The organism is Metallibacterium scheffleri, from assembly GCF_002077135.1.
GTDB classification, from domain to species: Bacteria; Pseudomonadota; Gammaproteobacteria; order Xanthomonadales; family Rhodanobacteraceae; genus Metallibacterium; species Metallibacterium scheffleri.
The window spans coordinates 341001-398032 of sequence record NZ_LDOS01000001.1 but is presented as its reverse complement, the minus strand read 5'-3'; the positions used below and the strand labels follow the sequence as shown (position 1 = coordinate 398032).

General features: G+C 67.4%; 47 protein-coding genes and 1 pseudogene (2 of these 48 cut by a window edge). 27 read left to right on the top strand and 21 right to left on the bottom strand.

Annotated features, from left to right (window positions below):
* Positions 1 to 1250, bottom strand: partial view of a biosynthetic arginine decarboxylase gene (gene speA / locus Mschef_RS01745; RefSeq protein WP_081126123.1) — the 5' portion only. Its footprint begins 649 nt before the window's first position; 1250 of the gene's 1899 nt are visible here — the first part of the coding sequence; the start codon lies at positions 1248 to 1250; its stop codon lies beyond the left edge, outside the window.
* A 194-nt stretch (positions 1251 to 1444) separates the two neighbouring features.
* On the opposite strand from speA, the gene speE reads away from it, so the two are divergent.
* Positions 1445 to 2299, top strand: a complete 855-nt coding sequence (speE, locus tag Mschef_RS01740) for a polyamine aminopropyltransferase (RefSeq protein WP_081126122.1) — start codon at positions 1445 to 1447, stop codon at positions 2297 to 2299.
* 208 nt (positions 2300 to 2507) lie between these two features.
* Here the strand turns inward: speE and Mschef_RS01735 are convergent, their stop codons facing one another.
* A complete protein-coding gene (locus tag Mschef_RS01735; RefSeq protein WP_081126121.1) occupies positions 2508 to 2750 on the bottom strand; it encodes a hypothetical protein in 243 nt (80 codons plus the stop codon).
* Between the two features lie 179 nt (positions 2751 to 2929).
* Here Mschef_RS01735 and Mschef_RS01730 point away from each other — a divergent pair, with 179 nt between their 5' ends.
* The 4 genes and pseudogenes from Mschef_RS01730 to Mschef_RS01715 form a co-directional block, all read left to right on the top strand.
* On the top strand, positions 2930 to 3835 hold the full coding sequence (locus Mschef_RS01730) for an AEC family transporter (protein WP_176212405.1): 906 nt from the start codon (positions 2930 to 2932) through the stop codon (positions 3833 to 3835).
* Between the two features lie 233 nt (positions 3836 to 4068).
* Entirely contained in the window at positions 4069 to 6972 is a 2904-nt protein-coding gene (locus Mschef_RS01725; protein WP_168708812.1) for a TonB-dependent receptor domain-containing protein, read from the top strand.
* A gap of 479 nt (positions 6973 to 7451) precedes the next feature.
* Entirely contained in the window at positions 7452 to 8849 is a 1398-nt protein-coding gene (ltrA, locus tag Mschef_RS01720; protein ID WP_081126118.1) for a group II intron reverse transcriptase/maturase, read from the top strand.
* A 124-nt stretch (positions 8850 to 8973) separates the two neighbouring features.
* Positions 8974 to 9189 (top strand): annotated as a pseudogene (locus tag Mschef_RS01715) (class I SAM-dependent methyltransferase); the annotation flags it as partial.
* A gap of 90 nt (positions 9190 to 9279) precedes the next feature.
* On the opposite strand, the gene Mschef_RS01710 reads toward Mschef_RS01715, so the two are convergent.
* Both Mschef_RS01710 and Mschef_RS01705 read right to left on the bottom strand, forming a co-directional pair.
* On the bottom strand, positions 9280 to 9630 hold the full coding sequence (locus tag Mschef_RS01710) for an HVO_A0114 family putative DNA-binding protein (protein WP_081126116.1): 351 nt from the start codon (positions 9628 to 9630) through the stop codon (positions 9280 to 9282).
* On the bottom strand, positions 9627 to 9917 hold the full coding sequence (locus Mschef_RS01705) for a toxin-antitoxin system TumE family protein (RefSeq protein WP_081126115.1): 291 nt from the start codon (positions 9915 to 9917) through the stop codon (positions 9627 to 9629). The genes Mschef_RS01710 and Mschef_RS01705 overlap by 4 nt, the downstream gene beginning before the upstream one ends.
* A 172-nt stretch (positions 9918 to 10089) precedes the next feature.
* Between Mschef_RS01705 and Mschef_RS01700 the strand changes: the two genes are divergently transcribed.
* Together Mschef_RS01700 and ltrA (Mschef_RS01695) are read left to right on the top strand one after the other, a co-directional pair.
* Positions 10090 to 11283, top strand: coding sequence for a class I SAM-dependent methyltransferase (locus tag Mschef_RS01700; RefSeq protein WP_081126766.1), 1194 nt, complete (start codon positions 10090 to 10092; stop codon positions 11281 to 11283).
* 681 nt (positions 11284 to 11964) lie between these two features.
* Entirely contained in the window at positions 11965 to 13185 is a 1221-nt protein-coding gene (gene ltrA, locus Mschef_RS01695; RefSeq protein ID WP_081126114.1) for a group II intron reverse transcriptase/maturase, read from the top strand.
* Between the two features lie 111 nt (positions 13186 to 13296).
* On the opposite strand, the gene Mschef_RS01690 is transcribed toward ltrA (Mschef_RS01695), so the two are convergent.
* Positions 13297 to 14070 (bottom strand): ABC transporter permease, encoded by a 774-nt coding sequence (locus Mschef_RS01690; protein WP_081126113.1) that lies wholly within the window; start codon positions 14068 to 14070, stop codon positions 13297 to 13299.
* Positions 14067 to 15011 carry an ABC transporter ATP-binding protein gene (locus Mschef_RS01685; protein WP_081126112.1) on the bottom strand — a complete coding sequence of 315 codons (945 nt, stop codon included), beginning with the start codon at positions 15009 to 15011 and terminating at the stop codon, positions 14067 to 14069. Before Mschef_RS01685 ends, Mschef_RS01690 begins: the two co-directional genes overlap by 4 nt.
* Positions 15012 to 15121: 110 nt before the next feature.
* On the opposite strand from Mschef_RS01685, the gene Mschef_RS01680 reads away from it, so the two are divergent.
* The 4 genes from Mschef_RS01680 (at position 15122) to Mschef_RS01665 (ending at position 21007) form a co-directional block, all read left to right on the top strand.
* The gene (locus Mschef_RS01680) at positions 15122 to 15871 is read left to right on the top strand and encodes an FAD-binding oxidoreductase (RefSeq protein WP_081126111.1); all 750 of its coding nucleotides are present in this window, start codon (positions 15122 to 15124) and stop codon (positions 15869 to 15871) included.
* A 263-nt stretch (positions 15872 to 16134) separates the two neighbouring features.
* The gene (locus tag Mschef_RS01675) at positions 16135 to 17472 is read left to right on the top strand and encodes a M23 family metallopeptidase (protein ID WP_168708920.1); all 1338 of its coding nucleotides are present in this window, start codon (positions 16135 to 16137) and stop codon (positions 17470 to 17472) included.
* A gap of 180 nt (positions 17473 to 17652) precedes the next feature.
* On the top strand, positions 17653 to 19773 hold the full coding sequence (locus Mschef_RS01670; protein WP_081126109.1) for a TonB-dependent receptor: 2121 nt from the start codon (positions 17653 to 17655) through the stop codon (positions 19771 to 19773).
* A gap of 103 nt (positions 19774 to 19876) precedes the next feature.
* The gene (locus Mschef_RS01665; RefSeq protein WP_081126108.1) at positions 19877 to 21007 is read left to right on the top strand and encodes an NAD(P)/FAD-dependent oxidoreductase; all 1131 of its coding nucleotides are present in this window, start codon (positions 19877 to 19879) and stop codon (positions 21005 to 21007) included.
* A 120-nt stretch (positions 21008 to 21127) separates the two neighbouring features.
* Here Mschef_RS01665 and Mschef_RS01660 read toward each other — a convergent pair whose 3' ends face one another.
* The 3 genes from Mschef_RS01660 to Mschef_RS01650 form a co-directional block, all read right to left on the bottom strand.
* Positions 21128 to 21490, bottom strand: a complete 363-nt coding sequence (locus tag Mschef_RS01660; protein ID WP_081126107.1) for a hypothetical protein — start codon at positions 21488 to 21490, stop codon at positions 21128 to 21130.
* A complete protein-coding gene (locus tag Mschef_RS01655; RefSeq protein ID WP_242426413.1) occupies positions 21474 to 23174 on the bottom strand; it encodes a glycosyltransferase family 39 protein in 1701 nt (566 codons plus the stop codon). Before Mschef_RS01655 ends, Mschef_RS01660 begins: the two co-directional genes overlap by 17 nt.
* 263 nt (positions 23175 to 23437) lie before the next feature.
* Positions 23438 to 24202, bottom strand: a complete 765-nt coding sequence (locus Mschef_RS01650; RefSeq protein ID WP_081126765.1) for a glycerophosphodiester phosphodiesterase family protein — start codon at positions 24200 to 24202, stop codon at positions 23438 to 23440.
* Positions 24203 to 24280: 78 nt separating this feature from the next.
* Here Mschef_RS01650 and Mschef_RS01645 point away from each other — a divergent pair, with 78 nt between their 5' ends.
* The 4 genes from Mschef_RS01645 to Mschef_RS01630 all read left to right on the top strand — a co-directional run bounded on the left by Mschef_RS01645 (position 24281) and on the right by Mschef_RS01630 (position 28171).
* Positions 24281 to 25045 carry a glycosyltransferase family 2 protein gene (locus Mschef_RS01645; protein ID WP_081126764.1) on the top strand — a complete coding sequence of 255 codons (765 nt, stop codon included), beginning with the start codon at positions 24281 to 24283 and terminating at the stop codon, positions 25043 to 25045.
* A 164-nt stretch (positions 25046 to 25209) separates the two neighbouring features.
* Positions 25210 to 26154 carry an SEL1-like repeat protein gene (locus Mschef_RS01640; RefSeq protein WP_136256445.1) on the top strand — a complete coding sequence of 315 codons (945 nt, stop codon included), beginning with the start codon at positions 25210 to 25212 and terminating at the stop codon, positions 26152 to 26154.
* Positions 26155 to 26243: 89 nt separating this feature from the next.
* The gene (locus Mschef_RS01635) at positions 26244 to 27215 is read left to right on the top strand and encodes a hypothetical protein (RefSeq protein WP_081126104.1); all 972 of its coding nucleotides are present in this window, start codon (positions 26244 to 26246) and stop codon (positions 27213 to 27215) included.
* A gap of 20 nt (positions 27216 to 27235) precedes the next feature.
* Entirely contained in the window at positions 27236 to 28171 is a 936-nt protein-coding gene (locus Mschef_RS01630; RefSeq protein WP_081126103.1) for a sel1 repeat family protein, read from the top strand.
* Positions 28172 to 28231: 60 nt separating this feature from the next.
* On the opposite strand, the gene Mschef_RS01625 is transcribed toward Mschef_RS01630, so the two are convergent.
* Positions 28232 to 29734, bottom strand: a complete 1503-nt coding sequence (locus Mschef_RS01625; protein ID WP_081126763.1) for a YifB family Mg chelatase-like AAA ATPase — start codon at positions 29732 to 29734, stop codon at positions 28232 to 28234.
* A gap of 100 nt (positions 29735 to 29834) precedes the next feature.
* Positions 29835 to 30095, bottom strand: a complete 261-nt coding sequence (locus Mschef_RS01620; RefSeq protein ID WP_081126102.1) for an accessory factor UbiK family protein — start codon at positions 30093 to 30095, stop codon at positions 29835 to 29837.
* A gap of 130 nt (positions 30096 to 30225) precedes the next feature.
* Between Mschef_RS01620 and glnK the strand changes: the two genes are divergently transcribed.
* From glnK to Mschef_RS01595, 5 genes are all read left to right on the top strand, one after another.
* Positions 30226 to 30564 carry a P-II family nitrogen regulator gene (gene glnK, locus Mschef_RS01615; protein ID WP_081126101.1) on the top strand — a complete coding sequence of 113 codons (339 nt, stop codon included), beginning with the start codon at positions 30226 to 30228 and terminating at the stop codon, positions 30562 to 30564.
* A 99-nt stretch (positions 30565 to 30663) separates the two neighbouring features.
* The gene (locus Mschef_RS01610; protein WP_081126100.1) at positions 30664 to 31341 is read left to right on the top strand and encodes a DUF2726 domain-containing protein; all 678 of its coding nucleotides are present in this window, start codon (positions 30664 to 30666) and stop codon (positions 31339 to 31341) included.
* Between the two features lie 38 nt (positions 31342 to 31379).
* Complete coding sequence (locus Mschef_RS01605; RefSeq protein ID WP_081126099.1) at positions 31380 to 32150, top strand: Crp/Fnr family transcriptional regulator; 771 nt, start codon at positions 31380 to 31382, stop codon at positions 32148 to 32150.
* A 316-nt stretch (positions 32151 to 32466) separates the two neighbouring features.
* The gene (locus Mschef_RS01600; protein ID WP_081126098.1) at positions 32467 to 34347 is read left to right on the top strand and encodes a M1 family metallopeptidase; all 1881 of its coding nucleotides are present in this window, start codon (positions 32467 to 32469) and stop codon (positions 34345 to 34347) included.
* Positions 34344 to 35333, top strand: a complete 990-nt coding sequence (locus Mschef_RS01595; protein ID WP_242426412.1) for an alpha/beta fold hydrolase — start codon at positions 34344 to 34346, stop codon at positions 35331 to 35333. Before Mschef_RS01600 ends, Mschef_RS01595 begins: the two co-directional genes overlap by 4 nt.
* Before the next feature lie 13 nt (positions 35334 to 35346).
* Here Mschef_RS01595 and Mschef_RS01590 read toward each other — a convergent pair whose 3' ends face one another.
* The 4 genes from Mschef_RS01590 to ttcA all read right to left on the bottom strand — a co-directional run bounded on the left by Mschef_RS01590 (position 35347) and on the right by ttcA (position 39559).
* Positions 35347 to 36822: a hypothetical protein gene (locus Mschef_RS01590; RefSeq protein ID WP_081126097.1), complete on the bottom strand. Its 1476-nt coding sequence runs from the start codon at positions 36820 to 36822 to the stop codon at positions 35347 to 35349.
* A gap of 96 nt (positions 36823 to 36918) precedes the next feature.
* Positions 36919 to 37683 (bottom strand): M48 family metallopeptidase, encoded by a 765-nt coding sequence (locus Mschef_RS01585; protein ID WP_081126096.1) that lies wholly within the window; start codon positions 37681 to 37683, stop codon positions 36919 to 36921.
* A 28-nt stretch (positions 37684 to 37711) separates the two neighbouring features.
* On the bottom strand, positions 37712 to 38629 hold the full coding sequence (locus tag Mschef_RS01580) for a recombination-associated protein RdgC (protein WP_081126095.1): 918 nt from the start codon (positions 38627 to 38629) through the stop codon (positions 37712 to 37714).
* A 60-nt stretch (positions 38630 to 38689) separates the two neighbouring features.
* Positions 38690 to 39559, bottom strand: a complete 870-nt coding sequence (ttcA, locus tag Mschef_RS01575) for a tRNA 2-thiocytidine(32) synthetase TtcA (RefSeq protein ID WP_081126094.1) — start codon at positions 39557 to 39559, stop codon at positions 38690 to 38692.
* Between the two features lie 83 nt (positions 39560 to 39642).
* Here ttcA and Mschef_RS01570 point away from each other — a divergent pair, with 83 nt between their 5' ends.
* Positions 39643 to 39849, top strand: a complete 207-nt coding sequence (locus tag Mschef_RS01570; RefSeq protein ID WP_081126093.1) for a YdcH family protein — start codon at positions 39643 to 39645, stop codon at positions 39847 to 39849.
* A gap of 157 nt (positions 39850 to 40006) precedes the next feature.
* On the opposite strand, the gene Mschef_RS01565 is transcribed toward Mschef_RS01570, so the two are convergent.
* Positions 40007 to 40567: a DUF4156 domain-containing protein gene (locus Mschef_RS01565; protein ID WP_081126092.1), complete on the bottom strand. Its 561-nt coding sequence runs from the start codon at positions 40565 to 40567 to the stop codon at positions 40007 to 40009.
* A 163-nt stretch (positions 40568 to 40730) separates the two neighbouring features.
* Positions 40731 to 43613: a M16 family metallopeptidase gene (locus tag Mschef_RS01560; RefSeq protein ID WP_081126091.1), complete on the bottom strand. Its 2883-nt coding sequence runs from the start codon at positions 43611 to 43613 to the stop codon at positions 40731 to 40733.
* Between the two features lie 215 nt (positions 43614 to 43828).
* Between Mschef_RS01560 and Mschef_RS01555 the strand changes: the two genes are divergently transcribed.
* Both Mschef_RS01555 and Mschef_RS01550 read left to right on the top strand, forming a co-directional pair.
* Entirely contained in the window at positions 43829 to 44524 is a 696-nt protein-coding gene (locus Mschef_RS01555) for an SDR family oxidoreductase (RefSeq protein WP_081126761.1), read from the top strand.
* Between the two features lie 74 nt (positions 44525 to 44598).
* Positions 44599 to 45375, top strand: coding sequence for a hypothetical protein (locus Mschef_RS01550; RefSeq protein WP_136256194.1), 777 nt, complete (start codon positions 44599 to 44601; stop codon positions 45373 to 45375).
* Between the two features lie 3 nt (positions 45376 to 45378).
* Here the strand turns inward: Mschef_RS01550 and Mschef_RS01545 are convergent, their stop codons facing one another.
* Complete coding sequence (locus Mschef_RS01545; protein ID WP_136256195.1) at positions 45379 to 46059, bottom strand: DUF4097 family beta strand repeat-containing protein; 681 nt, start codon at positions 46057 to 46059, stop codon at positions 45379 to 45381.
* A gap of 189 nt (positions 46060 to 46248) precedes the next feature.
* On the opposite strand from Mschef_RS01545, the gene gpmI reads away from it, so the two are divergent.
* Positions 46249 to 47781, top strand: a complete 1533-nt coding sequence (gene gpmI / locus Mschef_RS01540; protein ID WP_081126088.1) for a 2,3-bisphosphoglycerate-independent phosphoglycerate mutase — start codon at positions 46249 to 46251, stop codon at positions 47779 to 47781.
* Between the two features lie 141 nt (positions 47782 to 47922).
* Complete coding sequence (locus tag Mschef_RS01535; RefSeq protein WP_081126760.1) at positions 47923 to 49797, top strand: autotransporter domain-containing protein; 1875 nt, start codon at positions 47923 to 47925, stop codon at positions 49795 to 49797.
* Positions 49798 to 49872: 75 nt separating this feature from the next.
* On the opposite strand, the gene Mschef_RS01530 is transcribed toward Mschef_RS01535, so the two are convergent.
* The 3 genes from Mschef_RS01530 to Mschef_RS01520 form a co-directional block, all read right to left on the bottom strand.
* Positions 49873 to 50694 carry a YbaY family lipoprotein gene (locus Mschef_RS01530; protein ID WP_168708791.1) on the bottom strand — a complete coding sequence of 274 codons (822 nt, stop codon included), beginning with the start codon at positions 50692 to 50694 and terminating at the stop codon, positions 49873 to 49875.
* 139 nt (positions 50695 to 50833) lie between these two features.
* Positions 50834 to 51439 (bottom strand): GTP cyclohydrolase I FolE, encoded by a 606-nt coding sequence (folE, locus tag Mschef_RS01525; RefSeq protein WP_081126759.1) that lies wholly within the window; start codon positions 51437 to 51439, stop codon positions 50834 to 50836.
* Positions 51440 to 51644: 205 nt separating this feature from the next.
* On the bottom strand, positions 51645 to 53126 hold the full coding sequence (locus Mschef_RS01520; protein WP_136256196.1) for a DNA recombination protein RmuC: 1482 nt from the start codon (positions 53124 to 53126) through the stop codon (positions 51645 to 51647).
* 112 nt (positions 53127 to 53238) lie between these two features.
* Between Mschef_RS01520 and Mschef_RS01515 the strand changes: the two genes are divergently transcribed.
* Both Mschef_RS01515 and Mschef_RS01510 read left to right on the top strand, forming a co-directional pair.
* On the top strand, positions 53239 to 56292 hold the full coding sequence (locus tag Mschef_RS01515) for a WD40/YVTN/BNR-like repeat-containing protein (RefSeq protein ID WP_081126085.1): 3054 nt from the start codon (positions 53239 to 53241) through the stop codon (positions 56290 to 56292).
* Between the two features lie 89 nt (positions 56293 to 56381).
* Positions 56382 to 57032, top strand: the 5' portion of a protein-coding gene (locus Mschef_RS01510; RefSeq protein ID WP_081126084.1) for a rhomboid family intramembrane serine protease. It continues 45 nt past the right edge of the window; the window shows 651 of its 696 coding nt (coding positions 1-651); the start codon lies at positions 56382 to 56384; its stop codon lies beyond the right edge, outside the window.

The following is a 57032-nucleotide window of genomic DNA, read 5'->3' as shown; positions in this document are numbered from 1 at the left end:
GCGCGCTGCGCCAGGTCGAGCTGGCCCAGCGCGAACAGGGCCAGACCCTCGGCGTGGTGCTGCTGGGCCTCGAGATAAATCTCGGTGGCTGGGCGCGCGGCCAGTTCGGCGTGCAGCGCGTGCAGATGGCGCAGCGCCGCTGGCGCGTCGGCGGCCAGCGCGGCGCGCGCGCCATGCGGCGCGGGTTCCACCTCGCTGACGTTGGCGATCAGCACGGCGTGATGCGCGGTCATCGCGCGCCCGGCTTCGGTGACGATGCGCGGCGGCGTCAGCGCGGCCGCGGCGCACAGTTCGGCCAGCGGCTGCACGATGGCCTGCGCATACTGCTCGATGGCGTAATTGACCGAGCAGGACGAGCGCGAGCGCGTGCCTTCGTAATCGACGCCGAGACCGCCGCCGACATCGACCCAGCGCAAGTTCACGTCCTGCCGCGCGAGCTGCACCAGATACTGCCCGGCCTCGCGCATGCCCGAGGCGATGTCGCGCAGGTTGGACAATTGCGAGCCCATGTGGAAATGCAGCAGTTGCAGCGCGTCGCCCAGGCCCGCCGCGCGCAGCCGCGCCAGCAGGTCCAGCAATTGCCGCGGGGTGAGGCCGAACTTGGCCTTGTCGCCGCCGGTGTTCTGCCATTTGCCGGCGCCCAGCGTGGCCAGGCGCATGCGCACGCCGAGCAGCGGCGCCACGTGCAGCGCGGCGGATTCGCGCAGCACGTGCTCCAGCTCGGAGGGCTTCTCGATGACGATCACCACGTCCAGCCCCATGCGCCGGCCGATCAGCGCCAGGCGGATGTACTCGGCGTCCTTGTAGCCGTTGCACACCACCAGACTGCCCGGCTTGGCGATGCCCAGCACGGCCAGCAGCTCGGGCTTGGAGCCGGCCTCCAGGCCGAAGTCGGCGGGATCGCCGCCGGCGGCCAGTTCGCCGGCCACACCGCGCTGCTGGTTGACCTTGATCGGATACACCGCGGTGTAGCCGCCGCGATAGCCGTGCGTCGTCATCGCGGCGGCGAAAGCCTGCTGCAGGCGCGCGCGGCGATGGTGCAGGATGTCGGGAAAGCGCAGCAGCAGCGGCAGACGCAAGCCGCTCGCGCGCGCCGCGGCCACGGCATCGGCCAGCGCCAGCGCGGGGCCGGCGTCGCCCCGCGGACGCGCGCTGACGCGGCCCTGTTCGTCGATATCGAAATAGCCATCGCTCCAGTAGGGCATGGCATAGGTGTGGCGCGCGGCGTCGCGATCCCAGTGTTCCGGCATGGCGGGCTCTCCCGTGGTCATCGAGTGGATGGCATCGCAGCGGCGGGCCTGGACGCGCGGGCAACCTCGACCGGAAGCCTTGCACGCCGCGGGGTCGATGGCGTGCGTAGTGTAGCCGGCGGCGGCGCGCGCATCGCGGAGCGCGCGCCGCCGCCCGCTACAATCGCGCCTCTTCAACCCTGTGAGCGCGCGCCATGAGCGAGACCTGGTTCACCGAGCATCACGCCCCCAGCGGGTCGTCCATCGGCTTTCGCCTGCGCGCCAAACTGCACGAGGAAACCACGCCCTACCAGACCATCGCCATCTACGACAGCACCGACTGGGGCAAGCTGATGGTGATCGATGGCTGCATGATGGTCACCACGCGCGACAATTTCCTGTACCACGAGATGATCGTGCACCCGGCGCTGTACACGCATGCGGCGCCGAAGCGCGTGGTGATCATCGGCGGCGGCGATTGCGGCACGCTGCGCGAGGTGCTGCGCCACGCCGAGGTGGAGCATGCGGTGCAGGTGGAGATCGACGAGCGCGTGACGCGCCTGGCCGAGCAGCACTTTCCCGAGCTGTGCGAGGCCAACGGCGACCCGCGCGCCGAGCTGCGCTTCGCCGATGGCATCCAGTATATGGCCGAGTGCGCGCCGGGCTCGGTGGATGTGGTCATCGTCGACTCAACCGATCCGGTGGGTCCCGCCGAGGGCCTGTTCAACGCGGCCTTCTACCGCAGTTGCCAGCGCGCGCTGGGCGAGGGCGGCGTGCTGGTGCAGCAATCCGAATCGCCGCTGGCGCATCTGGCCTTGATCCAGAGCATGCGCGCGGCCATGCGCCAGGCCGGTTTCGGCGCCATGGCGACGCTGCCGTTTCCGCAGCCGTGCTATCCCACCGGCTGGTGGAGCTGCACGCTGGCGCGCAAGGGCGCGGCGGCGATCGGTGCCTTCCGCGAGGCCGATGCCGAAGCCAGGCCGTTCGCCACGCGCTACTACAACGCCGGCGTGCACCGCGCGGCCTTGAGTGCGCCCGAGTTTTTGCGCGCGGCGCTGCGCGACGGCTGATACCCGAGTTTCCTGGCTGGTCATCGCGACCCGGCCCGTCATCCCCGCGTAGGCGGGGATCCAGGCAACAGGAACGCGGGGATGCCGAAAGGCAGGGGCATGTCCCGCCCTGTATCTTCGTCGGGCAGGCTCTGCGCGGAGATGACGAAAAACGGGGCTTCCTGCCCGCGCCTGCCGCTCTTGAATGGGTTGCCTTGCGCGCGCCAGGCTAGTCCTGCAGCTCGAGCCGCTTTTCCACGCGATCCATGCGCTCCGCCAATCGATCGATGGCAGCCTGCTGGCGATACACATCTTCCTGCGCGCCCAGATGATCGCGGCGCAGCGCTGCAATGGCGGCTTCGAGACTGGTCAGGCGCCCTTTCACCTCACGCATGCCGTCCTTGATCGAGGTGATGTCCGCGCGCATGACACGCAGAAGTTCAAGGATCAGATTTTCCGTGTTTGCCGTCATGCTCGCAGTGTATCAGCAGGCCAGACAGGGAGCCGCGCCACCGCGCTCGTCATTCGCGCGCAGAGTCTGCCCCCGCGAAGGCGGGGGCGGGGATCCAGCGCGTGCAGAGCACGGGACTTGGATTGGCCTGATGATTCCCGCTCCTTGAGCGTCATTCCGGACGAGGCCATCGCATGCAGTTGCCGGTCGCCACTTTCGCGTTTCTGCTGTTGCTGATCGTCATCGGCCGCGTGCTGGCGTGGCGGCGCGTGCTGCCCGAGCGCGCCGCCGACACGCTCAACCTGGTGGTGCTGTACGTCAACCTGCCGGCGATGGTGCTGCTGTATGCCTCGCGCCTGCAGCTCGGCCGCGAACTGGTGGCGGTGGCGCTGCTGCCGTGGTTGCTGCTGCTGGTCGCGGCGCTGGCAGTGTGGCTGCTGGCGCGTGTGCTGCGCTGGCCGCGCGCGGTCACCGGCGCGCTGCTGCTGACCGTGCCGCTGGGCAATACCTCGTACCTCGGCTATCCGCTGACGCGCGCGGTGCTGGGTGATGCGGCGCTGCCCTACGCGGTGGCCTACGACCAGTTCGGCTCGTTCCTGATCCTCTCCACGTACGGCGTGGTGGTGTTGGCGGCTTACGGCCATGGCGTGCGCCCACGGCCGCTGCACATCCTGCGCCGGGTGCTCACCTTTCCGGCGTTTCTGGCGCTGTTGCTGGCTCTGGCCATCGCGCCGGCATCATTGCCGCACTGGCTGACGGGGATGCTGCAGCCGCTGGCTGCGGCCTTGCTGCCACTGGTGGCGCTGGCCATCGGCCTGCAGCTCAAGCTGCTGCCGGACCGCGAACATCTGGGCGCGCTGGGTTGCGGCCTGCTGCTGAAGATGCTGGCACTGCCGGCGCTGGCGCTGCTGCTGGCACCGCTGCTCGGCCTGCACGGCGCGGCCGCGCAGACCGGCGTGCTGGAATCGGCGATGCCGCCGATGATCACCGCCGCAGCGCTGGCCGCGATGGCCGGGCTGGCGCCGCGCCTCGCCGCGGCGATGGTGAGCTACGGCATCGTGCTGATGCTGCTGCTCCTGCCGCTGGGCGTGCATTGGCTGCATTGAAACGCAGCCTGGAATCGCGATGTTGCTGCGGCGCAGCGACACGAATCTTACAAAACCACAGTCGGCGCGCATACAGATCGATTACATCACGGCCAAATCCGTAGAACGGCCTGTGCGTTTGGCGTTAGCTTCGGGTTAAAGCCGTGCCGGTTGCCGGCATCACGGCTTTTGGCTACGGCCGGGCAACGCCGGCCAGCATGCTTCGCCCCACACGCACACGGAGTCTTGAACCCATGAAGCCCATGCAACGCTCGTTGTTGGCGGCGGCCATCGTCGCCGCGCTCTCCGCCTCGGCCTATGCCCTGCCCGTGCGCGCGCAGGATTCGCAGACCGGTACCACGCAGAAGCAAGACAAGAAAAAAGTGCAAGAGATGAAAGCGGTGGTGGTCACCGGTTCGCTGATTCCCACAGCCGAGATCAACACTGCCACGCCGACTATTACCATCACTGCGGAAAACATCAAGCGCCAAGGGTTCACCAGTATCTATCAGGCGCTGCGAGCGCAGCCGCTGGCCACCGGCGAGGTTCAAGGCGCGGCAACATCCGCCAGTTTCACGCAAGGCGCACAGTCGATTTCGTTGCTAGGACTGCCCCCTGATTTCACACTGTTTCTGATCAACGGCCACCCCTTGGCCAGTTATCCGCTGTTGTACAACGGCGAGGCCAATATCTCGGATATTTCCAATATCCCGCTGGCGATGGTCAGCCGCATTGACATCGTCCCCGGCAACCAATCGTCGATCTACGGCTCGGCTGCAATCGCGGGCGTGGTCAATATCATTCTCAAAAAACATGCCCACGGCTTGGACTTCAACTACCAAGCAGGTGGATTCTCGCAAGGCGGCGGTTCGTCACAGCGACTTTCGCTGGTGGGTGGCTACGACCACGGCCCGCTCAGCTTGGTTTATGGTCTGCAATATCAGGAGCAACAGCCGATTTATCAGTTTCAACGTAGCTATGCCTCAAGTACATTTGCAAACCCCAATCCCGAGCTGGCGGGTTTGCCCTCCATTACCTATGGCATTCTTGATGTTGGCCCGCTGTTCGCAGGTAACAACTACATAGATCCGAACAGTATCACGCCCAATGCGTGCGCAAATATTGCCAATCAGTATGCCGGCACTACCGTACGCGGCGAGACAGTGACAGGTGTGGGCCAACCACCAGGTCAGTACGTAGGTAATGGGTACGCATGCGGAAGTCCATATGCACCTGGCTATAACACGGTGATGAACAAGACGCGAGAAGGTAGCGCATACTTGTCAGGAACATTTCGCCTTAATGACCACACTGAGCTATATGGCAATTTGTTGCTCGACATTTACAGTCAGAATTATGGCGTCGGTCCGTTTTACAGTTTTTGGGAGCCCAACATCAATGGATTTTATAATGGCCAGGCGCCCGGCTATATTTTCAACGCAAATACCGGCACTTTTCAAAACCCGTTCGAGCTGTTCTCGCCTGAAGAGGTGGGCGGTTTGTTGACCAATTCCACTCACGAAGTGGACCGTTCCTACAATTTCTATGGCGGTATCAAAGGCAGCGTGGGTAGCAGTAACTGGAATTATGATGCTTTCTTTGCGCGTTCGCAGCTCAACACTTCAACCAATGAACTGCATCCGTTGACCGCCAAAGTCGATGCATTTTTCCAGAATCAATTTCTGGGGCCGAAACTTGGCACCAATTACGGTTATCCGGTTTACGCTCCCAACTACAAAAATTTCTATCAAAATGTGACGCCTGCTGAATATCAAGCGTTCTCAGGCATCATCCATAGTAGCAGCGAAGACTATACCCAGAACGTCAATTTGCAAGTGACCAACACTGATTTGTTTGCGTTGCCCGCCGGAAATGTTGGAGTTGCGGCTGTGCTGCAAGCGGGGGATGAAAATTGGTCGCTACCTGCCAACCCCCTGCTGACCAGCCATGCATTTTGGGGGCAAACCGCATCATCGGGCGGTGGACGCCGGAATCAGTATGCTGCCGCAGTCGAGTTTCACATCCCGATTTTTAGTATGTTGAGCGCAGATGTTTCGGCTCGATATGACCGCTTCCACAACGATGGTGGCAGCTCTTCGAGTCGTCCCACTTACAAAGTGGCACTTGCTTTCAGACCATTGAGTACTTTGCTGCTGAGGGCCAATTATTCGACGGCGTTCCGCATGCCGGATATGGGTTATGTTTTTGTCGGACCCAGTGGTAATTTCCAGTTTGTTACCGATTACTACAAGTGCGAGAAAAATGCTCCAGGCACTCCGTTTTCTGCCTGTTCGCAATCAAGTGCAAATAACGTACAAATTACCGGGCAGCAAAATCCCAATCGATTTCTCAGCCCGATCACGGCGAAAAGTTGGGGCGGCGGTGTAGTCTGGTCGCCCACCTCGAATTTTACGGCCAAAGCCGATTACTACGACATTCGCATTCGCAACGAGGTGCAGTACCAGAGCGTCAACAGCCTGCTAATTCAGGAAGCACAGTGCCTGCTTGGTCAGATTCCGGCATCTTCGCCAGTCTGCATTGCAGCTTTGAATGCGGTTAGCCGCTCAAGCACAGGACAGTTGTTAAGCGTTAGCTATCAGCCTGTCAATATTGCGTCTGAACGTGTAAGTGGCATCGTTGCATCGCTTGCTTATCGCTACGACTTGGGCCAGTGGGGTGAGCTTAGTCTGAATGGTAATTACAACGTTACATTGAGACACCAATTTCAAGCAGCTCCTGGCGAGCCCACCGTCGATCTGCTGCACAACCCTTACTACGACACGCTTTATTCTCAGGGTGGCTCGGCGTTGGGTCCTGAGTACAAGACGATCCTCAGCGGCACGTTGAATTGGGCAGTCGGTAACTGGGATACAGCGTTGACGGCAATCCGCTACGGCAAGCTCGCGAACAGCGCGGCAGCAGATAATCCGACTGTCTACCAGACTTACGGTGCGGGTACTCTGCCACCGTGGATTCTCTACAACGCCACGTTCAAGTACGACATTGGTTCGGATGCCAGCATTGGCCTCACGGTCAACAACTTGTTCGATACCATGCCGCCAGTCGACAAGAGCGATACTTCTTGGCCCTACTACAACGAAGGCGCTTACAACATCTACGGCCGTTCGTATTATGTCGATTTCAACTACCGCTTCTAAGCATCCTTCCATCTCCGTGTGAGACTTGGGCCGGCAGCGATGCCGGCCCTTTCTTTTTGTGCGCCCGGCAGGGCGCACCTGCTTGGAGGTGAAAGTCCTCTACTCACCCGGCAAGGGGAAGAGTTAGCCAGAGGCAAGGGCGAATCGGGTGACTGGTCGTCTGAAGGAAGCCCGAGGCAAAGCGCTGGCCTGACGAACAGGAAGCGGATACGAGGCGACACGTTGGGGTGAGGCAGCAAAAGGGGTCAAAGCCCGGTACTTGCACAGACGACGTGGCGTATATCCGACAGGCATAAGCGGGAAGGCAGGTGCGTCATACCCGGGGAGATCTCGCCTCATGCCTGAAAGGGCGACGCTGGAAGGCGGAGCGAGAAGTCAGCAGAGGCCATCCCCCAAGGGGACTTCCTGCGGGGCGTAGTAGGTGCGTTATGACCGAAGGGCCGAACATGAGAGACCGCGATTAGGACGACTGAACCTCGATGATCGACGACGAAGCAGAAGCCCGGGAAGCCGGGGCCAAGGGCCAAGAGGCGGGACAGTATCCCGTGGGTAGGCCGTGTGGTGCCGAGTCGATCACGGCGGCAGCCGGGCAAACGAAAGCGGAGGTGTCACGGCTGATGGAGGCCGTGATCGAACGCAGCAACGTGTGGTCGGCGTATCAGAAGGTGGTTCGTAACGGTGGCGCACCGGGGGTCGATGGCCTGACGGTGGGATCGTTCAAGGACTGGCTGAAGAGACACTGGCCCTGCGTGAGAGCAGCCTTGCTGGACGGCAGTTACCTGCCGTCGGAGGTGCGCGCGGTGGACATTCCCAAGCCCTCGGGCGGGGTGCGGACACTGGGCATCCCGACGGTGCTGGATCGGCTGATCCAGCAGGCGCTGCTGCAAGTCCTTCAACCGATCGTCGAGCCGACGTTCTCCGCATCGAGCTACGGTTTCAGGCCGGGGCGCAGTGCCCATCAAGCTCTGCGTGCGGCCAAGCACTATGTGCAGGAGGGCCGTGCGTGGGTGGTGGATATGGACTTGGAGAAGTTCTTCGACCGGGTGAACCACGACATCCTGATGTCGCGGGTCGCCCGGCACGTCGACGACGAGCGGGTGCTCAAGCTGATCCGCCGTTATCTGGAAGCGGGCTTGATGCGTGACGGGGTGGAAACAGCACGTGACCAAGGCACGCCGCAAGGCGGGCCGTTGTCGCCGTTGCTGTCCAACATCCTGCTCACGGATTGGGATTGCGAACTGGAAAAGCGCGGACACGCGTTCTGTCGTTATGCGGATGATTGCAACATCTATGTCCGAAGCGAAGCGGCAGGGCAGCGCGTGATGGCCGCCATGAAGGTGTTCCTGGACGAACGCCTGAAGTTGCAGGTCAATGAAGCCAAGAGCGCATGCGCCACGCCATGGAAACGCAAGTTTCTGGGCTACACCCTGACGAACGCCGGTGGTCATATCAGGCTCAAGGTCGCGCCGCACAGCGTGGCCCGCCTGACCGACCGCGTGCGTGAACTGCTGCGTCAGGGGCGCGGACGTAGCCTGACCCACACCATCGAGACACTGAACCCGGTGCTTCGTGGATGGATCGGCTATTTCCAGCTCAGCGAGAGCAAGACGGTGTGGAAGGACCTCGACGGATGGCTGCGGCGTCGGCTGCGCTGCCTGCTATGGCGGCAAGCCAAGACGCGTCCGCGGCGTACCGCGCTGCTGCGCAAACGAGGGCTGCCGGAGGCGCGGGCTTGGCACTCGGGACACAACGGGCACGGCCCATGGTGGAACAGTGGTGCCAGTCACATGAATCAGGCGTTTCCGAAAGCCTTCTTCGACCGGCTGAAGTTGGTCTCAATGATCGAAACCAGCCGGTATCTTCAGCGTCACTCATGAACCGCCGTATGCGGAACCGCACGTACGGTGGTGTGGGAGGGGACCGGAGGATTCCGGCTCCCTACCCGATGCCGCGGCGCCTGCGCCGCGCGGATAGACTTGCCGATTTGCGCCAGTCGATCTCATGCAAGCCACCGATCTGCCCGCACCCGATGCCGATGCGCTCGCGCATTCGGCACGCCTGAGCGCGCTGCTGCGCGAAACCATCGCCGCGCACGGGCCACTGCCGTTCCACGCTTTCATGGAGCGCTGCCTGTACGCGCCGGGGCTGGGTTACTACAGCGCTGGCTCGCGCAAGTTCGGCGCATTGGGCGATTTTGTCACCAGCACCGAGCTGGGGGGCCGGTGTTCGCGCGTTGGCAGAAACCGGGCGGCAGCGGCGCCTGCGCCGAACCCGTGCAGTTGGCACTGACGGCGCGCGGTTGCGCGTCTACAGCTTCATCTCGGCATGAACCACGTCGTAAGGGACGCACACGCCGCGCGGACCTTTCACCACCAAGCCCGTGGCGCTCAACTCGCGAACGTCCTGGTGCACGCGCTTGTAGTCGCGGCCCAGCGCCTTGGACAAGGCCATCACATCCTTGGCCGGATGAGCATGCAGAGCGCGCAGCAATTCCATGCGTTTGGGGGTCAAGGCCGACAGCATGGCTTCCAGCTCGACGAAGCCAATGTGCGTTTCGGCCATCTCCCGGCCAGACTCGGCGCGATGCCACGCGTCCGCGAAGCGCTCGCCCATGGCTTGCAGCGAATCATTGACATGGATGGTGATGGTCTTCTTCATCGTTGTTGCCCTCGTTCGCGTTGCACATCGGCGATAAAGTCGACCAGCAGCTGCTCGACGGTGGTGAAGGTGTAGGGCATCTCCACGTCGTGCAGATGGCGATGATCGCCTTTACCAGACTCGTTGTCGTAGCCCACGATGCGCCCGCCGCCACGCCCGTAGTACAGGCTGTACTTGAGCAAATGATGACTGCCGTCGACCGGCAACGGCACGCGCCAAATCTTCATCTCGATGATGGATCCATCCACATCGATCAGCTTGTCGTGGTAGACCAGCGCGGCTTTCATTTATGGCGCATTTAGCCATAGTCGACATGGGGCGGCAAGCACCATGGCCGCGTTCGGCCGCTCCACAGTCAGAATCGCGACCGCCAGTGGCGCGGCTGGTGCGCCACGCCGCACGCGCCATGCGCACGCGCCGGCGCATGTAGGCTTGCCGGCTGTCGCCCAAGGACCAGCCATGCAGCCCACCGATCTGCCCGCACCCGATGCCGATGCGCTCGCGCATTCGGCACGCCTGAGCGCGCTGCTGCGCGAAACCATCGCCGCGCACGGGCCACTGCCGTTCCACGCTTTCATGGAGCGCTGCCTGTACGCGCCGGGGCTGGGTTACTACAGCGCTGGCTCGCGCAAGTTCGGCGCATTGGGCGATTTCGTCACCAGCACCGAGCTGGGGCCCGTGTTCGCGCGTTGCGTGGCGGCGGCGCTGGCGCCATCGCTGCAGCTATTGGGCGCGGATGCCGACTGGCTGGAACTGGGCGGCGGCAGCGGCGCCTTCGCCGAACATGCGCTGGCGGCGCTGGCGCTGCGCGAGGCGTTGCCGGCAAGGTATCTGATGCTGGAACCCAGCGCCGAGCTGCGCGTGCGCCAGCAGGCGCGACTGCGCGAGCGCCTGCCGAAAGACTTGTACGCGCGCGTGCAGTGGCTCGAGCGCCCGCCCGAGACGCCCTGGCGCGGCGTGCTGTTCGCCAACGAGGTGATCGACGCGCTGCCGGCCACGCGTTTCACGCTGCGTGGCGGCGAGGTGTTCGAGGAGCACGTGGCGCTGGACGGTGCCGGCGCCTTCGTGCGCCGGGATCGCCCGGCCGATGCGCTGACGTCCGCCGCCGTGCGTCATCTCGAGCGCACGCTGGGCCGGGCGTTCGCCGATGGTTACCGCTCGGAGCTGCTGCCGCAATTGCCGTACTGGCTGCAGGCGGTGGCCGGCACGCTCGAGGCCGGGCTGGCACTGTTCGTCGATTACGGTTACCCGCGCGCCGAGTATTACCTGCCGCAACGCGCCAACGGCACCTTGCGCGCGTTTTACCGGCAGCGCGTGCACGCGGACGTGTTCCTGCATCCCGGCCTGCAGGACCTCACCGCCAGCGTCGATTTCAGCGCGCTGGCCGAGGCCGGACAGGGCGCGGGCCTGGAGCTGGCGGCCTACGTGCCGCAAGGGCAATTCCTGCTGGCGGCAGGGCTGGAACAGATACACGCCGAGGCCGCCGTCGGACTGGATGCCGCCGGGCTATACGCGTTGGCGCAGGAGATCAAGCGCCTGATGCTGCCCGAGGCCATGGGTGAGCGCTTCCAGGCCATGCTGTTCGCGCGCGGTCTGGCCGCCGCGGCGCTGCCCGCCGAGTTGTTGCTGGCCGATCGCCGCGCGCGGCTGTGAGATCCGCACTTGCGCTTGATTTTGGCGTGGCGCCGCAACGCGTGTCATCCAGTGCTTTACCCGTCGTCCCCGCGCAGGCGGGGACCCAGTGAGTGACTCGATCGAAATCCAAAAGCGCTGGATCCCCGCCTGCGCGGGGATGAGTGCGCCCGTGAGGGCATCGTATCAGCGCGGTGCAAGTCCGCGTCGGGGCAAGCCACAGGCCCTGTAGTTGAAGGTAACTGCGTCGCTGAGAGGCGGGGTGGAGAGCAACCGGAAACGAACTGATGGTCCGTAGTAAAGCGAACCCGTTTCGGCGGGGTGTTGCGGCGAGCCTGCTCATTCATGGCGAAGCCTGGAACTCACCGATCACGCTGAGGTGGCTGTCAAAGCGATGATCGGGCACACCGTGTGGTTGGGGACGGAACATTGGGAAGGTGCGATGCAGTAAGCGGGGAGACCCGCGCCCGATGTGAACGGGTGAGGGAGTCAGAGCCTTCGTAGTACCGCAGGATCTTGAGTTGAGATCCGCGAAGCGCGGCTAGCAAAACCGCGTGGAGGGAAGGGGGGCAGGAAGGTGGATTCGGGAGGTTGAGAACGATGCACGCAAACTCATCGCAAGTGCCGGTAACGGCTAAGCACGATGAAGATACCCAGACTCGCGATTGGAGTTGGGTGGAAGCCTCGGTATGGACGGACCGAATGTTGGCAGCGCTGGACAACGGCGTGAAGGGAGGAAAATGGTTCAGCCTGATGGACAAGGTGATGCGTCCGGCGACGCTGCAAGCGGCGTGGGGACGGGTGGTGCGCAATTGCGGAGCGGCCGGGGTGGATCGTCAAAGTGTGGACGCGTTCGCGGCCCATGCCGAGCGCTACCTCGACGAGCTGGCGAGGGCGCTGCGCAGTGACACGTACCGGCCCCAAGCGATCAGGCGGGTCGAGATTCCCAAAGGGCGGGGCCAAACCCGTCCACTGGGGATACCGACGGTGAAGGATCGCGTGGTGCAAACGGCGGTACGGCTGGTGATTGAGCCGATCTTCGAGTCGATCTTTTGCGCACACAGCTACGGGTTTCGGCCCGGCCGCGGTGCCAAGCGTGCGCTGCGGGAGGTGGATGCACTGCTGCGGGCGGGGTATTGCCATGTGGTGGATGCCGACCTTGCCGGCTACTTTGACAGCATTCCGCACGCCGGTCTGATGGCGCGGGTGCGCGAGCAGATCGCGGATGGCCGCGTACTGCGCTTGCTGGAATCGTGGCTCAAGCAGGAAGTGATGGCGGGACTGGAACGCTGGATCCCCACGGGCGGTACGCCGCAGGGTGCGGTGATCAGTCCGCTGTTGTCCAATATCTACCTGCATGGGCTCGACGAGACGATGGCCGCAGGTGGCTATCGGATGGTGCGTTATGCCGATGACTTCGTGGTGCTGTGTCAGACCGCGGATGAGGCGCAACGTGCGCTGGCCGAGATTGGCACGTGGGTGGACGCCCACGAGCTGACCTTGCACCCGGACAAGACTCACGTCGGCGACTGCCGACAGGTAGGCCGCGGGTTCGAGTTTCTGGGCTATCGGTTCGAGGCCGGTCAACGCCGGGTACGCACGAAGAGCTGGAACGCGATGCTGGACAAAATTCGACAGCACACGCCGCGTACCAAGGGGCGTTCGCTGGCGAGCATCATCAGCCAGATCAACCCGATGCTGCGGGGCTGGTACCAGTACTTCAAGCATGCCCACCGGATCACTTTCAGCAAGCTCGACGGGTTTATCCGCCGGCGTCTGCGCTCTATCCTTCGTGCATACGAAGGTCGGCGTGGGCACGGTCACACCCGCGAGGACCATCAGCGCTGGCCCAATAGCTACTTCGCTCAGCAGGGGCTTTTCACGTTAACCCAAGCCCATGCCTTGGCGTGCCGATCTCGATGAAGCAACCACCCACTGGAGAGCCGTGTGCGGGAGAACCGCACGCACGGTTCGGAGGGCGGGGAGGTGATGAGCCTTCCCGACCCCTATCGGGCCAAGTCGAGGGTCGCGGACTCAACTGCGCAGCCCGCGTCCGTGGTGCAGCAGGCGCTCGGCGATGATGCCCAGCCCCACGAACAGCACCAGCATCACCGCGTAGGCCGGCAGCAGCGCGATGTCGCCGACGCCGAGCATGCCGTCGCGGAAGGCGCTGACCATGTACAGGATCGGGTTGGCGTGCGAAATGTCGCGCCACGGCTGCGGCAACTGGTCGACCGAATAAAACACGCCGCCGAGGTAGGTGAGCGGGGTGAGCACGAAGGTCGGCACCAGCGCGATGTCGTCGAACTTGCGCGCGAACATGGCGTTGATGAAACCGGCCAGCGAGAAGATCGCCGTGGTCAGCACGACGCTGCTGAGCGTCACCCAGATGCTGACGATGTGCAGGCTGGTGAAAAACAGCGAGATGCCGAGCACGATGGCGCCCACCATCAGTCCGCGCAGCATGGCGCCGCCAATGTAGCCGGCGAGGATCACCCGCGGCGGCATCGGGCTGACCAGCATTTCCTCGACGTAGCGCCCGAACTTGGCGCCGAAGAACGAGCTGGTGACGTTGCCGTAGCTGTTGGTGATCACGCTCATCATCACCAGGCCGGGGGTGATGTACTGCATGTAGGTGTAGCCGTGGATCGCGCCGATGCGGCTGCCGATGAGCGTGCCGAAGATCAGGAAATACAGCGTCATGGTGATCGCCGGCGGCATCAGGGTCTGCCCCCAGATGCGCACGATGCGGATCATCTCGCGGCGGATCAGGGTGTAGAACGCCACCCACTGCTGATACCAGCTCATGCCGCGCGCTCCGTGGCGCCGGTCAGGCGCAGGAAGAGTTCTTCCAGGCGGTTGGACTTGGTGCGCATCGAGCGCACCACCAGCCCGGCCGTGCTCAAGGCTGCGAACAGCGTGTTGAGGTCGCGGCCGCGCGGCAGCTCGACCTCCAGCGTGGACTCGTCCATGCGCCGCAGGATCAGGCCCTCGAGGTGCGGCAGCGACTGCTGGGTGCACGGCGCGACCAGATCGAGCACGAAGGTTTCCACATCGATCTGGGTCAGCAGCGCCTTGACCGTGGTGTGCTCGATGATCTGGCCGTGATCGATGATGGCCACGTTGCGGCACAGGTTTTCGGCTTCCTCGAGATAGTGCGTGGTGAGGATCACGGTGACGCCTTCGCGGTTGATCTGGCGCACGAACTGCCACATCGAGCGGCGGATCTCGATGTCCACGCCGGCGGTGGGCTCGTCGAGGATCAGCACGCGCGGCTCATTCATCATGGCGCGCGCGATCATCAGGCGCCGCTTCATGCCACCCGACAGGTTGCGCGCCGGTTGCTGCGCCTTGTCCCACAGGCGCAACTCGTTGAGGTATTTCTCGGCGCGCTGCTTGGCGACAGACCGTGGCACGCCGTAGAAGCCGGCTTCGTTGACGCAGATGTCGAACAGTTTCTCGAACTGGTTGAGGTTGATCTCCTGCGGCACCACGCCGAGCAGCGCCATGGCGCGACTGCGCTCGCGCTGCACCGACACGTCGAACACGCGCGCCTCGCCGCCACTGCTGTTGACCAGCGAGGCGAGGATGCCGATCAGCGTCGATTTGCCGGCGCCGTTGGGTCCGAGCAGCGCGAACAGGTCGCCGGCTTCGACCTTGAGGTCGATGCCCTTGAGTGCTTCGACGCCGTTGGGATAGGTTTTGCGCAGCGCGCGCAGATCGAGCGCGGGGATCGCGGACATGGGCATGAGCCGAAAGACAAGGCGCTAGTATAGGAGCGCATGACCCGCGTTCCGTCGCCGCTGCGCGCACGCAGCGCTTCCACTGCGGCAACCCAACCGAACCCTGCCCACCGCCGATGATCCAGCACTTCACCCTGCGCCTGGCGCAGAGCCGCATGCTCGCAGCCAGCGTGCGTCACCTCGCCTTCGCGCGTACCGACGGCCAGCCGTTTGCGTTCACGCCCGGGCAGTTTCTGCAAATCCATTTCGCCTACGCCGATGGCAAGCCGACCAAGCGCAGCTATTCGGTGGCCACCGTGGCCGCGCGTGACGGCGCGGCCGTGGAGCTGATCGAGATCGCGGTCAGCTACGTGCCGGGCGGTGCCGCCAGCGCGCTGTTCACGCATCTGGAGGAGGGCGGCACGGTCGAGGCCAGCGGACCCTACGGGCGCTTCGTGCTGGGCGAGGCCGATGCCAACCGCCGCTACGTGCTGATCGCCACCGGCACCGGCGTCACGCCGTATCGCGCGATGCTGCCGCAACTGGCCGCGCACATGCGTGCGCGTGGCGTCGAGGCGGTGCTGCTGTATGGCGCGCGCAGCGAGTCCGAGCTGTTGTATGGCGACGAATTCGAGGCGTTCGCCGCCGCGCATGCGGGTTTCCGCTTCGTGCCATGCTTCAGCCGTGGGCCGCGCGCGCAGCCGCATGCGCACGATCGCCTCGGCTACGTGCAAAGCGTGTTGCCCGAGCTGGCGCCCGACCCGGTCGGTGACATCGCCTACCTGTGCGGCAACCCGGACATGGTCGATCAGTCTTTCGAAGCGCTCAAGCTGGCCGGACTGCCGATCCAGCACATCCGCCGCGAGAAATACGTCTCTTCGCGCTGAGCGCCGGCTCTCGCCGCCTGCACCCATGCGGTGCAGCGGCATATCGCGCCAGTGCGCGGGTTTGCCCGGGGCAGGTGCGCAGGGTCGAAAAAATGTACTGCCCGGTACATACGAAATCGTACAGATTGGTAAGGCGTGAAAGCCGCGTGATCTAACGCGCGTCTAACGAGCGCCGGTTATAAGGAACGACGCGCCGCGCCGCGATGCGCCCAGATTCGGGGCAAGTTGCGCAGCTTCATCAGCCTAGATTCGAGGATGTCCCGATGCGTCGAATCCACCGCACCGTTGCCGCTTTGTTGTTGTTCGCGCTCGCCGCCAGTGCCCAGGCCTTCGCCTGCCAGCAGGTGAGCACGGTCCTTGGCCAGGGCGAGATGCTCGATGGCGTGTTCGCGCACTGGGGCGTCACCCGCAGCGATGCCTTCGTCTGGGGCCAGAAGATCGCGCAGCGCATGCCGCTGAGCACGCTGCGTGCCGGCGACCACATCGAAGCTTGTCTCGTCCCCGTGCGCGGCGGCCACCACTTGGTCGGCGTGCGCATCGTGCACAAGGACCGGCATTTCCGTGGCCTCGCCCTGGGTTGGGGCGTGGCTGGCGTGCCGGCGCGCACCATCGCGCGCAACGGCCCGCCGGGCGCGGGCGGTCAATTGCTGGCCGCCGTGCTCACCTCGAATGACGACACGGCGCCGGTATCGGCGCACACGCCCATCCTGCCGCGGGGTACGCCCGAGGACATCAGTTTCATGGTGGCGCATTCGCTCACCGCCGAGCTCGAGGCGCGCCATTTCGACCCGGTGATGGCCAGCGCGGTCAAGGATTGGCTGCATGTGGACAGCAATCTGCCGCAACCGCTGCCGCCCGGCACCTTGGTGGACGCGCTGTTCATTCGCGAGCCTGGCGTGCGCGAACCCGATCTGGTGCGGCTGACGGTGTACGACGCCGGTCGCGAGCACACGCTGTATCGCTTCCGCGACGCGCACGGTGACACCGTGCTGGCCGATTCCGACGGCCAGGGCCTGATGCCGATCGCGCTGGTCATGCCGGTGCCCTCGGCACGGCTGACCTCGGGCTGGGGCTGGCGCATCAATCCGGTGCTGCACATACCCGAGTTCCACAAAGGCGTCGATCTGGCCGCGCCGATGGGCACACCGATCCACGCCGTGGCCTCCGGGCGCGTGGATTTCTTCGGTTGGCACGGCTATTACGGACAGATGGTCGAGTTGCGCAACGGCCCGGATCTGGTCACCCGCTACGGCCACATGTCGCGCTACGCGCGCGGCCTGCACGATGGCGAAATGGTCCATGCCGGCCAGGTGATCGGCTATGTCGGCAGCACCGGGCTGTCCACCGGTCCGCATCTGTATTTCGAGATCTGGGAGCACGGCAAGCGCATCGATCCGTTGCGCATCGAGGCGCAGACCGCCGCCGTCACACCGCAGGCCAATCCGGTCAAGCTGCTGCCGGCCGTGGTGACCCCGGTGCAATTGGACGGCAGCGAGTTGTCGCGCTTCCACGCGTTCCGTGTCGCCTTGCAGCACGCCTTGAACGCACCCGCCGACAGCGCCGCGCCGATCGCCACGGCCACCTTGAACCCGATGCCTTAGTGGCATCCGCGCGCGGCGAACGCCGCGCGCCATGATGGTGGCGCCACGCTTGCGTGAGCCGCAAAAAGCCCGCCTTTCCGGCGGGCTTTTTGCGTGCGTGACGCATGACTTTGGGCCCATGGCATCGCGCGGCGCACATGTTACTGTGTAACAACACTGACCGAACGCCGGAGTTTGTCCATGTCCCCGCGCCATTTCTCACGCGCGCCGCTGGCCGTCGCGCTGCTGCTGGCCCTGCACAGCCCGCTCGGCCATGCCGAGGACCGCACGGATGCCGCCAAACCGAAACAACTGGCCACGGTCACCGTCAACGCGGTACTGGACCAGGCGCGCAACCAGCTCGCGCCGTCCACCGGCAGCAGCCTGTACGTGTTCACCCGCCAGGCCATTGCCAGCTTGCCGCTGGGCGAATCCACGCCGCTGAACCAGGTGCTGCTGCAGGCGCCTGGCGTGGTGCAGGACTCCTACGGCGAGCTGCACGTGCGCGGTGATCACGCCAACCTGCAATACCGCATCGACGGCATCATCCTGCCGGAGAGCATCTCCGGCTTCGGCCAGACCCTGGACACGCGCCTGATCCACAGCGTGTCACTGCTCACCGGCGCGCTGCCCGCGCAATACGGCCTGCGCACTGCGGGCGTGATCGACATCCGCACGCGCTCGGGCGCCAAGCTCGGCAACGGCGGCAACATCGGCGTGACCGTTGGTAGCCGCGGCACGATCGAGCCCTCGCTCAGCCTGTTCGGCCACAGCGGCCGCTGGAGCTGGTTTTTCAGCGCTGACTACCTGAAAAACAATCTCGGCATCGAGAATCCCACGGCGGCCAGGGATGCGATCCACGACACGACCTGGCAGGGCAAGGGCTTCGGGGCGTTGTCCTACCTGATCAACGACACCACGCGTCTAAGCGTGCTGGCGGGCGTCACCAACAACCGCTTCCAAATCCCCGACAATCCCAATCAGGCGCCGGTCTACAGCCTCGCCGGCGTCAGCGACTACCCCTCGGTCGACCTCAACGAGCGCCAGCGCGAACTGACCCGCTTCGCCATCGTCAGCCTGCAGGGCAAACTCGGCGCCACCGATTACCAGATCGCCGCGGGCCAGCGTTACAGCCAGGTCGATTTCACCCCGGACGCGATCGGCGACCTGATCTACAACGGCGTTGCTTCCACCGTGGGCCGCAGCAATCGCGCCAGCACGCTGCAGGCGGACTTCGCCACGCCGCTGGGCGAGCGCAACACGCTGCGCTACGGCGTTTACGCCGACTTCCAGCGCGGCCTGCAGGACAACACCGCGTTGGTGTTCCCCGCGGATGCCGATGGCAACCAGACCAGCGACGTGCCGCTCGGCATCACCGACAGCAACCGCCTGCTCGCGCGCACCGCCTCGGCCTACGTGCAGGACCAGTGGAACATCAACGAGCAACTGACGCTCAACGGCGGCCTGCGCTACGACCACATCGGCGGCTACCTCGACGAGAGCCAGTTCAGTCCGCGTCTGGGCATGGTCTATGAAATCAGCGACGACTGGACGTTGCATGCCGGTTACGCGCGCTATTTCACCCCGCCAGCCACGGAACTCATCGCCGCGACCGACATCGCGAAGTTCCAGGGCACCACCAACGCACTGCCCACCGATGCCAACACCAACGTGCGCGCCATGCGCAGCAATTACTACGACGCCGGCGTGCAGTGGCGGCCCGGCGACTCGCTCACCCTGGGCCTCGATGCCTACCTTAGCCAGGCGCGCAACCTGCTCGACGAGGGCCAGTTCGGCACCGCGCTGGTGTTCAGCGATTTCAACTACCGTTACGGCCGCAACCAAGGCATCGAGTTCAGCGCCAACTGGCAGCATGGGCCGCTGCGCGCGTGGTTCAACCTGGCCAACAACATCGCACAGGGCAAGCAGGTGGCATCCGGCCAGTACAACTTCGACGCCGCCGAACTGGCCTGGATCGCCAGCCACTGGATCGCGCTGGACCACGCGCAGCGCCTGACCAGCTCCGGCGGCGCCAGCTACCGCCTGGATGACGGCACGCAACTCGGCTTCGACTATCTCTATGGCAGCGGCTTGCGCGCCGGCTTCGCCAACACCGAGACGCTGCCGGCCTACTTCCAGCTCAACCTCAGCATCGCGCGCAGCCTGGAGCTGCCGGCGCTCGGCGTCGTGCACGCGCGCTTGGCGGTGATCAATGCGCTGGACCGCGTGTACGCCATTCGCGATGGCTCCGGCATCGGTGTCGGCGCGCCGCAGTATGGTCCGCGGCGCGGTTATTACCTCGGCTTGAGCAAGGATTTCTGAGCGCGGGCGCTGCCACATCGCGGCGGCCTGCCGCAGGCGCGCGCACTTGCGTTCATGCGTGGCGGCGCAAAATCGCCACCTTCACGCGCGCAGGGAGCAGCACATGTCCGGCATCACCCTCGTTGGCAGCAGTTTCGGTGCAGTCAGCGCCATCCGTGCATTGCGCAAGCGTGATGCGCGCGTGCCCATCAACGTGCTCGCGCCCAAGCCCGAGTTGATCTACAACGCCAGCCTGATCTGGGTACCCACCGGTCTGCGTCGCGGCAATGCGCTGCGCGTGCCGCTGCAGGATTTCTTCGCGCGGCACAACGTGCGCTTCATCGCCGGTCGCGCCTGCGGTCTTGAAGAAGCCGGGCGCCGGATACTCACGGACGCTGGCCAGACACTGGAAAACGCCGGCCTGATCATCGCCAGCGGCGCACGCCACATCAAAAAGCTGCCGGGCATCGAGCACGCGCTGACGATTTGCGATGGCATCGAAGCCGCCGAGGCGATCCAGGCGCGCCTGCAGGGCATGAGCGGCGGCACCATCGCGTTCGGTTTCGCCGGCAATCCCAACGAGCCCGCGGCGGTGCGCGGCGGGCCGATGTTCGAGCTGCTGTTCGGCATCGAGACCTGGTTGCGGCGCACGCGCCAGCGCGGCAATTTTCGCCTCGTGTTCTTCTCGCCCGCGGCCACGCCCGGCGAACGTCTTGGCGCGCGCGCGGTCGCTGGCCTGCTGGCCACCATGCAGCGGCGCGGCATCGAGACCCACCTCGGCCACAAACTGGTCAGGTTCGAGGAACGCGCGGTGCATACCGAAGGCGGCAGCATCAGCGCCGATCTGATCCTGTTCATGCCCGGCCTCACCGGCCCGGCCTGGGTGCAGGACAGCGGCCTGCCGTTGAGCCCCGGCGGGTTCGTGCGCGCCGATGCGCAGTTGCGCGTGCCGGGCTGCGCGCGCTGTTACGTGGTCGGCGATGCCGGCAGCCACGCCGGCCCCGACTGGATGCCCAAGCAGGCGCACATGGCCGACCTGCAGGGCGCGGCGGCGGCGGCGAACCTGCTCGACGAGCTGGCTGGCAAGGCGCCCACGCAGATCGCGCCGGCCGAGCTGGTGTGCATCGTCGACAGCCTCGATGGCGGCACGCTGGTGTATCGCACCGAAACGCGCAGTCTGCTGCTGCGCTCGCGCCTGTTCCATCCCGCCAAGCGCTGGTTCGAACGGCGCTACATCGCCGCCCTGCGCGGCTGAGGCCGCGCTCGCTTCTATCAGTGCAACGCGGTTGAGGCCGCGTCCGCTTCTGTCAGTGCAACGCGGCCGAGGCCGCGTCCGCGCGGCCAGCCGGAGGGCAGACGGCGCATGGCTGCCCGATCAGTCCGACGCGTCTTGCGGGTCAGCGCGCGCGATGCGTCTGAGGAATACGCGCATCTCCTTGGCGGCCTGCACATCGCCCTGCATTTCGGCGGCGGCGATGCCTTGGCGCCAGGCGTCGGCGGCGTCATCGCGGCGGCCGGCATCCAGCAGCGCGCGGCCGAGAAACTTCCAGGCCGCGCTGTAGCGCGCATCGAACCGCAGCGCGCGTTCGAACTCTGCGATCGCCGTCGCGTGCGCGCCGGCGCCGGCCAGGGTCTGCCCGAGCATGCAGCGCAGCAGCGCGCCGTCGCGCGGCCCGTCGCACTGCGCGCGCAGCGCGGCGATGCGCGCGGCCAGCGCCGCGTCAGTGGGCGACGGCATCGGCCGCCCCTGGCACCACCAGCGCCGGGCCGCTGTCCGCGGGTGGCGTGCGCCCGGCGCGCACGTCGGCCAGCACGCGCGCCGGCCACAGCACCAGCCATACACCGCGAAAGCGCTGCGCGTACAGCGCATGGCGGCGCGCTTCGGCGTCCAGCGTGGCCGGATACGCCAGTACCCAGCCCGCGGGGTGCGTGTGCAGCCAGGTGTTCAGTTCGGCGCCGTCGTCCAGCGCCGCGATGGGTTTATGCAGCCGTCCGAGGAAGTGGAACTGGCCCTCGTACATGCCGATGTTGCCGATGGCGATGCCGCGCGCCTGCGCCTGCGCCAGCAGCGTGCTGATGCGGTGCAGGTCGTAATCACGCCACAGCGTCAGCGTGAACAGCGCATTGGCGGCCACCACGCCGAGCATGCCGGCGACGGCGATGCGGCGCAGCTCGCCGCGCCCGCGCAAGAGCAGCCACAGCGCCAGCAGCACGAAGACCACGCCGAAGCTAGGGCTGTGCACGGCCACCGCGCGCAGCGCGTAATCGTGCCGCAGATCGCCGCGCGCGCTCAGCCACGGCAGCATGAACAGCAGCACGCCCAGCGCCGCGCTGAACAGCGCCAACGGCCACGGACCCAGCCAGGCGTTGCGCTCGCGCGCCGGATGGCGCTCGCGCATGCGCGCCAGCGCGAACGCCAGCAGCAGCACCAGCCCGCCCAGCTCCGGCAGCGGGTAGTACGCCTGCTTGCCGCTGACCAGCGAGAACGCAACGAACACCGGCAACAGCCACGCGAGCAGGAACCGCTGCCCCGGCTCGAACGGCCGCCCCAGGCTGCCCAGCGCCGCCCACGCGCGTGGCCACAGCGCGAACGGGAACAGCAGCAACGGCAGCAGCGGCACGTACCACCAGAGCGGCCGCGCATGCGCGAAGGCATCGACCACGCGGCCCGCGGTCTGATGAAACAGCAGCAGCTCGCGGTACACCGGGCCACCCAGCCACGCCGCCGGCAGCGCCCAGCCCAGCAACATCAGCACGCCGACCAGCAGCGCCAGCGCGCCGCGTCCATACCAGGCGCCGCGATGCTGTCGCGCCCACGGCTGCCACCACGGCCCCAGCAGCCACACCAGGCCCACGTGCAGCAACATCACCGGCCCCTTGGTCAGCAGGCCGAGACCCAGCGCCAGCGCGAACAGCACGAAGCGCGGCGCCTCGCGGCGCGGGCTCGGCACCAGCGCCAGCAGCGCCAGCAGCACCCATACCGCGAGCAGGCCGTCGTACATGATCTGCAGGTCGAACAGAAACCCGTAGGTCAGCGCACCCAGCAGCCACGGCGCACTGCGCGCGATCCATGGCCGCGTCGGAAACAGGCGCCGTGCCAGCGCCTGCACCAGGATCAGTTGCGTCAGGCCAATCAGTACCAGCAGCAGGCGCGGCCACAGATCGCTGACGCCGGTGATCGACCAGCCGGCGAAGAACAGCCAGTAGATCAGCGGCGCCTTGTCGCTGTAGGGCGCGCCGTTGAGCATCGGCACGATGTAGCTGGCGTGCTGCCACATGTCCCAGGCCACGCCCAGGGTGCGCGTGGAATGCATCGGCATGGGCCCGTGCGCGAACATCGCCAGCAGCGCCAGCGCCAGCCACAACGGGGCCCATGGCCACAGCGCGCGCAGCGATTCCAGTCGTCGATAACCGAGGTTCACGGTAGGGCCCTTGCACGGATCGCGCAGTGTAGCGGCGCGGGCTTCATATCGATGCGCATTCGACAAGGCAAGATTTTTCGAGCAAATGGCCGGGTCGTCTGGGCTCGTCATCCCCGCGCAGGCGGGGATCCAGTGACTTCAGCAAGCGCTGTGTGAGCAGCGGCGCTATCAAGAAGTGCTTTCCCCCACCCCACCTTCGCCGGCGGCCGGCTTTGCGCGGGAATGACGCCTGATCATGCTCAGGATTTGAGCGCAAATTCGTATCAGGCGTTGCCGCGCGCGGGCAGGTCGAGGCGATCCGTGAACACGCCCTCCACGCCCCACGCCCACAGGCGCGTTGTCGTGGGCATGCGATTGACGGTGTACACACGCAGTGCCAGGCCCGCGGCATGGATCGCGCGTGCGCGCGCCGGCGTGACCGCGCGCCAGTGCAGATGCAGCGCACTGGCACCCAGCGCGCGGGCGCTGCGCAGCACGCGCGCGTCGTAGTGCGCGCACAGCAGCGCAAGTTGCAATCGCGCTTGCCGCTGCGCCAGCACGGCGCGTGCCGCACGCAGCGCGCGCGGCGAGAACGAGGACAACAGCGGCGCGGGCGCGCGGGGTTGCTCGCACAGCCAGCGTGCCACGCGCGTCGCCACTACCACGCCCGTGCGCGCCGCGGCGCCGCGCGCGGGTTTCAGTTCCAGATTCAGCCAGGCGCGGCGTGCGGCGGCAAACGCCAGCACCGTATCCAGGCTGGCCAGCGGCTCGCCGCGGAAGCGCGCGCCGAACCAGGCTCCGGCATCGAGATCGCGCAGATCGTCCCAGCGCTGCGTCGCCGCCGCGCCGCGCACGCCGGTGGTGCGCGTCAGCGTGGTGTCGTGAAGCAGGAACGGCACGCCGTCGCGGCTCAGTGTCACATCGCATTCGAACGCACGAAACCCGGCTGCGTAGCCGGCGCGGAATGCGGCCAGAGTGTTTTCCGGCGCGGCGCGGCCGCCGCCGCGGTGCGCGATCCAGCGCCGATCAAAAGCTGCGGGCTCGGACATGGCGCGAGCATAGCGCTGCGCGTGACGGCCCATGCTGCGATGATGCGCGCTGCCGCCGCATCCGCACCTGCATCCGCCATGAGCCGCCCCGCGATCTCCGCCTGCGTGATCACCTTGAATGAGGCCGACCGCATCGAGGCCTGCCTTGCCGCGCTGGCGTTCTGCGACGACATCGTGCTGGTGGATTCGGGCTCCAGCGATGCCACGCGCGAACTGGCCGCGCGGCACGGCGCACGCGTGTTCACCCGCGCCTTCGACGGTTACCGCGCGCAGAAGGATTTCGCCGTGCAGCAGGCGCGCCACGACTGGATCCTGTGCGTCGATGCCGACGAGCGCGTCAGCGCCGAACTGCGCGCCAGCATCGAGGCCGCGCGCGATGCCGGTTTCGTCGGCGCGCATGGCTACCGCTGCGCGCGCGCCACGCGCTACTTCGGTGAATTCCTGCGCCACGGCAATGCCTATCCCGACCGCGTGCTGCGCCTGTTCGACCGCCGTCACGGCGGTTTTCGCGGCGTACGCGAGATCCACGAGCATGTCGAGGTCGATGGTGCCGTGGCGCTGCTGCGCGGCGACCTGCTGCACGAGGCCTATCGCTCGCTGGACGACCAGCTCGCGCGCTACCAGCGCTACGCGCGCATGATGGCCGAGCACCTGCACGCGCAGGGACGTCGCGCGCGGCTGCGCAACATCGTGCTCAATCCGGCCTGGCGTTTCCTGCGCGGTTACGTGCTGCGCGGCGGGTTCCGCGACGGCTGGCGCGGGTTGTTCTACGCCTACGTCGAGGCCGGGTACGTGCGCCAGAAGTTCCTGCGCCTGTGGCTGCTGCAGCACGGCGCGGGCTGAGCACGCCGCCGCAAGGCAGGCGGCATGCGCGTTCGCGCCGCGCCGCCGCGCAGGCCGGGGCGCATCCACGCCACGCGCTGTAAGCAAACCGTAGGCCGCGCAGGCTTGTTCGCGACACGTGCGCGTTCTAGCGTGCGCAACGTGGCGAATGGCAGGGAGTGGACATGCGCGCACGTGGGGGATTGCCGATGACGGTCCTGGTGCTTGCCGGCCTGTTCGGCGCGCAGGGTGCGGTTGTTGCGCTGGCGGCAAGCCCCGCCGATCCCGTCGCTACATCGCTGCTTGCGCTGCAAGCGCGGTCGCCACAGCGCCCGGGCGGCGCGGCGGTCGCCACGGTGCTCGATACGCATGCACCGATGCCGACGCGCGAGGCGGCCCTGCAGCAGGTGCGGATGGCCGCAGAACAGGGCGACGCGTTCGCGCAGCTGCTGCTCGGCGCGCTGTACTTCCAGGGGCCGCAGGGCGCGCACGCGCTGCTGCCGCGCGATCCGGCGCTGGCCGATGTGTATCTGTCCAACGCCGCGACTCACGGCAACGTGTTCGCGATGGCGGCGATGGCCGAGCTGGAACTGCAGCAGCACCATGTGCTGCAGGCCAACGTGTGGGCACAGCTCTATGTGCATTACGGTGTGCGGCCGGACGATCTCAAGCGCGCCACCTATGCGGCGATCCTGATGCATCGCTCGTGGCCAAGGCTGCCCAAGGCCGAGGAGCAGACCGCGGTCGATGACATCAATGCCTTCATCCGCGCGCACCAAGCCAGCATTCGCGCGGGCCAGCGTCAGTCACGCAGCGCGAAGATCGCCAGGAGACTGGACGATCCAGTCTGCCGCCTCGTGTCCCTGCACCCCGATGCGCATCATGCTGCGCTCGTATCGGGTTACGACGGCGTGCAGCCCGGCATCGCGCTGTACTGGATCGGTGTGGATGCGCGCGGCCGTGCGCACGCCGTGGAGCCGATCCTGTCCCTGCCCGACTGGCGCGTGCAGCGGCGCATGCGTGATTACGCCGCAAGCTGGCGCGCAACACCCGCGCCGCGATGCGGCAAGCCACTGCGCTATGCATTGCTGCCGGTGGCATTCAATCGCGGCATGCCCGGCACGGCGTGAGGGTCGCCACGCGCCCCATGCGGGTGCCCGCCCGCCTCACGCCGGGCCGCGCGCGTTCGAACTGTTTGAGTCAGCCAGAAGGAGTGGTCATGCACACATCGCGCTGGTTCCGCTGCAGCATCGCATTGCTCGGTTCGTGGCTGGCCGTCGCATGCCTCGCGCAAACCGCGCTGCCGGCGCAGGCGTCCTCCAGCGCGGGCCAGCCGCCGTTGCTGCCGGCGCCCGCCGCGCAGACGGTTCCGGCGATGGCGCGGGACCACGACGATGCCCTGCTCGCGCTGACCGCGCTCAGCGACAAGCACCCCAAGCCCGAGCGCCTCGCCGCCATCGGTGCGCTGACCCGGCTGGCCAAACACGGCAATGCCTTCGCCGAGTACGTGCTCGGCTCGCAGTACATGTGGGGCGCGCAGCGACCGCACGCGCTGCTGCCCTACAACGCCACGCTGGCCAACGAGTATCTGGCCAACGCCGCGATCCGCGGCAACCTGTTCGCCATGCAGGCGCTGGCGCAGTTCGATCTGCTCAACCATCACCCGCTGCAGGCGATGATCTGGGCGCAGACGCTGGCTTATTACCACCACCAACTGAACCCCGAGCAGCAGCGTATGCACGGCTACCTGCCCGAGCTGATCGCGCGTGCGCAGCGCCAGCTCAGCGACGCGCAGAAAGCCGCGGTGCTGGGCGATGTCAATGGCGTCATCGCGCGCTACGGCGCGCGCATCGAAAAGGGATTGCACGACCGCGGCATGCCGCAGCCTTCACTGTTGTGCCTCACGCGCCGCATCGCGCCGCCAGCCAACATGCCGGCTTTTCCAACGCCGGATTTCAGCGGACGCTATCCACACGCGGTATCCCTGATCATGCTGTACGCGGTGGATCCCGCGGGCAGGATCGCGGATCACGCCATCATCAACATGCTGCCCGACTGGCGTGTGCACAATGAATTGAACTATCCGCTGGCGCTGATGCGATTCAACGCCACGCCGTATTGCCAGCACCTGCGCCCGGCCATCCAGCCTGTCGAATACGACGACAGGCGTTACACCATGCACTGGCACTGAGCATGGCCAAGAGGACACCCATGATCGATCCGATCTTGCACGGCATGCGGCGCATCCTGCTGGCGGGCATACTCGCAGCGCTGGCCGTGGCGGCCGTGGCGGCGGCGCCCGCGCCGGCCACGGCACCCACCCCGGCGGAATCTGCAGGCCGTGTGGCCAAGGTGCAGAAAGATGCCGACCAGTTCGCGCTGATCAGCGGCCGTGGCAGCGCACAGGTCTGCAAGGCGGGATTCGAATCGTTGCGGCGCGGCGCGCTGCGGGGCAATGCGGTCGACCAGCTCACCCTGGGCGCACTGTATCTGCATGGCCGCGTGTGCGGCCGTTTCCATCTGGCGCGCGATGACCACAAGGCCTCGCTGTACCTGGCGCACGCCGCGATCCAGGGCCGCCTGTTGGCCATGCCGGCGATGGCCGAACTGGACGTGCGGCGCGGCCGCGCGCTGGAGGCCAACGTCTGGGCGCTGGCTTACCTGCATTACGCGGTTCCGAAACAGCAGAACACCGGATACCCGGCCTCGCTGCTGCATCGCACGCTGGGCATGCTTTCGGCGGCGCAGAACAAGCAGATCGTGCGCGATACCAATGCCTTCATTCTGCGCTACAACGCCGGCATCGAGGCCGCTCTGCATCAGCAGGCGCAGCCGCCCACGGCCTGCCGTCCGCGGCCCGTCGACGCCCATTCCCGCGTGCCCCTGCTGCAGCCGTTCTCGCGGATACATATCGCCGCCATGCACCGCGCTTTGGTGCTGTACCTCGTCGCCTATGATCGCGACGGCCGCGTGCAAAAACTGGCGACGTTGTTCGCCGAGCCGCGGTGGCGTGATGCGCGGCGTCTGCGCCGGATCGCGGAACAGCGCCGGGTCTCAGCTGCACCTGCTTGCGACGCTGCGCTGCGCTGGGCGTTCCTGCCGGTGGAGTTGGATAATCACAAGTACCGCATCAGCCATCGCGGCTGAGCAGCATCGGTTCACGATCATGCGCTGCCCGCATCGGTGCGTCATGCTGGCGTGCCTGGTTCAAATCGCCAGCCCGCGGAACTGCAATGCCTCGGCCAGGTGCTCGCGGCCGACGCAGGCGGCGGCGCCGTCCAGATCGGCGATCGAGCGCGCCACGCGCAGGATGCGGTGGTAGGCGCGCGCGGACAGGCCCAGCTTGTCCACCGCGCGTGCCAGCAGGGCGCGTTCGGGCGGGCCCAGCGCGCAGTCGCGCTCGATCTCGCGCGCGGCCAGCTCGGCGTTGGGGCGTCCGGCGCGCGCGTAGGCGTGCTCGCGCGCGGCGACCACGCGCGCGCGCACCGTGGCGCTGTCCTCGTCGCGCGCGCCGCGTGCCTGCATCAGGTCTTCCAGCGGCACGCGCGGCACCTCGACCTGCAGGTCGATGCGATCCAGCAGCGGCCCGGACAGGCGCGCGCGGTAGCGGGTGATCTGATCGGGCGTGCAGTGGCAGCGCCCGCCGGGATCGCCGGCATAGCCGCACGGGCACGGGTTCATCGCCGCGACCAGTTGAAACTGCGCGGGAAACTCGCAGCGGCGCGCGGCGCGCGCGATGGCGATGCGGCCGGATTCCAGCGGTTCGCGCAGTACCTCCAGCACGTGGCGATCGAACTCGGGCAGCTCGTCCAGAAACAGCACGCCGTGGTGCGCCAGTGAAATCTCGCCCGGACGCGGATGCGAACCGCCGCCGACCAGCGCCACCGCCGAAGCGGTGTGGTGTGGCGCGCGGAACGGCCGCCGCCGCCAGTGCGCCAGCTGGATGTCCTGCCCGGCCACCGAATACACGGCCAGGGTTTCCAGCGCCTCGAATGAACGCAGCGGCGGCAGGATGCCGGGCAGGCGCTCGGCCAGCATGGTCTTGCCGGTGCCGGGCGGCCCGCTGAGCAGCAGGTGATGGCCGCCGACCGCGGCGATCTCCAGCGCACGGCGTGCCTGCAACTGGCCGCGCACATCGGCCAGGTCCGGCCCACCGACCGCGCCGTCCCACACCGCGGCCTGCGGGCAATCCAGCTCGGCCTTGTCGCACAGCCACGCGCACACCTCGGCCAGGCTGTCGGCCACGCGCACGTCGAGATCCTCGACCAGCGCGGCTTCGGCGGCGTTGGCGCGCGGCACCACCGCGCTGCGTCCGCTGGCGCGCACGCGCAGCAGCGCCGGCAGCACGCCGTTGACCGCGCGCAGTGCGCCGGACAGCGCCAGCTCGCCCATGAACTCGCAGTGCTCGAGCTTCTTGCGCGGCACCTGGCCACCGGCGGCGAGGATGCCCAGCGCGATGGCGAGGTCGTAGCGACCGCCTTCCTTGGGCAGATCGGCTGGCGCCAGATTGACCGTGACGCGGCGCGCCGGGTATTCGAACAGCGTGGCCTGGATGGCCACGCGCACGCGATCACGCGCCTCGCGCACCGCGGCCTCGGGCAGGCCGACGATGGACGTGCCGGGCAGGCCGCCGGACAGATGCACCTCGACGATCACCTGCGGGGCCGAGACGCCTTCCTGGGCGCGGGTGAGGGTGACGGCAAGACTCATGCGTGCGCCAAAAAAGCTCGCCCCACAGGCCGTCGCGTGGTGGCGCATAGGGGCGGAGCCCTGCAACCGGCGGGGCGCGCGCGCGCAGGCATCGGTCCGCTCAACGCGGCGGATGCTCGCCGGCGAGCTGCTCCAGCGCGGCCAGGCGCTGCTCCATCTCAACCAGTTGCGTGCGCGTGCGCTGCAGCAGCAGGCGCTGCACGTCGAACTCCTCGCGCGTGACCAGATTGACGCGCGCCAGCCCGGCCTGCAGCACCTCGCGCGCGTTGGCAGTGAAGTCGGCACGTGCCTGCGCCAGATCGGGCGGCAGCAATGCAGCCAGACGTTGCGCGATGTTGTCGATGTTTTGCGTGTCCCACATAGGTCTCACCTCGTTGCCCGGCAGTGTGCCCGGCTGCGCGCAAGAGTACGCGCAGTGCACGGCGTCGGGGTTTTCCTACAACGCGCGCCGCGCAATGGCAGAATGGCCCGGCCCAACAGGAACCGATGCCATGAAGCTGATCACCGCCATCATCAAGCCGTTCAAGCTCGACGACGTACGCGAGGCGCTGGCCGAGGTCGGCGTGCAGGGCATCACCGTCACCGAAGTAAAAGGCTTCGGCCGCCAGAAGGGCCACACCGAGCTCTACCGCGGCGCCGAGTACGTGGTCGATTTCCTGCCCAAGATCAAGCTGGAAGTGGCGGTCACCGACGATCTGGTCGAACGCGTGATCGAGGCCATCCAGCACAGCGCGCGCACCGGCAAGATCGGCGACGGCAAGATCTTCGTCAGCAATCTCGAGCAAGTCATCCGCATCCGCACCGGTGAGCTGGACGGCGACGCGCTGTAGCGCCTGCGGGCGCGCCGCAACCCCGCGCAGCGGCGCATCGTTCCGCACATGACGCATGCTGCTTAACTCTAGCATTGGATTCCAAGGGGAGTGCGTCGCATGTCGTTGTTGGTTCTGCTGATTGTTTTCGCATTGCTTGTTTTCGTCGTTCTTGCAGTGCTCAAGAACAAGCAAGGCGGCGTAGGTTCAATCGGCTTCCCGTACCAGCCTGCAAAGGCGCTCTTTTCAGACGCGGAGCGTTCCTTCCTCGGCGTCCTTGATCAAGCGGTTGGTTCGGAGCACCGCGTTTTCGGCAAGGTTCGTGTCGCAGACGTTGCAATCGTCAAGCCGGGTCTTGACAAATCCGTTCGCCAGAGCGCTCTCAATCGCATCGCCTCCAAGCACTTGGATTTTGTCGTGTGTCGGGCGGGCGACTTGGTCGTGGTCTGTGCCGTGGAACTCAACGACAAGTCGCATGTCAGCCCGCGTGCGCAATCCCGCGACGACTTGCTACTGAAAGTGTGTCAGACCATCACTGATCACGGTTCCAGCCAGACAGGCATACTCGCCACAAGATATCCGCTCGCAGTTCTTGGCGGCCATTTCTCTCCCGCAAGTTGGTGCGCCGGTCGGCACCTGACAATTCAAACCGAAGCCGTTTCGTGGTTTGTAACGATTCAGGCGTTGCGCAGCCAAGTTATGCATGGGGTTGTCCCGGGCAAGTTTCCAGAGCCTCGCCATCCGTGGGCCACTACATCGAATTCACGCGCGACAAAACGTGCGTCCAAACCGCTGTGACCGGTAATCTCTGCTTGCCCAGTTCCAAGAATGCCGGAATGTCCGCCGAACCCCAGCCCCAGCAGAATCATCTCCTGGCAGCCTTGTCGCCAGACGTCCAGGGCCGTTTGTTCCCGTACCTGGAGCTTGTGCGCCTGCCGTTGCGCGCGCTCCTGTACGAGTCCCTGCATCCCATGCGGCACGTTTACTTTCCCACTGACTCCATAGTGTCGCTGCAGTACGTGATGGAAAACGGGGCGTCGACCGCGATCTCCGTGGTGGGCAACGAGGGCTTGCTGGGTATCACGTTGTTCATGGGTGGGGAGAGCTCACCGAGCCGGTCACTGGTACAGAGCGCCGGATACGCTTATCGACTCCCGAGACCGCGGGTAAAAGAGGAGTTCAACCGCCACGGCCAGTTGTTGCTGCTGATGCTGCGCTACACGCAGGCCCTGATCACGCAAATCTCCCAGACCGCAGTTTGCAACCGACACCACTCGATCGACGAGCAGATTTGCCGCTGGCTCCTGCTTTCCATGGATCGTCTGTCACATAGCCACTTGACGATGACACAGGAATTCATCAGCAACATGCTCGGCGTTCGCCGGGAAAGCGTTACCCAGGCCGCGTTGAAATTGCAGCAGCTGGGCGTCATTTCCTATTCGCGCGGATTGATCAAGGTGCTTGACCGGCCGAAACTGGAAACCCTGAGTTGCGAGTGCTACGGCGTGGTCAAGAAGGAAACCGATCTGCTGCTTCATTACCTGCCGCAGCGCCAAGTGATTACGAATATCGACTCCATCCCCACGGCAACGCTTCGGACGTCGTAGGCCGTGAGGCATCGACAACCGGTACCTGGGAAACGCTTTCCCAACCGCGGCCCGACAAGGCGCTACAGGCGAACATCGCGGCTTCGGCGCTGGTCGGCTAGTTGGCTCACGCGTCAGCGGTCACGCAATAGTCTCGTCTCCGTGTTGCCTGGACAGGCTGCGGCTTTGCAGCCGGCCTTTGACGCAGGCCGGATGCCTGCTGGCCCTGATGGAATCTGCACCATCCGTCGTCCACCCGCACCAATGACCTTTGCCGCAGGTGCGCCCCGCGTACGCAGCGCATAATCGCGCGCTGATCCTTCGCACGAGATGCCCCATGCGCCTTTCCGCGCTGCTGGCGCTGGTCGCCATCGCTCTGCCTTATTCGGCGGCCGAAGCCGCGCAAGATCCTTATTCCTACGCCGAGCCGGACAAGGTGCGCGTGCGCCATGCCGAGCTGGATCTGGCGCTGGATTTTCCGGCGCGCACGATCGCCGGCACGGTGACGCTGGAGCTGGACTGGCGTGAGGCCAGGGCGGACATGCCCGCTGTGGGCACGCTCAGCCTCGACACGCGCGATCTGACCATCGAGCGCGTCGAGGCGCTGGATGACGCCGGCCACGCGCAGGCGTTGAGCTACACGCTGGCCGCGCCCGACGCGGAGCTGGGCAGCAGGCTCGGCATCACCGCGCCGGGGCAACCGGCGCGCGTGCGCATCGCGTATCGCACGGCGCCCACGGCCAGCGGCCTGCAGTGGCTGGACAAGCAACAAACCACCGACAAGCAGGCGCCGTTCCTGTTTTCGCAGTCGCAGTCGATCCACGCGCGCTCGTGGATTCCGCTGCAGGACACGCCCGCGGTGCGCTTCAGCTACGCCGCGCGCGTGCGCGCGGCGCAGGGCATCAAGGTGCTGATGAGCGCGCTGCGCCAGCCGGCGCAAGGCGAGGTGCAAGGCTTCAGCCAGCCGCAGCCCATTCCCAGTTACCTGATGGCGATCGCCGCGGGCGCGCTGGCCGAGCAGGCAACATCCAAGCGCACCGCGGTATGGGCCGAGTCCTCGCAGGTGGCGGTGGCGGCGCGCGAGTTCAGCGACATCGAAGCGATGATGCGCACCACCGAGCAGCTCTACGGCCCCTATCGCTGGGGCCGCTACGACATGCTGGTGCTGCCGCCGAGTTTTCCGTTCGGTGGCATGGAAAATCCCGAGATGACCTTCCTCACGCCGACGGTGATCGCCGGCGACAAATCGCTGGTGTCGGTGGTGGCGCACGAGTTGGCGCATTCGTGGTCGGGCAATCTGGTGACCAGCGCCACCTGGCGCGACATCTGGCTCAACGAAGGTTTCACCACGTATGTGGAAAACCGCATCGTCGAGGCGGTGTACGGCAAGACCCAGGCCGACGAGGAGTTCGTGGTCGCCGCCGGCGAACTCAAGCACAAGATGCAATCGCTGTCGGAAAACCAGCAGCGCCTGGCGCCGGCGCCGCGCGAGGTCGGTGCCGACGACGCGCTGACCGATGTGGCCTACGTCAAGGGCGCGTGGTTTCTGCGCTTTCTCGAAGCGCGGTTCGGACGCGTGGTGTTCGATGCGTACCTGCGCGATTACTTCGACCATTTCGCGTTTCAAAGCATCACCACCGAGCAGATGCTCGATTACCTGCGCGCGAACCTGGTCGATCGGCATCCGGGCAAAGTGGACTGGGATCAGGTCGAGCAGTGGGTGTACGCGCCGGGGCTGCCCGACAGCGCGCGTCTGCCGGCGGTGCCGGCCTTCACCGCCATCGATGCAGCGCGCGCCGGTTTTCTCGATGGATCGCTGAGCGCCGCCGCGCTGCCGGGCGGGGACTGGAACACACACGAGTGGCTGTACTTTCTCGATCATCTACCCGAGGCGCCGACGCTGGCGCAGGTGCAGGCGCTGGACGCAGCGTGGCGGCTCACGCGCAGCAGCAATGCCGAGATCGGCATGCGCTGGCTGCCGCGCGCGATTCGCGCTGGCGATAGCGCCGCGTGGCCGGCGGCGCGCGCCTACATGTTGCGCATCGGCCGCATGAAGCTCACCCTGCCGGTGTACCGCGCCTTCGCCAGTACGCCCGCGGGGCTGGCCTATGCTGAAACCGCCTACGGCGCGCACCAGGCCGAATATCATCCGCTCACCCGGCAAGCCATCGAGAAGGTGCTGCGCAAGGCGCACGCGCAACCTGAAGCGACCCCATGACATCCACGCCACGCTCCGGCTTCAAGTTCATGTTCCTGCGCCGACTGCGTCGGCTCGGCGCGCTGATTGGCGTGCTGCTGCTGGTGCTGCTGGGCGTGTATTTTTTCGCGCCGCAATGGCTGCTGCGCGCGGGTTACACCTTGCATGCCTGGGACGCCAACCTGCACAGCCGCAGTGTCGAGGTCGACGGCGTGCGCTGGGCGTACTACGAAGGTGGCCATGGCCCGACGCTGGTGTTGTTGCACGGTTTCGGCGGCTCGCGCCAGAATTGGGTGCCGACGGCCAAGTTCCTCGCGCGCGACTTCCACGTGATCATTCCCGACCTGCCCGGCTACGGCAGTTCCTCGTCCGTGCCCGCCAGCGCGGGCGGCATCCATGGCGAGGCACGGCTGCTGGCGGGTTTCGTCGGTGCGTTGGGGCTCAAGCACTTCGGTCTGGTCGGGCATTCGCTGGGCGGCGCCATCGCCGGGGTTTACGCGGCGGCGCATCCGCAGCAGGTGTTCGGGCTGGCGCTGGTGGACTCGGCGGGCCTGCCCTATCCGCCGACGCCGCTGGCGCGCGCGATGTTGGCCGGGCAGGACCCGTTCGTGTTCGACGATCGCGCCGGGCTGCGCAAGTTGCTGGCACTGGTGTTCGTGCATCCGCCGTATCTGCTGCCGCGCCTGGCCGATGCACTGGTCGCCGAAAACAAATCGCGTCGCGCCTTTCTCGAAGGCGTGTTCGCGCGCCTGCGCACGCCCACGGACGCCACCGCGCTGGTGCCGGTGCTGCCCAAGCTGACCATGCCGGTGCTGGGGCTGTGGTGCAAGGACGATCAGGTGGTTCCGCCCAGCGCCATGGCGGCGCTGCGCCAGGGCCTCAGCGCCACGCCGCAGATCAGCATGACCGAACTCGGTGGCTGCAATCACATGCCCAACGTCGAGCAACCGCAGGAAACCGCGCAGGTGCTGACGCAGTTCTATCTGCTGCCCGCCACCGGCGGCTGAGTGCGGGCCTGGCTCATTCGCTGCGTGCCGCTGACGCGGCGGCTGCAGCGGGCGCAGCCAGGCGTTGCAGGCCGATGATGCGCCAGGCGCCATGCGTGCTTTGCATGTCCAGTGCCAGCGCGCCACGATACAGCGCGGGAGTGGCGGCGCCATGCTCCAGTATGCGTGCCTCGTAGCGCAACAGCACCCGCGCACGGGCGCTGCCGGCCGGCGCGATGCGCACGTCGCTGAGACGCAAACTGCGCGCTGCGCTGCCGGCGAACAGGCGCGCGTAGGTCGCGCGCAGCGCGGCGAAATCGCGCGGTCCCTCGCGCACCTGCGGCGCGAACAGGGCCATGAAGCCGGGCAGGTTGCCGCGCGCATAGCTGTCGCTAAACGCGCGCAGCAATCTGGCGATGGCGGCGGTGTTGGCCGTGGGTGCCGCTACCGCTTCCAGCACCGGCAGGGATGCCGACGCGAGTCGCGGCGTCGGTGCCGCCACGGACGGGATCGGCAAGTGCAGGCCCGGCAATGCGGGTCGCAGCATGCGCAGCGGTGCGACGCGCACCTGCGCAGCGCGCACGGGCAGCGCTGGCGACGGGCGCAACGGCCGCCACGCCACCGCCAGCGGGGTGATCGTCCCGGCCTCCGGCACGCGCACGGCCGACGCTTGCGGCATGGGCGCAGCCTGCAAACGCATGGCCGGGAGCTCGATCCCCCGCGTCAGCGCCGGCAGGGCGATGGGCACGCGCGGCGGTGCCAGCGGCAGTGCGGCGGGCCACGCCAAGCCTGGCGCCAGCGCGGCGGATGTCTCGCGCGGCGCGGCGCCGTGCCATTGCCGCGACAACCACAGCAAGCCCAGCGCCAGCGCCACGCCGATCAGCGCCAGTACGAGCAAGCGCAGGGCCTGCATGCCGGTGTGCGTCGGCCGCAGCGCCGCACGTGCCTGCTGTACGCGCCCCGGCTGCAGCGCGGGCGTGGGCATGCGCGCTGCGCGCGCGCCGGGCTGCAATTCACGCAGCGTTTCATGCTGCGCGCGCCGTACCTGGTCTGTGTGCAGCGTTGCCAGCGGGTTGCGCGCGCGCGTACGTGCCAGCCACAGCAGCATCAGCCGGGCGTGTTCGCGCACCTGGCGCGCATCGGCGCCGGCCTGCAGGCCCAGCACGCGCCAGGCGCTGGCCGCCGGCACGAACAACACCTGCACGAGATAGAAATCCAGTGCTGATTGCAGGGTCTGCGGCGGCGTGCGCAATACCGCGGCGACTTCCTGCAACTCCACCGTGCCGGCCGCGCAGTGCAGCAGCAGGTCGAACTCGGCATGCGGCAATGCCGCGCGGCGCAGCGCCACGGCGCGCTGCGGTTGCTGGTAGAGCTCCAGCGCCAGACGCAGCGTGGCCAGTGTTTCGGACTGCATGGCACGCACCCCTGCGGGCAGGTCGATATCCATGGCCGCCACCGCAGCAGGCGCGGTGGCGCGCGCGTGCGATCCGGGCCGGAGAAAAGCGTTCATGCGGGCGCCAACGAGTGAGGCGGCTGACTACGCTAGTGCGTGTACGGTCTAAAAGCCTCGGTGCGCGCAGCCTGACACAGATTCGTGCCACTCGCGCTAGCCACGCGCCGGCGTGCCGATCAGGCGCATCAACTCCAGCTTGAGCTGCGCGCCGTGCTCGCGCAGCCATTCGCGCTGCTGCGCGAAGTCGCGATCCAGCGCCTGCACCTGCGCCCAGAAACGCGCGCTGTGGTTGCGCACGCGCAGGTGCGCCAGTTCGTGCGCGACCACATAGCGCGCCACCGCCGGTGGCGCCAGCGCCAGCGCCAGGTCGAGGGTGATGCGGTCGCGCGTATCCAGGCTGCCCCACAGGCTTTTCAGCGGGCGTACCTGCAGCGCGTTCGGCGCCAGGCCGAGATGCGGTACCAGCGTGTTCAGCGCACGCGCCGCATCGCGGCGCAGTTCGGATTCCAGGAAGCCGCGCAGCAGGCCGTGCGCCAGCGCCAGCGGTCGCGCGCCGTGCGCCGGCAGTTGCAGCTGCACGTTGCCGGGCGCGTGCACCAGCGCCGGGAAACGGCCCTCGCGCCAGCGCAGGTGCAGGCTTTCGCCGCGCAAGTGCAATTGATCCGGATGGCCGACGCGCAGCGCCGGCACGATTTCGTCGAGATGCAGCTCGCTGAGTTTTTGCCGCAACCAGGCGGCGTGCTGGCGCACGAAAGCCTGCGCCTGCGCAGGTTGCGTGCCCGGTGGCCAGGTCAGGCGCGCGCCATTGATATCCACGCTCAGGCGCAGCCGCCGCGCACGCGGATGCACCGCGCGGCGCAAGCGCAACATGCCGCCGGGTGCGGCCACCTCGAACCAGTCTTGCTGCATTGCCGGCATCGCTGTCTCCGCGCTCCGGCGCAGGCGCTCAGGCGTCCTGCGGCCGGGGCAAGCCGAACCATGTGTCCAGTTTGTCGAACACGCGCCGAAGTTCAAGTGCCATCAGCGCAAATCGTGCATCCAGCTCGGCCTCGACCGAGTCCGGCGCCTGCTGGTTGAGCTCTTCCTGGATCACGTCGAGGAACTTCAGCCTGCGCAGCACCAGATCCTCGCCCAGCACGAAGGCGAGGCGGCCATCGAACACCAGGCCCAGTTGCGTCACCTGCTTGCCGGCGCGCAGGTGTTCCTGTACCTCGTCGGCCTCCAGCGCCTGGCGCCGGCAGCGCGCGATGGCTCCGGCGTTGCCCGTGGCCTCGCGCAGCTCGCATTCGTCGCCCAGCTCGAGGCCTTCGGGCAGGCGCCGGGCGGTGAGCCACTCGGTCATCACCAGGCGCGGCGCGCGCTCGGCCGCCAGTGGCAGCGCCGGGAAGCTGCCCAGTGCCTCGCGCAGGCCGCTGATCGCGGCCTCGGCGGCTTTGCGGCTGGCGGTGTCCAGCACCGCCCAGCCCTGCGCCAGGTCGAGATAGCCGGGCAGTTGCGAGGGCCGCGCGAAGGCGCGCGGCAGCAGCTCGTCGATGAGCTCCTGTTTCATGCGCTTGCGCTCGCGCCCGCCCACCGGCCGGCCCAGTTCCCCGGCGCGCGCCTGGATGCGCCGCCCCAGTTCCGCATTGATCACCACCGCCGGCAGCAGCTTGTCCTCGTTGCCGGCGCTGAACAGCACGCAGCCCTGCAGCGTGCGCGTGAGCGCGCCCTGCAGCGGCCCCAACGGCGACACGAAACCGTGCGTGGCCAGTTCCAGCGGTCCGCAGGGGCGCAGGCGGTGCGCATCGAGCGCGGTTTCCAGCTCGCCCAGCGTGGCCGCGACGGCGGGGGAGAAACGAAACAGGCTGAGATTGCGAAACAACATGCGTGGAATCCTGAGGAATGGGAAATGCAGCCGCGTCGGCGGCCGCGCGCTGCGGCGTGCTCAGACCGGGGCGTCGGCCAGCGCGTAGGGCACGCCGGCCAGCCAGGCGTGGGCGTCGGGCGCCGGCGTGTTGTCGCGCGCGCCCAGCGCGGCGAAGTCGAACCAATCGCGATCCACCAGCTGCGCGGGTACGACATGGCCCAGCGCGCGAAAGATGTTTTCCAGGCGGCCCGGATGTTCGCGCTCCCATGCGTCCATCAATGCGCGGACGTGCTTGCGCTGCAGGTTGTCCTGCGAACCGCACAGGCTGCACGGGATGATCGGGAACGCGCGCAGCGCGGCGTATTCGGCGATCTCGGCCTCGGCGACGTAGGCCAGAGGGCGGATCACGATGTGCTGGCCGTCGTCCGAGCGCAGCTTGGGCGGCATGGCTCGCAGGCTGCCCTGGAAAAACAGGTTCAGGAAAAACGTGGCGATGATGTCATCGCGGTGGTGCCCCAGTGCGATCTTGTTGAAACCCGCTGCGCTGGCGTGCTGGTAAATCGCGCCGCGGCGCAGGCGCGAACATAGGCCGCACATCGTCCTGCCCGCGGGCACCACGCGCTTGACCACGCTGTAGGTGTCCTGTTCCAGCACGGTGAACGGCACGCCGCGCGCGGCCAGATAATCGGGCAGTACGTGGGCGGGAAAGCCGGGTTGCTTCTGGTCCAGGTTCACCGCGACCAGCTCGAAGCGCACCGGCGCGCGCGCCTGCAACGACAGCAACACGTCCAGCAGCGTGTGCGAGTCCTTGCCGCCGGACAGGCACACCATCACCCGGTCGCCATCCTCGATCATGTTGAAATCGGCGATCGCCTGGCCGACCTGGTGGCGCAGGCGCTTGGCCAGGCGCTGGCTCTCGTGCTCGCGTTTGCGGGGATCGTTGGACATGCGGGCGCGCGGCTGGCCACGGCGGAAGGCCGTGCATTCTAGCGCCTCGCCGCGGCGCTACACTGCAGCGAAGACCCGACGCCATGCACTACGACGATCCTGCCGCCATCGCCCGCGAACTGATTGCGCTGCGTACCGAGCATCGCGATATCGACGTGCTCATCGCGCGCCTGCAGGCCGACGCGCACGCCGACCAGTTCGCGCTGGCGCGCATGAAAAAACGCAAGCTGCGGCTCAAGGACATGATCAGTTATCTGGAAAACAAGCTGATTCCGGATCTGGATGCCTGAGTGCGACCCGGGCCCGGGTCCATGGGCAAAACGTCGCGCGGCGTCACAGCGACCGCTGTCATCCGTGGGCACGTGCAGCGCGAGCCGGGGAACCGGTGGACGTGGTCGTGCGCCACGCTGGATGCCCGCCGACGCGGGCATGACGCGGCCGGCCTGGCTACCGGTCCTGCGCGGGTGCGCCGACGCTGCTGCCTGCGGCCGGCCATGGCGCGGTGGCGGGCGTGGCCGGGCTGGCCGGATGCGCAGGCACGGTTTCGATCTGCAGCGGCTCGGCGCGCAGCGGCGCGGTTTGCGCGGGGCCCGTCGGCGGCAGCGGCTCGGGCTGGGTCGCAGGCGCTGCGGGCACGACGGCGGGTGCGCCCGTACCCACATCGCGCGGCAGCTTGCCGGAGCACTGGTAGGCGCCCCACTGCTGCTGGCCGTTGACCGGTGGTCCCAGCGGCTTGACCGTATTGGCGCTGAGTCCGGCGCCGGCGTTGCGGGCCAGGACTTCCAGCTCGTCGCGCACGGTCAGGTTGTCGCGCGCGAATGGGCCGATGTGGTCGCTGACCGACACTGTTGCCGTGCCCACCTGCGTGCAGCCGGCCACGCTGTCGACGTAAGCAGCCACCACGCCGTGCGCGGCAGGCGTGAGGTGCACGTTGAAGCTGGCGCATCCGCTCAGCAACAGCGTGGCGGCGAGGGTCGCGGTGAGGGACAACGAAGTCGTGGCGCGCATGGCGGATTCCGGGCAGGGGCGGGGCGGCGGCGCGGGCGCAACGCGGTCGTGGTGTGCTGCAGCCGCGCGGGCCCGGATGGACGGGCAAAAAATCGGGCGGATCGCTCCGCCCGACAAGCATAGCGACTGCATTGGCGCCGCGGCAGGCCCGCCGGCACCGCGTTCAGCGCAGGATCGCACCTTCGCTGTCGATCACCTGCACCTCGCCGAGGTTCAATGCGCGGATCGGCTGCTCGATCTTGTTCAAGTCGCCGACCACGACCCAGGTGTAGTGCGCCGGCTGCACCACGGCGCGCGCCGCGGCCTGCACCTGCGCATCGCTCAGCGCCTCGATGCGCTTGCGCAGCGTCTGCACGTAATCGTCGGGGCGCGCGTACTGCACGATGCCGGCCACCGCGCCGAGCACGGCGCGCGCGCTTTCGTAGGTGCCGGGCAGCTTGCGCACCTCGCTCTGCTTGACCTTGCTGATCTCCTCGCGGCTGGGCGGCTGCGCGCCGATGAGCGCCTGCGATTCGCGCAGGATCTCGGCCACCGATTCGGCGGTCTTGTCGGTCTGCACCGGCGCGTAGGCCAGGAACGGACGCTGGCCTTGCGCGTCGCGCAGCAGCGTGCCGGCACCGTAGGCCCAGTGCTTGTCCTCGCGCAGATTCATGTTCAGGCGCGAAGTGAAGCTGCCGCCGAACACCTCGTTCATGGCATTGATCGCCAGGAAATCGGGACTGGCCGTGGGCGGCGCCAGCAGGCCGGCCAGGATCAGCGTCTGCGGCGCACCGGGCCGATCCATCAGGAACACGCGCGGACGCTGCGCGGTGGCCACCGCGGGCACGCTGAGCTCGAGGCGCGGCGTGGCCGGAACTTTCCAGCCGCCAAACGCGGCTTCGAGCCGCGGCAGGATCGCGGCCAGCGTGGTATCGCCGGCGATCAGGATTTGCACGTTGTCCGGGCGTACCACGGCGGCGTGGTAGGCGCGCAGATCGTCGGCCTTGAGCGCCTGCACCGCGGCCTCGGTGCCGGTGCCGCTGAAGGGAATGGCGTAGGGATGCCCCTTGCCGTACAGCAGTGGCGGCATGATGCGCAGGGCCAGCCCGGTGGGCTGCGCCTTTTCCTGCGCGATACCGGCCAGCCACTGCTGGCGCACGCGCTCGATGTCGACGTCGCGGAACGCCGGTTGCTGCACGATGTCGGCGAGTAGCGCCAGCGATGGCTGCAGCTGATCCTGCAGCGCCGACAGATATGCGGTGGTGGTGTCCAGACCGGCGCTGGTGCCGAGCTGCGCGCCGAGCTGCTCGAGGCGCCTGGCGATGGCGATGGAGTCCAGCGTCGCGGTCCCTTCATCGAGCATGGCCATGGCGAAGCCGGCGCGACCGGGTTCGCCCGCACCGCCATCGCTGGCGTAGCCGCCGCGGAACAGCAGTTCGACGTTGACCACGGGTACGGCGTGGCGTTCGGCCAGCACCACCGGGATGCCGTTGCTCAGCGTGGCGCGCTGCAGGGCGGGGAAGTCCAGATCGGGGAAGCGCTCGACCTCGGGCACGCCGTGCTTGCGCTCGGCCGTGCTGGCCACGGCGCGATACGCCGCCGCCGCATCGGCCTTGAGCGCGGGCGCGCCGGCAGCCGTCGGCAGACCCCGCTGCAATTTGGCGTAGGCCGCATCGCTGGCGGTGACATCGCTGCCGGGCTCGACCACGAGGGTGAAATCGCCCTGCCCCAACCAGCGCTGCGCGGCGCCGCGCACCGCCTGCGGCGTGGCCGCGCGCAGCATCGCGAAATCCTCGAGGTAAGCGGTCGGGTTTTTGCGGTACACCTGACCCTCGGCCAGCACCGTGGCCTTGCCGCCGAAACCGCCGACTTTCTCGATGCCGCGGATGAACGTGGCGCGCGATTCGGTGCGCGCGCGCGCCAGCTCGTCGGCGTCGGGCCCCGTGGCGAGGAATCTGGCCAGCTCGTCGTCGAGCGCGGCCTCGACCCTGGCCGGGTCGGCGCCCTTGCGCACACTCACCTGCAGCATGACCATGCTGGCCAGCTCGAACGGCATCACGCTCATGCTGACGCTGTCGGCGAGCTTGTCCCGGTAGACCAGACGCTGGTACAGGCGCGAGGCCTTGCCGCCGCCCAGCGCTGTGGTGGCCAGATCGAGCAGCGTGGCGTCGGCGTCGGCCAGGCCGGGTGCGTTCCACTCGCGGTAGATGCGCGTCTGCGGCACCTTGTCGGGGAACACCGCGCGCGTGGATGTCGTGCGCGCCGCCGTCCACGGCTGCGGACGGCTGAGGCGCGGGCCGGGACCGATGTCGCCGAAGTAGCGCAGCACTTTTTCGCGTGCCTGCGCGGGGGTGATGTCGCCGGCCAGCACCACGGTGGCGTTGGCCGCGCCGTAATACTCGCGGAACCAGTTCTTCACATCGCCCAGCGCGGCGGCGTTGAGGTCGGCCATCGAGCCGATGGTGGTGTGGTGGTAGGGGTGATTGGCCGGGAAGGCGTTGGCCTGCAGCAGGGTGAACACGCGGCCATAGGGCTGGTTCTCGCCCTGGCGCTTCTCGTTCTGCACCACGCCGCGCTGTTCGTCGAGCTGCGCCTGGCCGATCGCGCCGAGCAGATGGCCCATGCGGTCGGACTCCATCCACAGCGCCATGTCCACCGCGGTGGTGGGCACGGTCTGGAAATAATTGGTGCGGTCCAGCCAGGTGGTGCCGTTCTGATCGGTGGCGCCGGCCAGTTCGAACGGGCGGAAGTATTCGTCGTTGTGGTTCTCCGAGCCCTGGAACATCAGGTGCTCGAACAGGTGCGCGAAGCCGCTGCGCGCGGCCGGCTCGTTCTTGGAGCCGACGTGGTACCACACGCTCACCGCCACCACCGGCGCCTTGTGGTCTTCATGCACCACCAGGGTCAGCCCGTTGGGCAGCACGTAGCGCGTGTAGGCGAGGGTGGGCACTGCTGCAAGGACGGGCGCCGGAGTGACCGTCCGTCCATCGCGCTCGGCGCGGGCGTGGACGAGTCCGCTGCAGCCCAGCAACAGGCCAACGACAAGCAATCGGTGCAAACGGATCATGCATCTCTCCTGATGAGGCCACGGCGGCGCCGGGCAGGTGGCGGCGCGTATTTCCCCCCGCGCCACGCGGACCCGCACCATGCCCGCCCGCCCGCCCGCGCCGCATGTGCCACAGGATGGGTGCCGGAAGTCCGGGGTCGGCGTGGCGTGCGCGCTCGCGTGAGCACCGTCGCTGGCCTAGCATGGACCACACCTGCCACCACGAGGACCTGTCCATGCGCAGCGCCCTGATCACCGGCGCCAATCGCGGCCTCGGTCTGGAGTTCACCACGCAACTGCTGGATGCCGGCTGGCAGGTGACGGCGTGTTGCCGCGCGCCGTCGCAGGCACGGGAACTGCACACGCTGGCCGCGCGCCACGCCGGGCGCATCGAGCTGCTGGCGCTGGATGTGGCCGATGCCGCGGCGCTGACCGAGCTGCCGGCGCGTCTGCGCGCGCTGCGCCATCTGGACCTGCTGATCAACAACGCCGGCGTGCTGGTCTCGGGTGAGCGTTTTGGCACGGTGCGCAGCGAGGATCTGGCGCGCAGTTTCGCCATCAACGCCAGTGCGCCGCTGCTGTTGACCCAGGCGCTGGCGCGGTTGCTGGAAAAGGCGCACGCGGCCAAGGTGCTGTGCATCAGCTCGCAACTGGGCTCGATCGCGCAAGCCAGCAGCTTCCGCACGGTCAGCTACGCGATGAGCAAGGCCGCGCTGGACATGGCGGTGCGGCGCCTGGCCGCGGAGCTGGGACCACGCGGCATCAGCGTGCTGGCCATGCATCCCGGCTGGGTGCGCACCGACATGGGCGGCGGTAGCGCGCCGCTGCAGGCGCCAGAGTCGGTCAAGGGCATGCTCGCCGTGCTGGCCCGCGCCACGCCGGCGCAGGGCGGACATTTCTACGCGTATGACGGCAGCGAAGTTCCGTGGTGAGCGCGTGCCGCGGCGGCGCATAGCTCGCGCTCACGTGGGCTTGACGGCATGCGGGCGAGGCTCGCGGCATGCGCATGTTCAACCTGCTCCCGCTGCTGCTGTTGATTCCATCGGTTGCCGTTGCGCAATCCGCGGCACTGCACGGTGATGTTGGCAATGCCTATGCGCGTGATGGCACGCTGTTGTACCGCGAACAGCACATCACTTGGCGGCAGGACGGGCAAACGCAGCGCGTGGTGATTTATCGCTGCCCCGACGGCGCGGCTTTCGCACGCAAGCGTCTGCGCGCCACGGCTGATCCGGCCACGCCCGATTTCAGCCTGCTGGATGGCGCCATCGGGCAGCGCATCGAAGTGCGCCGTCACGACGGCGGCATCGCGCTGAGTTACCGCTCCCGCCGCGACGCCGACACGCATACCGCGCAGTTGCCGCTGCCCCGACACGCGATCATCGATGCCGGCTTCAACGACTACGTGCTCGAGCACTGGGACAGCTTGCTCGGCGGGGCAACCCGGCACGTTGCCTTTTTGCTGCCAAGCCGGCGCGAGTGGATGAACTTCAGCGTGCGTCGCGTGGACAAGGACGAGGCCGCGCGCGCTGGCGCGGCCGTGTTCCGTCTGCAGCTGGGCAGCTGGTTCGGCTTCATGCTGCCGCATGTGGATGTGCGCTACAGCCTCGATGATCGCCGCCTGCTCGACTACCGTGGTCCCAGCAACCTGAGCAACGCGCGCGGCGACAACCCCTGGGTCAACATCGAGTTTCCCGCCGACCAAGCGCAGGCCACGCTCAGCGCGCAGGCACTGGCTGCGGCCGCGCAGGCGCCGCTGGACGGACGCTGCAGTCTGCACTGAGGTTCATTCCGCCGCCGCCGCGGGTGCCGTGCCGGCAAAGCGCAGCACGCGCGCGCCGCTGACGGGTCCGATGACGGCGTGATCGCTGACGTACAGCCTGACCGGGCGCTGGAACACCAGTTTCCCGGCGATCCTGCAGCCTGGGCCAACCACGATCACGGGCTCGTGCTGGAACATGGGGAACCATGTCGCAAACCAGCTCTGGTCACGCCTGACGGTGAGCCCGCCGCCGATCAGCGCACCGTTGTCCAGGCGCACGTCGCCGGCCGTGGTCTCCACATCACCGTGCACGCTGGCCGCATCCAGCTGGATGCGGCCGTTGACGTTTCTTGCCGTGCCGGCGACTACGCTGCGCGGCGCCAGATGCAGGCCGCCGTTGACCGTGGCGATGGCGCCGCTGACGGTGGCACCGGGTTGCAGCCGGATGGCGCCATTGACCGTGTGCAGCGCGGCGGCGCGCGCATCGTCGCCCAGGGTGATGCCGCCGTTGACCGTACTGGCGCGTCCGACCACGGCCTTGGCGCCGATGCGGATGGCGCCATTCACAGTGTCCACATTGCCGGCCTGCCGCCCCGCGCCGATATCGATACTGCCGTTGACCCTGGATCGATCCGCCAGCGCTGCGTGCGCCGTCGCGCCGCACACTGCCAGCAGCAGCATTCCGCCCAGCCATGACGCACGCATCGCTGCCTCCCCGGACATGTCGTCGCCCAATCGAACTCGTGGATGCTCCCGTGGCGCGCGTTATAGCGCGTTGTCGTCGGGGCTGCATGCGGCATCGGGCAGGGTCGCGCACCTGTTGATCGAAACAGCCGGTCGGCGCTGCTGGTGCCTGCTAGCATCGCGCCCTCTCCTGCTGCCGTGCGCGCCGCCATGAGCCCAGTCCCCAAGCCCGTGCTGTTGTTGATCCTGGATGGCTGGGGCGCGCGCGCCGAGCGCAGCGACAACGCCATCGCGCTGGCGCGCACGCCGCACTGGGATGCACTGCTGGCGCGGCATCCGCACAGCCTGCTCGACACGCACGGTCTGGCGGTGGGGCTGCCCGCGGGCCAGATGGGCAACTCCGAGGTCGGGCACATGAATATCGGCGCCGGGCGCGTGGTGTATCAGGAGCTGACCCGCATCGACCGCGACATCGATTCCGGCGCGTTCACGCGCAACCCGGCCTTGTTGCAGGCCTGCGCCGCGGCCAGGACCGGTAGCGGCACCCTGCACCTGCTCGGCCTGCTCAGCCCGGGCGGCGTGCACAGTCACGAGGAGCACCTGTTCGCCATGCTGCGCCTGGCGCACGCGCAAGGCGTGGCACACATCATCGTGCACGCGTTTCTGGATGGCCGCGACACGCCGCCGCGCAGCGCGCGCGCCTCGCTGGAAAAATTGCAGGCGCTGTGCGATGCCACGCCCGGCGCGCGCGTCGGCAGTATCAGCGGGCGCTACTGGGCGATGGACCGCGACCAGCGCTGGGATCGCGTGCAGCGCGCCTGGCAGGCCATCGTGGCCGGCGAAGGCATGCACGCCGATGCGGCGCTGGCTGCGCTGGAGGCCGCCTACGCGCGCGGCGAGGACGACGAATTCGTTGCCCCCACCGTGCTCGCCGACGCACCCGGTGTGCATGACGGCGACGCGGTGGTGTTCATGAATTTCCGCGCCGACCGCGCGCGCCAGCTCAGCCGCGCTTTCGTCGACGCGGATTTCAAGGGCTTCGCCAGCGCGCAACGGCCGCGGCTCGCGGCCTTCGTCACGCTCACCGAGTACGCGAAGGATCTGCCGGTGAGCGCGGTCGCCTATGCGCCGGACGATCTGCGCGATGGCCTGGGCGAGACGCTGGCCATGCACGGGCTCAGGCAACTGCGTATCGCCGAGACCGAAAAATACGCGCATGTCACGTTCTTTTTCTCGGGCGGACGCGAAGCGCCGTTCCCCGGCGAGGAGCGCATCCTCGTGCCCAGTCCCAAGGTCGCCACCTACGACCTGCAGCCGGAGATGAGTCTGCCGGAGCTCACCGACAGGCTGGTCGCTGCCATCGCGGACGGTGGTTTCGATTTCATCGTGTGCAACATCGCCAACGGCGACATGGTCGGGCACAGCGGCAAGCTGGATGCCGCGATCCGCGCCGCCGAGGCGGTGGACGCGGCGCTGGGGCGCATCGTGCCGGCCATCGAGCATGTCCACGGCGCGTTACTGATCAGCGCCGACCACGGCAACCTCGAGCAGATGCGCGATGCGCACGGCCAGCCGCATACCCAGCACACGGTCGGTCCGGTGCCGCTGGTGTATGTGGGCGCAGGCCACTGCACGTTGCGTTCCGGCGCGCTGTGCGACCTCGCGCCCACCGTGCTGGCGTTGCTGCAACTGCCGCAGCCAGCGGCGATGAGCGGGCACAGCCTGCTGGTTGCCGCGGGCTGAGGCGCCGGATCGACCGCGGCCATGTGTGCGCAGCGCAGCATGCGCATGCGTACGGATTGCAGTACCGTGACGCCCCCGGCCGCCGCCCGACGCGCCGCCAAGAAAACTTCCCGCACACGCCGCTCAAGCAAGGAGTTCCGCATGCTTCGCACCCGCACTCTGGCCATTGCCGTCGGCCTCGCCATGGCCCTCGGCACCGGCGCCGCACAAGCTTCCCCCTTCAGCAAGATCTTCGTGTTTGGCGACAGCCTCAGCGACGACGGCAACCTGTCGCTGGCGCTGACCAACGGCACCGTGCAGAACAGCTTCACCACCAATCCCGGCCAGGTCACCATGCAGGACGTGGCCACGTATTTCGGCTACGGGCTGACGCCTTCGTTGCTGGGCGGCACCGATTTCGCCTGGGGCGGCGCCGGCCTGCTCAACAACTCACCCGGCACGCCGAGCACGGTGCCGCTACTGACCGCGCAGTTGCAGCAGTACCTCACCGCCAGCGGCGGCAAGGCCGATCCCACCGCGCTGTACTCGGTCTGGGGTGGCGCCAACGACATTTTCTACAACGCCTACGTCGCCGGCATCGGTGGACAAACCGCGCAGCAGGCGCAGTTCAACATCATCGCCGCGGCGCAAACCGAAGGCGGCATGCTGGCCACGCTGAAGGGTGCCGGCGCGCGCTACATCCTGGTGTTCAATCTTCCCAACATCGGCGCCACGCCCTCGGCGGCGGCGCAGGGTCCGGCCGCGCAGCAGGCGCTCACCGGGCTGACGCTGACTTTCAACAACACGCTAGATCAGGCCATCCAGCAGGTCAATCCGGGCGTCAACATCATCCCGGTGAACGTGTACGGCATGCTCAATGAATTGCTGGCCAACCCGGCGCTGTACGGTTTCAGCAACGTCACCACGCCGGCCTGCGGCATCACCGCCAGCGCCGTGCAGTGCGGCCCGGCCGGCTCCGGCGCGCCCTACACCTACGCGCCGGGCACGCAGAATACGTATCTGTTCGCCGATGGCGTGCACCCGACCACCGCCGGCTACGCGCTGCTGGGACAGTATGTCGAGTCGATCATCAATGCGCCGGCGCAGATGTCCCTGCTGCCGCAGGCGCCGCTGGCGGCCTACGCCGCGCACCAGCGCGCGCTGCGCGATGAAATGCTGGTCGACAGCCTCGGCGAGGCGCGCAAGGGCGTGCATTTCTTCGCCAATTACGACTACGGCCACCAGACCTACGACGCCACCGCGAACACCATGCGCAGCACCAGCAACAACAATGTGCTGACCATCGGCGCCAACGCCGCGGCCAACCGCAACTTTTCGGTGGGCATGGCCATCGGTGCCGCCCAGCTCAATACCGGCGGCGTCGGCGCGGTCAGTTTCAAGACCCAGGATTTGCTGTTCAGCGGCTTCGCCAATGCGCGATTCGGCGCGGCCTATCTGAGCGGCAACGCCAGCATCGGCCAGCTGTCGTATACCAACATCGTGCGTTACATCCCGCTGGGCCCGGCGCTACGCGTGGAAAACGGCAAGACCAGCGGCTCGCAGCTGGCCGGCACGCTGGAAGGCGGCTACTGGTTCGACTGGGGCAATCTGCGCACCGGGCCGTTCGCGCAGCTTGGCTATCAGCGCGTCAGCGCCGACCAGTTCAGCGAGAGCAGCGGCGATGCCAGCGCCATGACCTTCGGCAAGCAGGTCGTCAAGGCGGCCACGGCGGAGCTGGGCTGGCAACTGACCGGCCGCACCGCGCTGGGCGGCGTGCCGCTGCAACCGTTCGCGCGCGTGTCCTATGAGCACGATTCGGATGCGCAGGCGCAGCTGGTGAGCGCGGGCCTGACCACCATGCCGGGCACTTTCGCGCTGCCCGGTTTCGTGCCGGACAAGAACTGGGTCAACGCCAGTCTCGGGTTGAGCGCGCGCTTCTCGCCCAGCCTGACCGGATTCGCCAGCTACACCGGCATGTTTTCCAACAACAGCCAGAAGCTCAACAGCATCGATCTGGGCGTGAGCATGACGTTCTGAGTTTGTGCGGACTGCGGCGCACAATAAAGCCGTCCTCGCGGACGGCTTTATTCTTGCTAACTGATCCGATTGCGCCTACTTGCCGGCGCCGGCCCGCTGCAGCATCGACTGGGCATCCGCGTACAGGCTGCGGGCATCGGTTGCGTCGAGCCGGGTCGTGGTGCCACCCGCGCTGCGCTCGTGCAATACCAGAGTGCCGGCGGCATCCCAGCCGGCGCGCTCGACCAGGCTGGGCTTCTGTCCGCGCCCAGCGCTGTGCGACAGCACCACCACCCAGGGCTTGCCATCGCGGTAGGCGATTTCGGTGCTGGTGAAGCCCTTGGTGCCGGCGTCCTCGAGTTCGCGCACGAACACCACCTTGCCATCGGTATCGCGGAATACCTGCCAGCCGCGCGACATGCCGACCTCGCTCTGGTCGCCTTGCGTGTACTTGAGCCCGCCGATGCGCGCCTTGAGCGCCTCATAGCCGGCCAGCGCCTGCTCGCCGGGCGTCGGCAGCGGCTTGAGTTGCACGCTGATCTGCGCGCTGTTGCCGCGGGTCAGTACCGGATACTGGATCGGGGTGATGTACTTGCGCTGCGCGTCACTCATGCTGGCGTTGAGCACATACAGGTCATCGCTGTTGATCGCAGTGGCCGCGAATGGCAGGCTGAAATCAGCCGGCAGCGTGGTGATGGTCTGCGTTTTGCTGGCGACCACCACGTTGGGCTGCTTGCTGACATCGACCAGTTCGAGCTGGAGATCACCCTGGCCGTCCAGCGCGGTGGTGCCGAGCACGCTGACCGTGCCGCTGACAGCCACGGGCGCGGCCGCGACCGTGGCCGTCGACGAGGAACCGCTGCAACCAGCGGCAAGCAAGGTAGCCGCGATCAGCAGCGGCAAGACATAGCGACGCATGGGAAACCTCTCCGTACAAGAAATGGGCGTTCCCGCCTGAGTTTGCGGGAGCCACAAGCCGGGCACTATAGCGCCACGCATGCGTGCTTGAATACAAACGAAATTTTGACATCGCGATGCCACGCGCACCGCGCGCGGCTCAGGTGCGCTTGCTGCCATCGATATCGATGAAGCGCAGGAATTCCAGGCGTGTGCTCGGGTTGTCACGGAATGCGCCGCGCATAGTGCTGGTGATCATCGACACGCCGCGCTTGTGCACGCCACGCGTGGTCATGCACTGGTGCTGCGCGTCGACCACCACGGCGACGCCGCGCGGCTCCAGCACGCGCTCGATGCAGTCGGCGATCTGCGCGGTGAGTTTTTCCTGCACCTGGAAACGTCGCGCATAGGCATCGACCACGCGCGCCAGCTTGGAAATGCCGACCACGCGCCCGTTGGGCAGGTAGCCCACGTGGGCGCGCCCGATGATCGGCGCCATGTGGTGTTCGCAGTGGCTTTCGAAAGCAATGTCGCGCAGCACGATCAGCTCGTCGTAGCCGGCGACTTCCTCGAAGGTGCGCGCCAGGTAGGTCTCGGGGTCCTCGGCATAGCCCGAAAACCAGTCGCCATAGGCCTTGACCACGCGCTTGGGGGTCTCGATCAGGCCTTCGCGCGCCGGGTCTTCACCGGCCCAGCGCAGCAGCGTGCGTACGGCTTCCTCGGCGCTGGCGCGGCTGACGCCGTTGTGTTCGTCGTTGCCATGCATGGGCTTGCTCCACTGTTGAATCGAAAGTCCGAAGAAGTTCGGGCGCTGGTCATGCGTTGCGTCATGCATTGCATTGCCTGCGCGTCGCGGGCGTCAGCGTGCTGCCCGCCGTGCCGCGCTGCTGCAGATCTGGCGCCATGACCGCACCCGGATCATGGACCCTGACGCGTCATGGCCACGTCACGACGCGCGCCGCGCGGCATGCTCAGACCACCGCGGGCCCATCGTCAGCTTGCCCGGCTTCGCTTGCGTCCGCATCCGCATCCGCATCCTGGCCGTCGCCATCGACGCCGAGCAGGGCACGGCTGTCGCCGGGTTCGAGCAATTCGACGTCGCGCAATTTGCGCGTGATGGCACGGCTGCGCACGCCGGTCTTGTCGATCTCGGCGCTGGCCTGCTCCAGACGCTTCCTGACCGTTTCCAGGACCGCACTGAACTTGCCGAACTCGGTCTTGACCGCGCCCAGGATTTTCCATACCTCGCTGCTGCGCTTGGCGATGGCCAGGGTGCGGAAGCCCATTTGCAGGCTGTTGAGCAGCGCGCTGAGCGTGGTGGGTCCGGCCACGGTGACGCGGTGCTCGCGTTGCAGCGTCTCGAACAGGCCCGGGCGGCGGATGACCTCGGCATAGAGGCCTTCGGTCGGCAGGTAGAGCACGGCGAAATCGGTGGTGTGCGGTGGCGATACGTACTTGCCGTGGATGCGTTTGGCTTCCTCGCGCACGCGATTCTCCAGCGCGCGGCCGGCGGCATGGGCGGCGTCGGCGTCGGCGGCTTCCTGCGCGTCGAGCAGGCGCTGGTAATCCTCCACCGGAAACTTCGCGTCGATCGGCAGGTAGACATGCTCCCCGGCGCCCTGGCCGGGCATGCGGATGGCGAACTCGACGCGCTCCTTGGAGTCGGGCACGGTGGCCACGTTGGAGTCGTACTGCTCGGCAGCGAGCATGTCCTCCAGCAGCGCGCCCAGTTGCACTTCACCAAAGATGCCGCGCCGTTTCACGTTGCCCAGCACGCGTTTGAGATCGCCCACCCCGCTGGCCAGTTCGCGCATCTCGCCGAGGCCGCGCTGCACGGCCTCGAGGCGTTCGGAAACCAGCGTGAAGGACTGGCCCAGGCGCTGTTCCAGCGTGGCCTGCAATTTTTCATCGACCGTGGCGCGCATCTGTTCGAGCTTGGCGCTGTTGTCGTCCTGCAGCGTCTTGAGGCGCGTCTCCAGCGTGGTGCGTAGCTCGCCCAGGCGCTGCTCGCTGGACTGCAGCAGGGCCTGCAATTCGACGCCGAGGCGCGCGCCGAGCTGCTGCTGCGCGAGTGCCTGCTCAGCGCGCGACTTGCGCGCCTCTTCGCCCAGCGTTTCGCGCAGCGAGATCTGGCTGCGCTGCAGGCCCTCATCCATTTGCTGAAGTCGCGTGGCGAAGGATTCCAGGCGCATATGCTGTTGCTGCGCCAGCGCGTTGGCCTGTTCTTGTTGCTGCGTCTGCGCGCGCGCCTGTGCCTCGGACTGCTCGCGCCGCGCCGTGCGCGACTCCTCGCGCAGCGCGGCCTCGAGCCGCACCAGCATCTCGCGCTGCTCGTTCCAGCGCGCCTCGCCCGCGGGATCGCGGCGCGTGCGCAGCAGGCTCAGCAGCAACGCCGCCAACAGGCCAAGTGCCAGCAGCCCCAGCAGCATGCTTGTCCACAGGCCTGGATTCATCGTCATCTCCGCGCTCGCCGCCGCCAGCGCGCAGTTTAGACTCTTGCCGATCGCAAACCTTGCGACGCCGCCGCGCTGCTAGGCTGATGCACGGAGTGACAAGGGGAATCCCATGCGCAGCACACCCATCATGTTTCTGCTTGCAGTGTTGAGCCTGGCCACGCTGCCCGCGCTGGCGCGTCCCGCGGGCGCGGCGCCAGCCGATGCCGCGCAGCGCGAGGCCGCCTGGCTGCAACATCAGGCCATGGCGCAGGACTCGCTGTTCCACGCCATGCACTGGAACAGCATCGGCCCGGTGGCGCAGGGCGGGCGCGTGGTGGCGCTGGCCGGCGTGCCGGGCCAGCCGTCTACCTTCTACGTGGCGTATGCCACCGGCGGGGTGTGGAAGACGACCGACAACGGCCAGCACTTCACGCCCATCGGCGCCGGCCTGCCGACCGAGGTGATCGGTGCGATCGCGGTCGACCCCGAGCATCCGCAGACGCTGTGGGTGGGCACTGGCGAAGCCAATTCGTCGCGTTCGTCCTTCGGCGGCATGGGCGTGTTCCGCTCCGACGATGGCGGCAAGACTTTTCGCGCCGTGGGGCTGGCCAGCTCCGACCGCATCGCGCGTATCGTGATCGATCCCGCGGACGGCAACACGGTGTACGTGGCCGCGTTGGGCAAGCTGTATTCCACGGGCGGCGAGCGCGGCGTGTACCGCACCCGCGATGGCGGCAAGACCTGGCAGCGCGTGCTGGCCGGCAGCACGCCGTGGACCGGGGCCATCGACCTGGCCATGGACCCGCGCCATCCCGACGTACTGTACGCCGCGCTGTGGGATCGCCAGCGCAGTGCCTGGAACTTCCGCGGCAACGGTTCGGGCTCGGGCCTGTGGAAAAGCAGCGACGGCGGCGATCACTGGACGCAGCTGACCGATGGCTTTCCCACCGGCGCGAGCATCGGCCGCATCGGCATCGCCATCGCACCCGGCAACCCGGACATCGTTTACGCCAGCATCGACGACTGGGGCACGTTGCCGCCCGACCAGCGCGTGCTGGGCGACGCGCCATTGTCCCCGGCACGGCTGGCGACCATGAGCAAGGCCGAGTTCCTGCGCCAGGCGCCGGACGCCATCGAGGCCTTCATCCGCGCCAACGACCTGCCCACCGACCTGACCGCCGCAAAGCTCACGGCCATGATCACGGAGGGCAAGCTCAGCATGCAGCAACTACGCGCGCGGCTGAAAGAGGCCGAAGCCGACTTGTTCGACACCGACCACATCGGTCTGGAGGTATACCGCTCCGACGATGCCGGCGCGCACTGGGCGCGCGCCAACGAGAAACCGCTGCGCGAGGTGTATTACACCTACGGTTACTACTTCGGCCAGATCCGCGTCGCGCCCGATGATGCGCAGCGCGTGTATGTGCAGGGCATGCCGATGATCGTGTCCAACGATGGCGGCAAGACCTGGACCGGACTGAACGCGCCGAACATGCACGTGGACTACCACGACCTGCTGATCGACCCGGCGTTTCCGCAACGCATGCTGGCGGCCACCGACGGCGGCCCTTACATCACCTACGACGGCGGCAAGCACTGGCAGGCCATGAACGCGCAGGCGGTCGGACAGTTTTATTCGGTCAGTTACGACTTCGCCAAACCGTTCAACGTCTACGGTGGCCTGCAGGACAATGGCGTGATGATGGGGCCGTCCACGGCGGATCCGCACAATCCCGATGGCGACGGCTGGAAGGCCATCAACGGCGGCGATGGCATGGATGTGCAACCCGATCCGCGCGACAACGGCGTGGTGTATTCCGGCTACCAGTTCGGCTGGTACCAGCGCAGCGGCCCGCACGGCGTGCACGAGGTGCGCCCGCGCGCGCCGCTGGATGCGCCGCCGCTGCGCTTCAACTGGACCACGCCGATCGAGCTGTCGCCGCAACAGCCCGATGTGCTGTATTTCGGCGCCGATCATCTGTACCGCTCGCTGGATCGCGGCACGCGCTGGCAGGCGATCAGTCCCGATCTGGCGGCCACCGACCGGCACGGCAACGTGCCCTACGGCACCATCACCACCTTGGCCGAGTCGCCCTTGCGCTTCGGCGTGCTGTGGGTGGGCACCGACACCGGCAAGGTGTGGACCAGCAACGACGGCGGCGTGCGCTGGCGCGAGGTGGATGCCACGCTGCCGCGGCGCTGGGTCAGTCGCGTGGAGCCCTCGGCGTTCGACGTGCGGCGCGCCTACGTGGCGCTCAACGGCTATCGCGACGACGACAGCAAGGCTTACCTGTACCGCACCGATGATGACGGCGCGCACTGGACCGACATCGCGCGCGGCCTGCCCGCCGAGTCCATCCACGTGGTGCGCGAGGATCCGCACAACCCCGACGTGCTGTACGTGGGCACCGATCGCGGCGTGTACGTGTCACTGGATCGCGGCGCGCACTGGCAATCGCTGCAGGCCAACCTGCCCACGGTGCCGGTGCACGATCTGGCCATCCAGCCGCGCGATCGCGTGCTGATCGCCGGCACGCATGGGCGCAGCGTGTGGACGCTGGACGTGCTGCCGATCGAGGACCTTACCGCGAGCCTGATGGCGCAGCCGCTGCACCTGTTCGCGGTGGCCGACCTCAAGGCTGCGCGCGACTGGTGGCAGCGCGGTTCGCCGTGGTTCGACACGCGTCGCGACGCACCGCAACTGAGCGGCAGCTTCTGGGCGCGCGCCGCGGGCGAGGCCCGCTTCACCGTGCTCGATGACGCCGGCCTGCCGATCCAGCACTGGCGCGCGCCGGCCGTGCGCGGCATCAACCTGTGGCGGTGGAACCTGCTGATGGACGGCAAGCTGGCGCTGGCGGCGGAAAACGCAGGCCTGGCACGCGCGCATCTGGACCCGGCCACGGCCAACTGGTCGGCCATGCCGGTACGCCAGGCGCTCGATCTCGGCCAGCCGCTGCGCCTGGTGCCTGGCAAGTACACCTTGCGCGTGCAGCTGGGCGATGCGCTCAGCAGTTCGGTGTTCACGGTGAAACCGCCGCCGCCGTTCAAGCCGCGCGTCACGCCGCCGTGGACACCGCGTACGCGCGACTTCTGGACGCGGCGCGCGCCCGGCCAGGGTGACTCCGGCGCGGATGCCGCCGCCGCCGCGGAGCGTCAGCGCGAAGCTTCGGGGTCAGGCCAGTGACGCGGGCCTGGCACATTGGTCCGCCGATGCCATACGCGCACTGCCTGATGCAGCCCGCTCTTGCGCACTGATCGGGAACCAGGCGCGCCATGCTGATCCGCCTCGAATCGCGGCGCCAGCGGCTGGGGCCGCGCTGGGCCACGCTGCTGCTGACCCTGATCTGCGTGCTGGTCTATGCGCGCTCGGCGCTGCTGGCCCCCGGGCCACGTCTGGCGCTGCTGCTGGATTGGGGCAGCATTCCGCGCACCCTGCTGCATCCGCCGTCCGGTCCGTGGTGGCGGGTACAGGGCGATGCCGCGCTGCATCTGCTGACCGCGCTGTTCATCCACGCGGATGCACCGCATCTGATCGGCAACATGGCGTTTCTGCTGATCTTCGGCCTGCCGGTGGAGCGCGCCATCGGTTCGCTGCGCCTGCTGCTGCTGTTCCTGATCGGCGGCATGCTGGCCAACATCGCCGGTGCGCTCAGCCTGCCGCAGGCGGTGATGCCGATCATCGGTGCCAGCGGCGCGGTGTCGGCGATCGTCGGTGCCTACCTCGCGCTGTTTCCGCGCGCGCATCTGGGCGTGGTGCTGCCGCTGGGCGCGTACCTGGAATTCCTGCGCGTGCCCGCGGCGCTGCTGATCGGACTGTGGGTGCTGTTGCAAGTCGTGTTCAGCCGCCTCGGGCCCAGCTTCGGCGCGATCGCCTGGTGGGCGCACCTGGCCGGCTTCGCCTGCGGCCTGCTGTCTGGGCTGATG

Bases quoted from the DNA above. Each gene is read 5' to 3' on its own strand.
- speE (WP_081126122.1), top strand. From the start codon at position 1,445: ATGAGCGAGACCTGGTTCACCGAGCATCACGCCCCCAGCGGGTCGTCC.
- Mschef_RS01735 (WP_081126121.1), bottom strand. From the start codon at position 2,750: ATGACGGCAAACACGGAAAATCTGATCCTTGAACTTCTGCGTGTCATG.
- Mschef_RS01725 (WP_168708812.1), top strand. From the start codon at position 4,069: ATGAAGCCCATGCAACGCTCGTTGTTGGCGGCGGCCATCGTCGCCGCG.
- ltrA (WP_081126118.1), top strand. From the start codon at position 7,452: ATGATCGACGACGAAGCAGAAGCCCGGGAAGCCGGGGCCAAGGGCCAA.
- Mschef_RS01710 (WP_081126116.1), bottom strand. From the start codon at position 9,630: ATGAAGAAGACCATCACCATCCATGTCAATGATTCGCTGCAAGCCATG.
- Mschef_RS01705 (WP_081126115.1), bottom strand. From the start codon at position 9,917: ATGAAAGCCGCGCTGGTCTACCACGACAAGCTGATCGATGTGGATGGA.
- Mschef_RS01700 (WP_081126766.1), top strand. From the start codon at position 10,090: ATGCAGCCCACCGATCTGCCCGCACCCGATGCCGATGCGCTCGCGCAT.
- ltrA (WP_081126114.1), top strand. From the start codon at position 11,965: ATGTTGGCAGCGCTGGACAACGGCGTGAAGGGAGGAAAATGGTTCAGC.
- Mschef_RS01690 (WP_081126113.1), bottom strand. From the start codon at position 14,070: ATGAGCTGGTATCAGCAGTGGGTGGCGTTCTACACCCTGATCCGCCGC.
- Mschef_RS01685 (WP_081126112.1), bottom strand. From the start codon at position 15,011: ATGCCCATGTCCGCGATCCCCGCGCTCGATCTGCGCGCGCTGCGCAAA.
- Mschef_RS01680 (WP_081126111.1), top strand. From the start codon at position 15,122: ATGATCCAGCACTTCACCCTGCGCCTGGCGCAGAGCCGCATGCTCGCA.
- Mschef_RS01675 (WP_168708920.1), top strand. From the start codon at position 16,135: ATGCGTCGAATCCACCGCACCGTTGCCGCTTTGTTGTTGTTCGCGCTC.
- Mschef_RS01670 (WP_081126109.1), top strand. From the start codon at position 17,653: ATGTCCCCGCGCCATTTCTCACGCGCGCCGCTGGCCGTCGCGCTGCTG.
- Mschef_RS01665 (WP_081126108.1), top strand. From the start codon at position 19,877: ATGTCCGGCATCACCCTCGTTGGCAGCAGTTTCGGTGCAGTCAGCGCC.
- Mschef_RS01660 (WP_081126107.1), bottom strand. From the start codon at position 21,490: ATGCCGTCGCCCACTGACGCGGCGCTGGCCGCGCGCATCGCCGCGCTG.
- Mschef_RS01650 (WP_081126765.1), bottom strand. From the start codon at position 24,202: ATGTCCGAGCCCGCAGCTTTTGATCGGCGCTGGATCGCGCACCGCGGC.
- Mschef_RS01645 (WP_081126764.1), top strand. From the start codon at position 24,281: ATGAGCCGCCCCGCGATCTCCGCCTGCGTGATCACCTTGAATGAGGCC.
- Mschef_RS01640 (WP_136256445.1), top strand. From the start codon at position 25,210: ATGCGCGCACGTGGGGGATTGCCGATGACGGTCCTGGTGCTTGCCGGC.
- Mschef_RS01635 (WP_081126104.1), top strand. From the start codon at position 26,244: ATGCACACATCGCGCTGGTTCCGCTGCAGCATCGCATTGCTCGGTTCG.
- Mschef_RS01630 (WP_081126103.1), top strand. From the start codon at position 27,236: ATGATCGATCCGATCTTGCACGGCATGCGGCGCATCCTGCTGGCGGGC.
- Mschef_RS01625 (WP_081126763.1), bottom strand. From the start codon at position 29,734: ATGAGTCTTGCCGTCACCCTCACCCGCGCCCAGGAAGGCGTCTCGGCC.
- Mschef_RS01620 (WP_081126102.1), bottom strand. From the start codon at position 30,095: ATGTGGGACACGCAAAACATCGACAACATCGCGCAACGTCTGGCTGCA.
- glnK (WP_081126101.1), top strand. From the start codon at position 30,226: ATGAAGCTGATCACCGCCATCATCAAGCCGTTCAAGCTCGACGACGTA.
- Mschef_RS01610 (WP_081126100.1), top strand. From the start codon at position 30,664: ATGTCGTTGTTGGTTCTGCTGATTGTTTTCGCATTGCTTGTTTTCGTC.
- Mschef_RS01605 (WP_081126099.1), top strand. From the start codon at position 31,380: ATGTCCGCCGAACCCCAGCCCCAGCAGAATCATCTCCTGGCAGCCTTG.
- Mschef_RS01600 (WP_081126098.1), top strand. From the start codon at position 32,467: ATGCGCCTTTCCGCGCTGCTGGCGCTGGTCGCCATCGCTCTGCCTTAT.
- Mschef_RS01595 (WP_242426412.1), top strand. From the start codon at position 34,344: ATGACATCCACGCCACGCTCCGGCTTCAAGTTCATGTTCCTGCGCCGA.
- Mschef_RS01590 (WP_081126097.1), bottom strand. From the start codon at position 36,822: ATGAACGCTTTTCTCCGGCCCGGATCGCACGCGCGCGCCACCGCGCCT.
- Mschef_RS01585 (WP_081126096.1), bottom strand. From the start codon at position 37,683: ATGCCGGCAATGCAGCAAGACTGGTTCGAGGTGGCCGCACCCGGCGGC.
- Mschef_RS01580 (WP_081126095.1), bottom strand. From the start codon at position 38,629: ATGTTGTTTCGCAATCTCAGCCTGTTTCGTTTCTCCCCCGCCGTCGCG.
- ttcA (WP_081126094.1), bottom strand. From the start codon at position 39,559: ATGTCCAACGATCCCCGCAAACGCGAGCACGAGAGCCAGCGCCTGGCC.
- Mschef_RS01570 (WP_081126093.1), top strand. From the start codon at position 39,643: ATGCACTACGACGATCCTGCCGCCATCGCCCGCGAACTGATTGCGCTG.
- Mschef_RS01565 (WP_081126092.1), bottom strand. From the start codon at position 40,567: ATGCGCGCCACGACTTCGTTGTCCCTCACCGCGACCCTCGCCGCCACG.
- Mschef_RS01560 (WP_081126091.1), bottom strand. From the start codon at position 43,613: ATGATCCGTTTGCACCGATTGCTTGTCGTTGGCCTGTTGCTGGGCTGC.
- Mschef_RS01555 (WP_081126761.1), top strand. From the start codon at position 43,829: ATGCGCAGCGCCCTGATCACCGGCGCCAATCGCGGCCTCGGTCTGGAG.
- Mschef_RS01550 (WP_136256194.1), top strand. From the start codon at position 44,599: ATGTTCAACCTGCTCCCGCTGCTGCTGTTGATTCCATCGGTTGCCGTT.
- Mschef_RS01545 (WP_136256195.1), bottom strand. From the start codon at position 46,059: ATGCGTGCGTCATGGCTGGGCGGAATGCTGCTGCTGGCAGTGTGCGGC.
- gpmI (WP_081126088.1), top strand. From the start codon at position 46,249: ATGAGCCCAGTCCCCAAGCCCGTGCTGTTGTTGATCCTGGATGGCTGG.
- Mschef_RS01535 (WP_081126760.1), top strand. From the start codon at position 47,923: ATGCTTCGCACCCGCACTCTGGCCATTGCCGTCGGCCTCGCCATGGCC.
- Mschef_RS01530 (WP_168708791.1), bottom strand. From the start codon at position 50,694: ATGCGTCGCTATGTCTTGCCGCTGCTGATCGCGGCTACCTTGCTTGCC.
- folE (WP_081126759.1), bottom strand. From the start codon at position 51,439: ATGCATGGCAACGACGAACACAACGGCGTCAGCCGCGCCAGCGCCGAG.
- Mschef_RS01520 (WP_136256196.1), bottom strand. From the start codon at position 53,126: ATGAATCCAGGCCTGTGGACAAGCATGCTGCTGGGGCTGCTGGCACTT.
- Mschef_RS01515 (WP_081126085.1), top strand. From the start codon at position 53,239: ATGCGCAGCACACCCATCATGTTTCTGCTTGCAGTGTTGAGCCTGGCC.